Origin of the sequence: Burkholderia sp. AU31652, assembly GCF_002223155.1 — a bacterium.
Lineage (GTDB): Bacteria > Pseudomonadota > Gammaproteobacteria > Burkholderiales > Burkholderiaceae > Burkholderia.
Window position 1 is genome coordinate 731,299 of the sequence record NZ_NKFG01000004.1, and the last position, 55,975, is coordinate 787,273.

Consider the following 55,975-nt stretch of genomic DNA (forward strand, 5'->3'; position numbering starts at 1 on the left):
CTCGCCGCCGACAACTCGCTCGGCTTCGAGCGCGTGTCGACGCTGATCGCGCAAGCGCGCGCGCAGTATCCGAACACGCTGCTGCTCGACAACGGCGACACGATCCAGGGCACCGCGCTGTCGGACTACCAGGCGCTCGTGAAGCCGGTCGGCTGCGACCAGACGCTCGCGATCTACAAGGTGATGAACGCCGCGAAATTCGACGGCGGCGGGATCGGCAACCACGAATTCAACTACGGGCTGCCGTACCTGTCGCAGGTGACCGGCAACACGTTCGAGGTCGACGGCCTGCCGGCGCCGGCCCAGCAGAAGAAGTGCGCGGGCCCGAACTTCCCGCAGGTGCTCGCGAACGTGATCAGCGCGAAGACCAACGCGCCGCTGTTCACGCCGTACACGATCCTGACCCGCACCGTGACCGCGACGACGCCGGACGGCAAGACGGTCAGCGCGCCCGTGAAGATCGGCATCATCGGCTTCACGCCGCCCGCGATCATGAGCTGGGACAAGCGCTGGCTCGACGGCAAGGTCTATACGACCGGCCTGAAGGAAGCCGCCGAGAAGTACATTCCGGAGATGCGCGCGAAGGGCGCCGATCTCGTCGTCGCGATCTCGCACGGCGGCCTCGACAATTCCGCGTATTCGCCGACGATGGAGAACGGCAGCTGGTGGCTGTCGAAGGTGACCGGCATCGACGCGATGCTGATCGGCCACTCGCACCAGGTGTTCCCGGACGCGAACAGCACCGTGTCGCAGTTCAACCTGCCGGGCGTCGACAAGGTCAAGGGCACCGTCAACGGCGTGCCGACCGTGATGGCCAACTACTGGGGCAAGCACCTCGGCGTGATCAAGCTCGGCCTGAAGTTCGACGGCAAGACGTGGAGCGTCGACAAGTCGCAGACGACCGTCGAGGCGCGGCCGATCCAGAACGCCGACAAGAGCTACGTCGCGGCCGATCCGTCCGTGTCCGCCGCGATCGCCGCCGAGCACCAGGCGACGATCGACTACGTGAAGACGCCGATCGGCTCGACCGACTACCGGATGAACTCGTACTTCGCCGATGTCGGCGATCCGGGTGCGATCCAGATCGTCAACGAGGCGCAGGCCGACTACGTGAAGACCTACGTGCAGGCGAACCTGCCGCAATACGCGTCGCTGCCGGTGCTGTCGGTCAGCGCGCCGTTCAAGAGCGGCTTCGGCGGCGGCACCGACTACACCGATGTCGCGCCGGGCGCGCTCGCGATCAACAACGCGGCCGACCTGTACCTGTACCCGAACACCGTGTACGCGGTGAAGGTGAGCGGCGCCGACGTGAAGAACTGGCTCGAAACGGCCGCGAAGCGCTTCAATCGCATCGACCCGACCAAGGCGACCGTCCAGCCGCTCGTCAGCACGTTCCCCGGCTACAACTTCGACATGTTCACGTCGGCCGATCTCGCGTATGAAATCGACGTCACGCAGCCGGTCGGCAGCCGGATCAAGAACCTGACGTACAAGGGCGCGACGATCGACCCGAACGCGCAGTTCATCGTCGCGACCAACAACTACCGCGCGAGCGGCGGCGGCAACTTCCCGGGCCTCGACGGCAGCAAGACGATCTTCGCGTCGCCCGACGCGAACCGCGACGTGCTGATCGCGTTCGTCAAGAAGCGCGGCGCCATCACGCGCGTGGCCGACGGCGCACAGCGCAGCTGGCGCTTCACGAAGCTCGCGGGCTCGGTCGCGCACGTGCAGTTCGCGTCCGCGCCGAACCGCCTCGGCGACGCGGCGGCGGCCGGCCTGACCGGCATCACGCAGGTCGCGGCCGACGACGGCTCGGGCAAGAACCTCGCCACTTACGAAATCGACCTCACGCAATGAGACCCGCGATGCAACCGATCCGGACGATGCGGCCGGCCGAAACCGGCCTCGCCGCCGCCGCGCGGCGCCTGCTGCGCGCGAAACTCCCGCCGGCCGCGCTGCTCGCGGCGGCGGCCGTGACCGTCGCGGCCGTCGTCGCGGCAGCCGGCCTGCGCGGCGGCGGCCCCGCGCCGAGCGCCGCGCAGCTCGACGAGTGGCAGGCGATGGTCACCCAGGCCACCGAGCCGCATGCGCTCGCGCAGTTGCGCACGCTGGCGCGCCGCGGCTCGGGCGACGCGCAGGCGGCGCTCGGCATCGCGCTCGTCGACGCGCGCGAACCGGGGCTGCGCGACGAAGGGCGCGGCTGGCTGGAAACGGCCGCGGCGGCAGACGGCAAGGCCGACGCGCCCGCCGCCCGGCGTGCGCAGCTCGCGCTCGGCAAGGCGCTGCTGCTCGGCAGCAGCGACATGCCGAAGGACTACGCACGCGCCCGCACGCTGCTCGGCGAAGCGGCCGCGCAGGGCGACCCGGCCGCCGCGTATTACCTCGGGCTGATCTATCGCAGCGGCTACGGCGTCGCCGCCGATCCCGTGCAGGCCGCGCACTGGTTCGACGTCGCGTCGCGCGCGGACATCCCGGCCGCGGACTTCATGCTCGCGAACGCGTACCGCGAAGGCAGCGGCGTACCGCGCGACGAGGCGCGCGCGCTGGCGCTGTATCGCCGCGCCGCCGAGCACGAACTGCCGGAAGCCGTGCAGACGCTCGCGATGGCCTATCGCAACGGCGAACTCGGGCTCAAGCCCGACGCTGACGAGTTCCACGCGCAGTGGATCGAGACCGCGCACGCGCTGAAACACCCGGTCGTCGCGCCGTAACGTTCGTCCGCACGCACCGGCATCCCACCGGCTGCATGACGCGCCTGCCCCGACGCCCCGCGCATCGATCACCCGGCAACGGAATCGATCGAGGGGCGCGGGCGTACGCGCCTGTTGCATTGCCGCCCCCGGCTGCTCCACGTCGACCGTTCGATACGCGGCATTGCATTAACATGCAGCCTCACAATAAAACCTGAGAGAACTGCATCCATGTCCCATCGCCTTTCCAGGCTTGGCGCCGCTGCCGTCGGCGCCGTCGCCCTCGTCATTGCCGGCGCACCGCTCACCGCACGCGCCGCGCCGCCCGCCCAGCCCGACATCTTCAACGCCGCGCTTTGCAAGCCGCCGTTCACGTCGGATCTGATGGACGCGATCTACAACATCGCCAAGGCGTCCGATCCGAAGCCGGACGAATCGATGCTGGGCGCCGCGGTCTATCGACTGCCGGAGCCGATCCACCGCGACGGCTTCACGACGCAGCAGGTCGTGTTCGTCAGTACCGGAATCGGCGTGCTCGTGGACGGCGAAGTCGCCGACCAGCTCGCGAAACGCTACCAGCTCGCCCTCGAGAAGGGCCACCTGCTGGGCGCGTCGTCCGTCGGCTATTCGCGCAGGCTGACGGTCCGCGGCCCGGGTGGTGCGCTGATCCTCGTGTCGGCCCGCCAGGGCCCGGCGCTGAAGGGCAAGACGCTGCTGGCCTGCGAAATGACGTCCGAGGAGGACATCAAGGCGCTGGAGCGGATGGAGATGCGGCGCTAAGGAGATGGAGCGTTGGCGCGACGCAACGCCACTGCGGGGATATCTCGCATGCGAATACCGTACGTCGTTACTTCTGCTCCTGCAAGACCGTACCGCACGGATTCTCGCAACCTTCCGATGAACACGCTGGAATGAACTCTATCTCTATCTGATTGCGTTCACTCGACGGAACAACGGAGTTGCTTCGCCAGATTTTAGAGTCCATGTGAATCCGATCCTTTGCTACGCCGAGATCGAGGAGATACGCTCGGACAGCATTGGCCCGAGTACGGGCGATCGAAATTGCGTCGCGCTCGTGCTCGTCGGCATATCCGTAGATCACGACGGGACCATTGTTGGCCGCACTGTTCCGAACGGTCACCAACAAGCTGGCGAGCGCAATCCGGTCAGCATTCGAAATGGCCATGACGCCGGGGTCGAGCTTACTTGCGTATTGCAGGGAAAAGCTGCAAGCAAACACGACGCTTGAAGCACAAAGCCCCACAAGGCTAATCGATGCACAAGATATACCACGCAATATTGTCCGCATTCCTGATCGCCATTGTCGGGACCTCTTTGGCGAGCCGCCTGCTGAGAAATTGTCCATAGGTGTTCTTGTAGTCAATCGCTCCGAATGTATCCCGAAAATGCACACACTCGTGAACAATGGTCAGTTGCATCGAGGAAAACGTACCCGCACTCGTATCCGGAAGCTCACAGAACTTCGGGGAAATCGATATCGTGTGCGTGGCGGTATCGGGGCCGCAAACGTGCGCAACTTCGCCGTCTAGATTTTTGGTATTTGGCGTACAGCCGAGAGCCCGATCAAGGTCGGGATCGGAGCGAACGAAATTCCTTGCCGTCAACCCCTTCATGACGGTGATCAACGCCACCAATCCGTTCGTCAGCGCACCGCGAGTGGGCTCGTCGGCGACCCCGAACCACTCTCTGACTCTCGCCCGTGCAGGCTCTCTCCAGACATCGAGTTCGTCGACTCTCTGCGTGATTATTTTTACGGCATCGTCGCGCAACGTCAGGACTTTCTTCCGAAATTCCGCATCGGTCATGTTTTTGCAGATGGGCGGCCCGTCGACTGCCAGTAAAAGCTCAACCTTCGAACCACGCGTCGTATTCGTTATGGCCGAGTCATGTACGGTCACGTATTCGTAGTCATCGTGCGGCATGGCCATGCTCCACTATTTCAATTCGCAGTTTCTCCGAATGACGCGTCGCTACGCGCTGTGTGTGCCCGGCACGATCAGTCATACCGCTGAAGACCTGGCCGGAACTGGTGTGTATTCGATAAGGCACACATACCAAGGGCTGCCCCGTCTTCTCGTTTTTCAATACATACTGCTCGTCGCATTCCGCCCCAGAGCCGGGCGAGTGAGAATGGTCGTCTCCCAGTTCTTTCGGCTCAGTCGCCCCATCACCGACCCGCATCCTCATGCCCCGCTCGGCATAGAACACAGGCGGCGGACTGCACCCGCATGCATTGATATCCCCACTCAACGCCCATCCCTGACCATTCGGCGCCCTGCCGGGCAAGCGCGGGCCTTTCGGCGCGACAAACCCGGCCTGCTCGCAAGCCGTGCAGTAAGTTTTCATGTAGAGCGTGGCGATCTGCACACGCGGCGGCGGATTGGAACACGTGACGCATTCCAATCCCTCGGTGATCGTCGCGCTGCCGCCCCGATCGCCCTTGGCAAGGAAATAGCGGATCATGCGGCGTCACCTCGGCTCATCGCGCCCGAGCAACGCTCATCCGCGAAAGTACCGGGCCCCGCCCCTCCGCCAACGGTCAACGAAGACTCGCTTAACCATTTCTCGCCACCATTCATCCGGATTCCCTCTCGTCGCTATCAGCGCAATCTCATCGCACCAAAATGCACGATCGGCACCAGGAAATCCATCATACGAATTCGAACTTCTGCCCCATCGACATCGGTCGGCGATGTTTCGTCAATTGATCAACCGGAATGTCGGTGCGGCATTCCTTCCGGCTCGCATGCCCACGACTACCTGAACGTAACTTCCTTCGATTCGGCACGAGCACATACGCGCGAAGCGTCGGATACCAATCGGCCCCTGTCCCCGGGGAAATGACTATTACCCCGCCCGACGCGCGCCATCGCCCCCTGTCGCTACAATAGGCGCCATGAACGCCCCCACCTCCTCCGACACGCCCGATTCCAGCGACGCGCACATCGCGCGCAACCGGCTCGAGGCGCACCTGGACGCCGCGCCGCGTGCGTGGCCGCTCGACATCGTCGCCGCCACCGGCTCGACCAACGCCGACGTCGCCACCCGGCTCAAGGCGCTGCCGCGCAATGCGAACGCGCTGCCCGCGCCGCTCGTGCGCGTCGCGTTCGAGCAGACGGCCGGCCGCGGCCGGCAGGGCCGCCCGTGGTTCGCGCAGCCCGGCAATGCGCTGCTGTGCTCGGTCGGCTGCATCGTGCCGCGTCCCGTCGAAGCACTCGGCGGCCTCAGCATCGCGATCGGCGTCGCGCTCGCCGAAGGGCTGGCCGCGCTGCCGCTCGACGCCCATACGCGCGTCGCGCTCAAATGGCCGAACGACCTGCTGCTGACCGCCACCGACGACGGCACGCCGCGCATCGTCGGCAAGCTCGCCGGGATCCTGATCGAAACCGCGTGGACCAGCGCCGACGCCACCGCCGTCGTGATCGGCTTCGGCATCAACGTGCGCGGCGCGGAAGCCGTCGCCGCGCAGGTCGACGCGCTGCGCGCGCGCGAAGCGACGCTCGCGAGCGGGCTGCCGCCCGCCGCGCTGTCGATCGCGTGCGCATCGGCCAACCTCACCGACACGCTCGCCGCGTCGCTGAACGCACTCACGCCCGCACTCGCGCAGTTCGGCGCCGAAGGGCTCGCGCCGTTCCTGCCGCGCTGGCACGCGCTGCACGCGTACGCGGGGCGCGAAGTCGTGCTGCTCGAACAGGGCGTCGAACGCGTGCGCGGCACCGCGACGGGCATCGACGCGACCGGCCAGCTGCTGCTCGACACGCCTGACGGCATGCAGGCAATCGCCGCCGGCGACGTGTCGCTGCGCGAAGCGCAATGAACGAGCCGCACCTGCTGATCGACGCCGGCAACAGCCGGATCAAGTGGGCGCTCGCCGATGCGCAGCGCACGCTCGTCGAGACGGGCGCGTTCGGCCACACACGCGACGGCGGCGCCGATCCCGACTGGTCGGCCCTGCCGCGTCCGCGCGGCGCGTGGATCTCGAACGTCGCGGGCGCCGACGTGGCCGCCCGGCTCGACGCGCTGCTCGACGCACGCTGGCCAGGCCTGCCGCGCACGACGATACGCGCGCGTCAGACGCAATGCGGCGTGACGAACGGCTATACGACGCCCGACCAGCTCGGCAGCGACCGCTGGGCCGGACTGATCGGCGCGCACGCGGCGTTTCCGGGCGAGCACCTGCTGATCGCGACGTTCGGCACCGCGACGACGCTCGAGGCGCTGCGCGCGGACGGCCGCTTCACGGGCGGGCTGATCGCACCGGGCTGGGCGCTGATGATGCGCGCGCTCGGCACGCACACCGCGCAGTTGCCGACGCTGACCACCGACATCGCGAGCGGCCTGCTCGCCGGCGCACCGGCCGAACCGTTCCAGGTCGATACGCCGCGCTCGCTGTCGGCCGGCTGCCTGTATGCGCAGGCCGGGCTGATCGAACGCGCGTGGCGCGATCTCGCGGATGCCTGGCAAGCGCCCGTTCGGCTCGTGCTGGCCGGCGGCGCGGCGGACGACGTCGCGCGTGCGCTGACGCTTCCGCATACGCGGCACGATGCGCTGATCCTGTCCGGGCTCGCGCTGATTGCCGCGGAAACGGCAACCGCCACGCCGGCGCAGGCGTGACGGAAAAGCGCCGGCATCGCGCCGGCGCACGGCAACGCGAGCCCGTGCGGGCCTGCGTCACGATGACGGTGAAGAACGGGCGGCGCCATGCTGGCCGCCCGCGCGCACGGTCAACGGCAGGAATGAGAAGGAATGAAATCGCCGGCGATGCGGCCGGCCCGATTGAATGACGTGAACCACGTCAATGACGACGAGGAGTGTCGACGATGCTGCGCTGGCTGATCGCTGTTCTCTTTCTCGCCAACATGCTCGCGTTCGTGGTGGCGCGCGGCGTGTTCGGGCCGCTGCCGGCGGCCGGCCCGCGCGAACCCGGCGTGCTGGCGCGACAGGTGCGGCCCGATGCGCTGCGCGTGACGCCGCTCGCACGGGCCACCGACCAGCCCGTCATCGGCGGCCCGATCGCGCCGCCGTCCGTCACGGCCGAGCCGCTCGCGGCGTCCGCGCCCTGACGGCGCCGGGCCGCGCTCAGGACTGCTGGGCGCGCACCTTCTTCAGCAACGCGGTGGTCGAGCGATCGTGCTCGAACGGAATCGCCAGCGCCCGGCCACCCCAGCCACGCACCAGCGCCGATTCCGGCAACGCATCCATGTCGTAGTCGCCGCCCTTCACGAGGATGTCCGGCCGGACCGCCTCGATCAGCGACACCGGCGTCTTTTCCTCGAACGTCACGACCCAGTCGACGCTTTCCAGCGCCGCGAGCAGCGCCGCGCGGTCTTCCTGGCGATTGATCGGCCGGTCGTCGCCCTTGCCGAGCATGCGTACCGATGCATCGCTGTTCACGCCGACGATCAGGCATGCGCCGAGCGCCTTCGCGTCGGCAAGATAGGTGACGTGGCCGCGATGCAGGATGTCGAATACGCCGTTGGTGAACACGACGGGCGACGGCAGCGACGCGCGCAGGGCGACGAGGGCATCACGGGTGATCAGCTTGCGTTCGAAGGTGGCGGACATGATGGAAGTCGGACGGAATGAGCCACGGCGCACGCGGCGGCGGCGCCAGATAAAAAGCCCGCCGGACTGACCGGGCGGGCTTCATGCAACGGGTACGACATCGCGCAACGCGGCCGGCGCGATGCACGCCGGCTGCGGCGCCAACCGGCCTCAGGCCGGCTGCGCGGCCGACGACGGGCCGCTTTCGGCCTGCAGGCGGCCGGTAACTTCCTTGCGGTAGCGGTTCAGCTCCTGCGCGGTCGCGAACGTGCGCTCGAACAGGATCGACAGGTTGTGCAGGATCCGCTCGACCACTTTCTTTTCCCACTCGCCGTCGAAGCGGATCTGCTCGTCGAGCCAGCGCTCGAGCCATTCCGGATCGGGCAGGCGCGACTGCACGGTGTCGCGCGGGAACAGCGCCTGGTTCACGTGCAGGTTGGTCGGGTGCAGCGGCTTCTCGGTGCGACGCGCCGACGCCATCAGCACGCCGATCTTCGCGAATGCGGCACGCGCGACGTCGCCGCAGTTGTTCAGCGCCTTCTTCATGTAGCGCAGGTACGCGCCGCCGTGGCGCGCTTCATCGCGCGAGATCGTTTCGTAGATCTGCTTGATGACCGGCTCGGTGTGCCAGTCGGCCGCGCAACGATACCAGTGGTTCAGGCGGATCTCGCCGCAGAAGTGCAGCATCAGCGTCTCGAGCGGCGGCGCCGGGTCGAACTGGAAGCGCACCGCGTGCAGTTCCTCTTCGGTCGGCACCATTTCCGGCTTGAAGCGGCGCAGGTATTCCATCAGCACGAGCGAATGCTTCTGCTCTTCGAAGAACCACACGCTCATGAACGCGGAAAAGTCGCTGTCGTGCTGGTTGTCGCGCAGGAACATTTCCGTCGCGGGCAGCGCCGACCATTCGGTGATCGCGTTCATCTTGATCGTCTTCGCCTGCTCGTCGGTGAGCAGCGACGCGTCGAACTTGTCCCACGGAATGTCCTTCTCCATGTCCCAGCGGACGGCTTCGAGCGATCGGTAAAGTTCCGGATAAAGCATCGTGTTCATGATGGTCCCACCCCTGTTCTGCGCAATGCGACTTCTCTAAACGTGACTGTTGCCGCGCAAGCGCGCCCGAGCGCGCCTTTTGCAGCCAAGACTCTAATTTTACGCGGGAAACCGGCCAGCCGGACGGTGATTCCTCGTCCGGCAGCCGGGCGGCCGCGCCGCCGCCGTTGCGGCATGCCGCAGCCACGCTCCGCGAACGGAACCGGCTGCACGCTTGCCTGAGTGGGGGGCCGGCGCTGGCCGGCTCGTTGGCGCGCCCGTCCCCTGCCCCAGGCGGATTCCCCGAAAGGTCCCGTGCGGATGCCGGATCGGCGGGCTGCTCGATATGGTGTATACGGCGGCGGCCATGATATCACGCGTGCATGACGGTTCCGAGACGCCTGCCCGGTCGTGCGCCGCCAATCGCGGTGCGGCGATCGGTCGCGGCCGACCGTCGCGAAAACGCAACCTTACATTCTCCTGCAAGCATCAGACCCGTATTTCTCCGGTCGCGAGGCCGTCTTCCGGCGGCATGCCGGCGGCCGGCGCGCTGCCGCCGTCCGCTCGCGCGATCCAGCCGGCCAGCGTGTCGCGCTGCGCACGCCCGTCGCGGTAGCCGAGCTCGATCAGTTCGCGCGTAAACGCCTCCTCGAACAGCAGGTAGCTCGCAAACGACGCGCCGGCCGGCTGGCTGCCGCCGATCGCGCCGAGCAGCCCGCGCATCGTCGCCGGCATCTGCTTCAGGTGCTTCGCGGCGATCAGCTCGATGCGCTCGGACGGCGCGATCGCGAGCACGTCGACGTGCCGCCAGCCGCTGTCCATCTCGACCTGGTGCGGCAGGTGCTCGATCATCCGGTTGATGTGCTCGATACGCTCGATGTCCGAGCCGATCGAGTCGAGGAACACGCTCGCGAGCACCTGCTGGCCGATCTGCGCGGGCGTCGGGTAGCCGCGTACCAGCCCTGCGCCGTTCGCGGCCGGAATCTCGGGCCGCGGGTCGGCCGCGCCGATCACGACGATCCGGTCCGCGCCGAAGTGGATCGCCGGCGACAGCGGCGCGATCTGCCGGATCGAGCCGTCGCCGAAGTATTCGATCTGCCCGTCGAGCACGAGCGGCACGGCCGGGAACACGAACGGAATCGCCGACGACGCGAGCAGGTGCGACGCCGACAGGTCGACCAGCCGCGCGGTGCGCTGCGCGCGCCGCCACGCCTGGATCGGCTGGGCGGCCTGGTAGAACGTGAGGTGCCGCCCGCTCGAATAGCTGAGCGCCGTCACCGCGAGCGCATGCAGCAGGCGCGCCTCGAGCATCTGCTCGATCCGGTGGAAACTCAGCTCGCGCTGCAGCAGGTGCGCGAGCGGCGCGTTGTCGAGCAACCCGCGCGGCGAACGGCGGGCCGCCCAGCCGAAGGTCATCGTCGCCAGCCAGCGTGCGCCGGCGCCCGCGATACCGAGCCAGTCGGTGCGATACACGTAGTCGGCGCGCAGCGGCTCCCAGAATTCGAGCAGGCGCCGCACGCCGTGGGAAAAGTCGTCCGCGTGGCTCGCGATCGACGTCGCGTTGATCGCGCCGGCCGACGAGCCGCACACGACCGCGAACGGCAGCGTGTGCCGCAGCGGATCGGCCTCGCGCGCGATCTCGGCCAGCGCTTTCAGCACGCCGACCTGATAGGCGGCACGTGCGCCGCCTCCCATCAGAACGAGCGCGAGCCGCATGATCGACCTGCTACCTGCGCCGCGTCACGTCGAGCGCTTCGGCGGACGGGTTTCGGGCGACGATGCGGCGGCCGCGCGCGCCGCGGCCGAACCGGCCGCACCGGCTGATTTCGCGCGCTTCGCGGCAGGCTTGCGCGGCGCGGCGGCGGCCGGGGCCGGCTTCGCGGCCGGCTCCGGCGCAGCGGCCGCGTCCGGCGGCGCATCGCCCGGCGCGGCGGGCTGCATGCCCGGCTGCGCCATCGCAAGGCTCGCGAGCTGGTTGAACTGCGACTGCAGCAGGCTCCACCAGCCCGACGGGTCGAAGGCTTGCTGCGCGGCGTCGCCCGACGCTGCCGCCGACGCGTCGGCATCCGGTGCCGGCGGTGTATCGCTCGACGCCCCCGACGCGTGTTTCGCCGCATGCGCGGCTGCGACGGCCGCTTCCTCGGCCGCCGACATCGAGCTCTGCGCGAACGCGCCGAATGCACGCAACGTCGCGAGCGTCGCGCGCTGCACCTCGAGCGCCTGGATCGCGGACTGCAGCATCCCGAGATTGAGCTTCAGCCACTGCTCGACCGCGCGCAGATCGGTGATCCGCTTGTCGAGCTCCTCGACGCTCGTGAGCGGCGCCATCATGTCGGACATGCTCGACAGCGACGGCGGCAGTCCTTGCGTGGCGCCCGGGAACGACGTCATCCCGCCGAACGGCGACATCCGCATCATGTCCCACATCCGGTCCATCATGTCGGCGGGCTTGAAGCCGGCAAAGCCGGCGAAAGGGTTGGAGCCGGAGGCATCGGTCGTCATACGGGCATCCTGGTTGACTGGGTGAGAGCGAGGCGGCCGCCATGCGTCGCGCGTGCCGCGCCTGGATCGATCATAGCGCCAGCGCGTGTCAGAACGGCGCGTCGCCGGGAAACTCGGGCGGGCGCCGCTCGCGCAGCGAGCGAATGCCTTCCTGCACGTCGGGCCCCGAAAAACCCATGAATTCGAGCGCCAGCGACGTGTCGAAGGTCGGCCCGGCCGTGCGCAGCCAGTTGTTCAATGCGTACTTGGTCCAGCGGATCGCCGACTGCGAACCGTGCGCGAGCCGCTCGGCCACTTCGTAGGCCTTCGGCAGCAGGTCGGCCGGCTCGACCGCGAGCGAGACCAGCCCGATCCGCTCGGCCTCCTCGCCGCTCACCGGCTCGCACAGCATCAGGTAGTACTTCGCCTTCGCCATCCCGCACAGCAGCGGCCACACGATCGCCGCATGGTCGCCGGCCGCGACGCCGAGCCGCGTATGGCCGTCGATGATGCGCGCATCCTTCGCGGCGATCGAGATGTCGGCGAGCAGCCCGGCGACGAGCCCCGCGCCGACGGCCGGGCCATGCATCGCCGACACGATCGGCTTGCTGCAGTTGATCACGTTATAGACGAGGTCGCGCGCCTCGCGCCACACGCGGGCGCGCACGTCGAAGTCGTTCGCCATGTCCTCGACGAGCGCGAGGTCGCCGCCCGCCGAGAAGCCCTTGCCTTCGCCGCGGATCACCGCGACGCGCGTGTCGGGATCGCGGTCGACGTCGCGCCAGATGTCGGCGAGCTCGCGATGCATGCGTGCGTTCGCGGTCGCGAGGCCGCTGCGGTTCGCGCCCTCGCCGCTCATCACGATGTCGAGCACGCCATGGTCGCGGCGCGTCACCTTCAGTGCTTCGTAACCGCCGTACGCGGCGAGATCGGCCATGCGCTGCTCCTTGCTCGAGGCTCTCGCGCCCCTGAATCGAGTGTAGCCAAGCCCGCGCGGGCAAACATCAGGCGAAACCCGGCGCGCGGGCCGGGCCCGGGTTTCGCGAAAGCGGAACGCTGCGTGCGCCGCGTGACTTACGCCGCGCCGTCGGGCGGCGCAACCGACTGCTCGATCGCGCCGAAGATCGACTTGCCGGCCGTGTCGAACATCTCGATGCGCACGGTGTCGCCGTAGCGCATGAATTCCGTCTGCGGCGCGCCGTGCTCGATCGTCTCGAGACAGCGCTTCTCGGCGATGCAGCAGTAGCCGCGCTTCGCGTCCTTGTTCGACACCGTGCCCGAGCCGACGATCGAGCCGGCGCGCAGGTTGCGCGTCTTCGCCGCGTGCGCAATCAGCTGGCCGAAGTGGAACACCATGTCGGTGCCGGCATCGGGCTGGCCGACCTTCTTGCCGTTCCAGTGGACGATCATCGGCCGGTGCACGCGGCCTTCGCGCCATTCGTCGCCGAGCTCGTCGGGCGTCACGGCGACCGGCGCGAACGCGGTGGCCGGCTTGCTCTGGAAGAAGCCGAAGCCCTTCGCGAGCTCGGCCGGAATCAGGTTGCGCAGCGACACGTCGTTCACCAGCGTAACGAGCCGCACGGCCTTCAGCGCTTCGTCGGGCGTCGCGCTCATCCGCACGTCGCCGGTGATCACCGCGACTTCCGCCTCGAAATCGATGCCCCATTCCTCGGACGGGCACACGACGTCGTCGCGGGCCCCGAGAAAATCGTCGCTGCCGCCCTGGTACATCAGCGGGTCGGTCCAGAATTCGGGCGGCATCTCCGCGCCGCGCGCGCGGCGCACGAGCTCGACGTGGTTCACGTACGCGGAGCCGTCGGCCCACTGGAACGCGCGCGGCAGCGGCGCCATGCAGTTGGCCGGATCGAACGCGAACGCATTGCGCGCGCGGCCGTGGTTCAGTGCGTCGTACAGGTCGCGCAGCTGCGGCGCGTAGAACGCCCAGTCGTCGAGGACGCGCTGCAGCGTTGGCGCGATCGCGTCGGCGATCGCCGCGGTGTGCAGGTCGCGCGACACGACGATCAGCTGGCCGTCGCGCGTGCCGTCCTTCAGCGAAGCAAGTTTCATAAGGGGACTCTGGCGTTGTAGTGACGATGGAGGGAATCTATTTTACGATGGTGAATCCCTGCGGCGCGCTGCGATCGTGCGTGCCGTTTTCGCCCCGATTTTTCGGCCCGGTTTTTCAGCCCGCTTCCTGCCGCTTTTCGCGCCCCTGCCGCCCATGCCCGCCAGCCCGCTTCCCGACGACGATCTCGCCGACTCCGACACCGACGACGCCGCTTCCGGCGAACACGGCGAGAAGGTCCGTTCCGGCATCCAGTCGATCGAGGTCGGCTTCCGCCTGCTCGACGTGCTGACGAGCGAGCCGCGCGCGATGATGCTGCGCGACCTCGCGCAGCGCGCGGGCATGAGTCCTGCGAAGGCGCACCGCTACCTGGTCAGCTTCTCGCGGCTCGGCGTGGTGTCGCAGGATCCCGTCTCCGGTCGCTACGAACTCGGCGGCTTCGCGCTGCAGATGGGGCTCGCGCGGCTCGCGCGCGTCGACGGCGTGAAGCTCGCGCGGATCGCGCTGACCGAATTCCGCGACCGCCTCGACCAGACGGTCGGCATCGCCGTGTGGGGCAACCAGGGCCCGACGATCGTGCACTGGATGGAATCGAGCCACCCGGCGAAGGCGTCGCTGAAGCTCGGCGACGTGATGCCGCTGCTCGGCTCCGCGACGGGGCTGCTGTTCGCCGCGTACCTGCCGCGCAGCAAGACCGCCGCGATGCTCGAGCGCGAACTCGCCGATACGCGCCGCTCGCCGCACCACGGCGGCCCGCGCACGCTCGACGAGGTCGACGCGGTGCTCGCCGACGTGCGCCGGCACGAGGCCGCGCGCGTCGAGGGGATGCTGCTGCCGACGATCCACGCGTTCTGCATGCCCGTGTTCGATGCGGTCGGCGAACTCGCGCTCGCGATCGTCGCGCTCGGCCAGGAAGGCTCGTTCGACATTGCATGGGGCGGCGAGATCGACACCGCGCTGCGCACCTGCGCGCAGAAACTGTCTTACGAACTCGGCTATAGTCCCGACGCGCGCGACGCCTGACGCATCCGGTAACTGCCCCCGGCACCTGCCCGTCAAGCAGCGCGAACGTGCGGCGCATTCGACAGTCCGATTCCTGTGGCGCGCGCCGCGCGCCCGAGCTCACGCGAACGCCCCGATCCTGTCCCGATGCCCATGCAGCCTGCCGACACCCGCCCGAGTCACGCGTTGCCCCGCCACTGGCTGCGCGTGGGCATTGCGCTCGTCATCGTGCTGGTGCTGCACGCGCTCGCCGCGTTCTGGCTGATGCGCAACCGCGACGCGTTCACGCCGCCCGCGCCCGCCGAAGTCCCCATTCAGATCGAGCTGCTGAAACCGCAACCGATCGAGCGCCAACCCGCGCCGCCTGCGCCGAAGCCGGTCGAGCAGCCGGCCGCACCTGCGCCGGCGCCCCCGAAGGCCGCCGCACCGAAACCCGCGCCTGAGCCGGTCCTCACGTCGACGCAAACGGCCGAGCACGGCGAGCCGCCGGCCGCCGCGTCCGCCGCGAGTGGTGCGCCTGCCGCATCGGGCGCGCATGCCGCGTCGGCTGCCGGCGCCGCCAGCGCCGCCAGCACCGCGACTCCGGGCCCCGCGACGAACGGCGTGAAGTTCAACGCGCCGCCGTCCGGCGACCTGCAGTACGACACGTTCTACAACGGCATGCAGAACATGATCGGCACGATCCACTGGCGCACCGACGGGCACACCTACGACCTGTCGGTGTCGATGCCCGTGCCGTTCGTCGGCCCGTTCACCTACCGCAGCGAAGGCCGCATCGACGCGTTCGGCGTCGCGCCCGAGCGCTACGTCGAGAAGCGCGGCAAGCGGCCGGAGGACATCGCGATCTTCAACCGCGAGATCCGGCAGGTCGTGTTCACGCGCACGCCGAACAACGCGCCGCTGCCCGACGGCGTGCAGGACCGCTTCAGCATGCTGATGCAGCTGTCGGGGCTCGTGCGCGGCAACCCGTCCGCGTACAAGCCGGGCGTCACGCAGCAGTTCTTCGTGATCGACAACAACAGCGGCGAAACCTGGCCGATCGCCGTGATCGGCGACGAGCAGGTGCAGACGCAGGCCGGCATCATCGGCGCGCGGCACTTCATGCGCCTGCCGCGGCGCGACGGCGATACGCGCCGCATCGACATGTGGCTCGCACCGTCGCTCGGCTGGCTGCCCGCGCGGCTCGTGCAGACCGAACCGAACGGCGCGCAGATCGAGCTGTTGTGGCATGGCCGGCTCGCGGCGCCGGGCGTACCGTCCGACGAAGCACCCGCAGGCGGCGCAACGCATGCGCCCGCCGGTGCGCCGACGCCCGACGCATCAACCGCTCCCGCCGCGGAACCGGCACAACCCGCGCCGCCGGCCACCGTGCAACCGCCGGCACAACCGGCTGCGCCGCCCGCGCCCTCGCCTGTCACACAGTGAACTCGCGCGCACACGCACGCGATTCGGCAATTTCGACCGATTACAGATTTCCGTGAAATGGCCGATGACACTCTTTAACAACTATTTCAGTCCACCGGCAGACAATGGGAAACGTTTCATAGACATCGGCTTCTAACCGATACACCCCATGCAGACGGGAACGGGGTGTGCAGCGCAAGCCCCTTGAAACCGGCAAGGCTCGCCCCACCTAGGGGACAACAAGGCCAGATGCCACTGCGAAGAGGAGTGCCGCCATGCAAATGATCTACAACAGCCCCAACTACTGCGTCGTCGAATTCGCGCCGCAGGCCGGTCACCACCTGATGAATGCCGGCGGATATGAAATCGTCGACAAGAACGCGCAGCGCGAAATCTTCATCGACGGCGAACTTGCCGAACGATTCCGCGCGCACGTGAAGCAGTTGATCGAGGATGAGCCGTCGCTCGATGAAGTCGACGAATTCCTCGGACAATTCGACAGCCTGATGATGATGCCCGTCGTGCTGCACTGACGACCCGCGGCCCGGCGCCTCGTGCGGCCGGGCCATTCGCCGCGCATCGACGCGGCGCCGCGAGCACTCCGATCCTGCCCCCGCCCGGTTCGCCGGCGGGGGTTTTCATTTGGCGGCCCGGCCGGCGCGGCGCAAGGCCGGGCGGCGCCCATGCGCACCGGCTACAATGACGGTTTTCCCGTCTTCGCCGGTCTTTCGCCCATGTCTGCGACTCCTCTCGCCGCTTCCGTCCCGCTCGACGCGTCCTATACGCGCGGCGCCGCTCTGCCTGCGCTGCTCAAATCGCGCATCCTGATCCTCGACGGCGCGATGGGCACGATGATCCAGCGCTACAAGCTCGACGAAGCCGCGTATCGCGGCGAGCGCTTCAAGGATTTCCTGCGCGACATCAAGGGCAACAACGAGCTGCTGTCGATCACGCAGCCGCAGATCATCCGCGAGATCCACGACCAGTACTTCGCGGCCGGCGCGGACATCGTCGAGACCAACACGTTCGGCGCGACGACCGTCGCGCAGTCCGACTACGAGATGGAAGATCTCGTCGTCGAGATGAACATCGAATCGGCGAAGCTCGCGCGCGAAGCGGCCGAGAAATACGCGACGCCGGACAAGCCGCGCTTCGTCGCGGGCGCGATCGGGCCGACGCCGAAGACGGCCAGCATCTCGCCGGACGTCAACGACCCGGGCGCCCGCAACGTCACGTTCGACGAGCTGCGCGCGTCGTACTACCAGCAGGCGAAGGCGCTGCTCGACGGCGGCGTCGACCTGTTCCTCGTCGAGACGATCTTCGACACGCTGAATGCAAAGGCCGCGCTGTTCGCGCTCGACGAGCTGTTCGAGGACACCGGCGAGCGCCTGCCGATCATGATCTCGGGCACCGTCACCGATGCGTCGGGCCGGATCCTGTCGGGCCAGACGGTCGAGGCGTTCTGGAATTCGCTGCGCCATGCGAAGCCGCTCACGTTCGGCCTGAACTGCGCGCTCGGCGCGGCGCTGATGCGCCCGTACATCGCCGAGCTCGCGAAGCTGTGCGACACGTACGTGTCGTGCTATCCGAACGCGGGCCTGCCGAACCCGATGGCCGAGACGGGCTTCGACGAGACGCCGGACGTCACGTCGGGCCTCCTGAAGGAATTCGCGCAAGCCGGGCTCGTGAACCTCGCGGGCGGCTGCTGCGGCACGACGCCCGAACACATCGCCGAGATCGCGAAGGCGCTCGCCGACGTGAAGCCGCGCCGCTGGCCGAACCAGTACAGCGACAACGCCTGACCCGACCGCCCCCCGTCCTTCATCACCAGAATTCGCACCGCCATGACCGATCACATGATGCGCCTCGCCGGCCTCGAGCCGTTCAACGTCACGCCCGGAACGCTCTTCATCAACGTCGGTGAGCGCACCAACGTCACCGGCTCGAAGGCGTTCGCACGCATGATCCTCAACGGCCAGTTCGACGAGGCGCTCGCGGTCGCGCGCCAGCAGGTCGAGAACGGCGCGCAGGTGATCGACATCAACATGGACGAGGCGATGCTCGATTCGAAGGCGGCGATGGTGCGCTTCCTGAACCTGATCGCGTCGGAGCCGGACATCGCGCGCGTGCCGATCATGATCGACTCGTCGAAGTGGGACGTGATCGAGGCGGGCCTGAAGTGCGTGCAGGGCAAGGCGATCGTGAACTCGATCTCGCTGAAGGAAGGAGAGGACGCGTTCCGCCACCACGCGCACCTGATCCGCCGCTACGGCGCGGCGGCCGTCGTGATGGCGTTCGACGAAACCGGCCAGGCCGATACGTTCTCGCGCAAGACCGAGATCTGCAAGCGCTCGTACGACTTCCTCGTGAACGAAGTCGGCTTCCCGCCGGAAGACATCATCTTCGACCCGAACATCTTCGCGGTCGCGACCGGCATCGAGGAGCACAACAACTACGCGGTCGACTTCATCGAAGCGACCCGCTGGATCAAGCAGAACCTGCCGTACGCAAAGGTGAGCGGCGGCGTGTCGAACGTGTCGTTCTCGTTCCGCGGCAACGACCCGGTGCGCGAGGCGATCCACACCGTGTTCCTGTATCACGCGATCCAGGCCGGGATGGACATGGGCATCGTCAACGCGGGCCAGCTCGGCGTGTACGCCGACCTCGACCCGGAGCTGCGCGAGCGCGTCGAGGACGTGATCCTGAACCGCCGCGACGATTCGACCGACCGCCTGCTCGAGATCGCCGACAAGTTCAAGGCCGGGGGCGCGAAGAAGGAAGAGAACCTCGAGTGGCGCAACCAGCCGGTCGAGAAGCGGCTCTCGCATGCGCTGGTGCACGGCATCACGAACTTCATCGTCGAGGATACCGAAGAAGTGCGCGCGAAGATCGCCGCGGCCGGCGGCCGCCCGATCAACGTGATCGAAGGGCCGCTGATGGACGGGATGAACATCGTCGGCGACCTGTTCGGCCAGGGCAAGATGTTCCTGCCGCAGGTCGTGAAATCGGCGCGCGTGATGAAGCAGGCGGTTGCGCACCTGATCCCGTTCATCGAGGAAGAAAAGCGCCTGCTCGCGGAAGCGGGCGGCGACGTGCGCGCGAAGGGCAAGATCGTCATCGCGACCGTGAAGGGCGACGTGCACGACATCGGCAAGAACATCGTGTCGGTCGTGCTCCAGTGCAACAACTTCGAAGTCGTCAACATGGGCGTGATGGTCCCGTGCAACGAGATCCTCGCGAAGGCGAAGGTCGAGGGCGCGGACATCATCGGGCTGTCGGGCCTCATCACGCCGAGCCTCGAGGAAATGGCGTACGTCGCGTCCGAAATGCAGCGCGACGACTACTTCCGCGTGAAGAAGATCCCGCTGCTGATCGGCGGCGCGACGACCTCGCGCGTGCACACGGCCGTGAAGATCGCGCCGCACTACGAAGGCCCGGTGGTGTACGTGCCGGACGCGTCGCGCTCGGTGTCGGTCGCCTCCAGCCTGCTGTCCGACGAAGGCGCGACGAAGTACCTCGACGAGCTGAAGTCCGACTACGAACGCATCCGCGACCAGCACGCGAACCGCAAGGCGCAGCCGATGGTCACGCTCGCCGAGGCGCGCGCGAACAAGACCAAGGTCGACTGGGCGGGCTACCAGCCGGTGAAGCCGAAGTTCATCGGCCGTCGCGTGTTCAAGAACTACGACCTGAACGAGCTTGCGCAGTACATCGACTGGGGCCCGTTCTTCCAGACCTGGGATCTCGCGGGTCCGTACCCGGCGATCCTGAACGACGAGATCGTCGGCGAATCGGCGCGGCGCGTGTTCTCCGACGCGAAATCGATGCTCGCGCGCCTGATCCAGGGCCGCTGGCTGACCGCGAGCGGCGTGATCTCGCTGCTGCCGGCGAATAGCGTCAACGACGACGACATCGAGATCTACAGCGACGAGTCGCGCTCGGAAGTGCTGCTCACGTGGCGCAACCTGCGCCAGCAGAGCGTGCGCCCGGTGGTCGACGGCGTGATGCGGCCGAACCGCTCGCTCGCCGACTTCATCGCGCCGAAGGAATCGGGTGTCGCCGACTACATCGGGATGTTCGCGGTGACGGCCGGCCTCGGCGTCGACGCGAAGGAAAAGCAGTTCGAAGCCGACCACGACGACTACAGCGCGATCATGCTGAAGGCGCTCGCCGACCGCTTCGCGGAAGCCTTCGCGGAAGCGATGCACGCGCGCGTGCGGCGCGAGCTGTGGGGCTACGCGAGCGGCGAGACGCTCGACAACGATGCGCTGATCGCGGAAAAGTACGCGGGCATCCGCCCGGCACCGGGCTACCCGGCCTGCCCCGACCACCTGGTGAAGCGCGACATGTTCGACGTGCTGCGCGCGGACGAGATCGGCATGAGCGTGACCGACTCGCTGGCGATGCTGCCGGCCGCGAGCGTGTCGGGCTTCTATCTCGCGCATCCGGACAGCACGTATTTCTCGGTCGGCAAAATCGGCCAGGATCAGCTCGAGGACTACGCGCAGCGCATGGCGCTGTCGCTCGACGACGCGCGCCGCGCGCTCGCGCCGCAGCTCTGATCGGCCCTTCGACGGGCGCGCCGCTGCCCGCTATCATCAGACAAAAGAAAAAGCCCGCTCGGACGCGGGCTTTTTTCTGCCTTTCGATCCTTTCAGACCGGCCGGGCAAGCAGGCTCAGAAGCCCCAGTGCACGTCGGCTTCGCCGGCTTTCGCTTCGCGCAGCATCGTGAGGAAGGGCGCAACGCGCTGGGCCAGGCTCGCCGGCACTTCGTGGTGCGCGTGATCGGCTTCGTCCTCATGGAAATGGCCGGCGTGCTCGGCGCGTTCCTGCTTCGCCTGCGCTACCGCGCCTTCCAGCTTGGCGATCGCGTGGTCCAGCTCGTCGTGCGTAATCACACCGCGCTCGCCCAGCTGCTTGCCGACGAGACCCAGCACATACACGGCGAAATCCTTCAGCACGTCGAGATCCTGTGCCGCCTTGCTCTTGAACGTAATCATGACAATTCCCTTTTCATCTTGTTGTGCCTGCGCGGCGCGGTTGGGGAACGCCGGCAGACCGGCGTCCGGCCTCGCGGACGCGGGCCGCCTGAGCGGCATATTAGCACCTGTTAAAATTCTGCGATCCCTGAAACGCGCGCTTAAAAAGCGCGCCGGCGGGCCGGCGTTTCCGGCCGCCACCAACGAAGCCTTCTACCAGCATGCTGCCAGCACACAAACAGACCCTCGAAGCCCTGCTCGCGGATAGCGTCAAGCAGGTCGCACACGCGCTGAAAGGCGCCGACGCCGCGTCCGTCGCCCCCGTCATCACGCTGGAGCGCCCGAAGGTCGCCGCGCACGGCGATGTCGCGTGCAACGTCGCGATGCAGCTCGCGAAGCCGCTCGACACGAACCCGCGCCAGCTCGCCGAGCAGATCGTCGCCGCCCTCACCGCCCAGCCGGGCGCGCAAGGCCTCGTCGAAGCCGCCGAGATCGCCGGCCCCGGCTTCATCAACCTGCGCCTGTCGGCCGCCGCGAAGCAGGCCGTGATCGCCGCCGTGTTCGACCAGGGCCGCGCGTTCGGCACGTCGGATCGCGAGAAAGGCAAGCAGGTGCTGCTCGAATTCGTGTCGGCGAACCCGACCGGCCCGCTGCACGTCGGCCACGGCCGCCAGGCCGCGCTCGGCGACGTGCTCGCGAACGTGATCGCGAGCCAGGGCTACGCCGTGCACCGCGAGTTCTACTACAACGACGCAGGCGTGCAGATCGGCAACCTCGCGATCTCGACGCAGGCACGCGCACGCGGCCTGAAGCCGGGCGACGCGGGCTGGCCGGAAGCCGCGTACAACGGCGAATACATCGCCGACATCGCACGCGACTTCCTGAACGGCGAAACGGTCGCCGCGTCGGACGGCGAGCCGGTCAAGGGCACGGGCGACGTCGAGGATCTCGACGCGATCCGCAAGTTCGCGGTCACGTACCTGCGTCGCGAGCAGGACATGGATCTGCAGGCATTCGGCGTGAAGTTCGACCAGTACTACCTCGAGTCGTCGCTGTACAGCGAAGGCCGTGTCGAGAAGACGGTCGACGCGCTGATCAAGGCCGGCATGACCTACGAGCAGGACGGCGCGCTGTGGCTGCGCACGACCGACGAAGGCGACGACAAGGATCGCGTGATGCGCAAGTCGGACGGCACGTACACGTACTTCGTGCCGGACGTCGCGTACCACGTGACGAAGTGGGAGCGCGGCTTCACGAAGGTGATCAACATCCAGGGTTCGGACCACCACGGCACGATCGCGCGCGTGCGCGCCGGCCTGCAGGGCCTGCACATCGGGATCCCGAAGGGCTACCCCGACTACGTGCTGCACAAGATGGTCACCGTGATGCGCGACGGCCAGGAAGTGAAGATCTCGAAGCGCGCGGGCAGCTACGTGACGGTGCGCGACCTGATCGAATGGTCGGGCGGCGCGGCGGCGGGCCAGGAAGCGGCGCCGGACCTGATCGACGAAGCGACCATCACGCGCGGCCGTGACGCGGTGCGGTTCTTCCTGATCTCGCGCAAGGCCGATACCGAGTTCGTGTTCGACATCGACCTCGCGCTGAAACAGAACGACGAAAACCCGGTCTATTACGTCCAGTACGCGCATGCGCGGATCTGCTCGGTACTCAACGAGCTGAAGTCGCGCTACAACGTCGACGTCGCACAGCTGCCGGGCGCCGACCTGTCGCAGCTGACGAGCACGCAAGCGGCGTCGCTGATGCAGAAGCTGGCCGAGTACCCGGACATGCTCACGCACGCGGCCAACGAACTGGCGCCGCACGCCGTTGCGTTCTACCTGCGCGATCTCGCTGGCGAATTCCACTCGTTCTACAATGCGGAGCGCGTGCTGGTCGACGACGAAGCGCCGCGCAATGCACGCGCCGCACTCCTCGCCGCGACCCGGCAGGTGCTCGAGAATGGTCTGGCGGTGCTCGGCGTATCCGCGCCCGCCAAGATGTAACGCAGCAAGCGGCCCGAACCGGGCGCGAATGGCTGCGGCTGGAGCGCCCGCCGTCGGGTGCCCGCCGCCGGGTACCCGTCGCAGCCTTTTCACGATTCTTTTTGCAGGTGACTCAAGCAATGGCACAACCACGCCGAACTTCGAAGCAATCGAAACAAGCCGGAGGGACATTTCTTGGAATCGTGCTGGGCCTGATCGTCGGCCTCGCGATCGCCGTGGTGGTGGCGCTCTACATCACGCGTTCCCCGTCGCCGTTCGTGTCGAAGGTCGCGCCGCCGCCGGCCGACAACGGCGCGAGCCAGCCGCAGCAGTTCGATCCGAACCGCGCGCTGCAGGGCAAGACGCCCGGCCAGCCGGTGCCGCAGGCCGCGCAGCCCGCGCCGCCGAACACCGCGCCCGGCCAGGCCGCGAACCAGACCCAGGGCGGCCTGCTGCCCGAACCGCAGATCGTCGAAGTGCCGCCGCAGGCCAACGGGTCGAGCGGCTCGAACAACACCGGCAGCTCGAACAACACCGGCAGCTCGAACAACACGACCGCGTCGAACAATACGTCGTCGAGCAACGGCGTCGCCGTCGCGCCGAAGCCGGCCGACACCACGCCGCCGCCGAAGAAGACGCAGCAAGCGCAGCAGCAACAGCAGCAAGGCGGCGAGGACGACCTCGCCCGCTTCGCCGCGCAGAAGCAGGCGCAGCAAGCCGCCGCGCAAAAGCAGCAGCAACAGCAACTGGCCGCGAACACGCCGAAGCCGACCTCGTCGGCCACGGCCGCCGCGACGGCAAAGCCGCCGACCGCGAACGATGCGAATACCGGCTACTTCCTGCAGGTGGGCGCGTACAAGACGGAAGGCGACGCCGAGCAGCAGCGCGCGCGCCTCGGCTTCCAGGGTTTCGAGTCGAAGGTGTCGAAGCGCGATGTCAGCGGCGTGACGTATTTCCGCGTGCGTGTCGGCCCGTTCTCGAAGTTCGAGGATATGAACTCGGCCCGCCAGCGCCTGTCCGATGCAGGTGTCGACACGGCGGTGATCCGTTTCACGAAGCAGTAAGCAACCGGCCGAGCCCACTCAGAACCCGTTACGTTTCGTAACCCGAGCAACTGATTCGACGTTCACAACATGAAAAAACTGCTTAGCACGCTCCTTCTGTCCCTGGGTCTGGCCGCCGGCCTCGCGCAGGCTTCGCCCGCCGCACCGGTCGCCGGCAAGGACTTCGAGGTGATGAAGTCGCCGCAGCCGGTGTCCGCACCGGCCGGCAAGGTCGAGGTGATCGAATTCTTCTGGTACGGCTGCCCGCACTGCTACGAATTCGAGCCGACGATCGAGGCGTGGGTGAAGAAGCAAGGCAACAACATCGACTTCAAGCGCGTCCCGGTCGCATTCCGTGACGATTTCGTCCCGCACTCGAAGCTGTTCTACGCGGTGTCCGCGCTCGGCATCTCCGAGAAGGTCACGCCGGCGATCTTCAACGCGATCCACAAGCAGAAGAACTACCTGCTGACGCCGCAGGCGCAGGCCGACTTCCTGGCCACGCAGGGCGTCGACAAGAAGCAGTTCACGGACGCGTACAACTCGTTCAGCGTGCAGGGCGAAGTGAACCAGTCGGCCAAGCTGCTGAAGGACTACGCGATCGACGGCGTGCCGACGGTCGTCGTCCAGGGCAAGTACAAGACGGGCCCCGCCTACGCGAACAGCATCCCGGGCACGGCCCAGGTGCTCGACTTCCTCGTGAAGCAGGTTCAGGACAAGAAGCTCTGATCCCCGCCCGCCCGCCGGCATGACTACTCCGCTGAAGGTCTTCATCACCGGCGCATCGAGCGGCCTCGGCCTCGCGATGGCCGAGGAATACGCCCGCCAGGGCGCCACGCTCGCACTCGTCGCGCGCCGCACCGATGCCCTCGATGCGTTCGCGCGGCGCTTCCCGAAGCTGTCCATCTCCGTCTATTCCGCCGACGTGCGCGACGCCGACGCGCTCGCGACGGCCGCCGCGTCGTTCATCGCGACGCACGGCTGCCCCGACGTCGTGATCGCGAACGCCGGCATCAGCCAGGGCGCCGTCACGGGCCAGGGCGATCTCGCGACGTTCCGCGACGTGATGGACATCAATTATTACGGGATGGTCGCGACGTTCGAGCCGTTCGTCGGCCCGATGACGGCCACGCGCCACGGCACGCTGGTCGGTGTCGCGAGCGTTGCCGGCGTGCGCGGGCTGCCCGGTTCCGGTGCGTACAGCGCGTCGAAATCGGCCGCGATCAAGTATCTCGAAGCGCTGCGCGTCGAGTTGCGGCCGGCCGGTGTCGGCGTCGTGACGATCGCGCCCGGCTACATCCGCACGCCGATGACCGCGCACAACCCGTACCGAATGCCGTTCCTGATGGACGCCGACCGCTTCGCGGCGCGTGCGGCCCAGGCGATCGCGCGGCAGCACGCGTTCCGCGTGATTCCGTGGCAGATGGGTGTGGTCGCGAAGGTGCTGCATGTGTTGCCGCGCTGGCTGTACGACCGCCTGTTCGAGAAGGCGCCGCGCAAGCCGAAGGCCGGGGCGCACTGACGCTCCGGTGAGCACCGGCCCGCGTGAAGCTTCGCGGGCCGTCTCTCCGTCTCTCCGTCTCTCCGTCTCTCCGTCTCTCCGTCTCTCCGCCCGTCTCTCTGTCCCACCGTCTCACCGCATCACCGCATCACCGCATCACCCCACCGACGCCAGGCGGCTTCGACGCTTCGATTCACCACACGCCCGCACCGCGCCCGCGCCATCCCCGACGCGCTGCCGTCCAGCCTCCCAGGCCCCAGCGCTCTTCCGTCCGCAGCCTCCTTCGCCCCACTCGCCGCCCCAACACCCGTTCCGTCGCGAACGCAGCCGTTTTTCGGCCAATTCGCCGCGTTCAGGCGCCTTTTTTCACGCGTCTCGCGCTTTGACGGTATGCTATTCGCCAGCCGCGCCGGCCCTGTCCGCTTCCGGGCCGCGCCCGCATCCCGTCACCCAGCAAAAAACACAAGCCACGTGGGAGATCCTATGCAGCTCAAGCTGTTCGCCGCGGCCACGCTCGCCGCCGCCCTCGCCGCCCCCGGCCTCGCCGCCGCCAAGCCGCTCACCGTCTGCACGGAATCGAGCCCGGACGGCTTCGACGTCGTCCAGTACAACTCGCTCGTCACGACCAACGCGTCGGCGGACGTGATCTTCAACACGCTCGTGTCGTACGACGAAGCCGCGAAGAAAGTCGTGCCCGCGCTCGCCGACAAATGGGACGCGAGCGCCGACGGCCTCACGTACACGTTCCATTTGCGCCCGAGCGTCGCGTTCCAGACCACCGACTATTTCAAGCCGACCCGCGCGCTCGACGCGGACGACGTCGTGTTCACGTTCTCGCGGATGCTCGACGACTCGAATCCGTGGCACAAGGTGGCCGGCGCGAGCGGCTTCCCGCACGCGCAGTCGATGGGGCTCGTGAAGCTCGTGAAGTCGGTCACGAAGGTCGACGACAGCACCGTGAAGTTCGTGCTGAACGAGCCGAACGCGACGTTCGTGCCGATCCTGACGATGGGCTTCGCGTCGATCTACTCGGCCGAATACGCGGACCAGCTGCTCAAGGCCGGCAAGCAGGCCGACCTGAACGGGAAGCCGGTCGGCACCGGCCCGTTCGTGCTGAAGAGCTACACGAAGGACGCGCTGATCCGCTACGACGTGAACCCGACCTACTGGGGCACGAAGCCGAAGGTCGACCGGCTGATCTATGCGATCACGCCCGATCCGTCGGTGCGGCTGCAGAAGGTGAAGGCCGGCGAATGCCAGATCGCGCTGTCGCCGAAGCCGCAGGACGTGCTCGCCGCGAAGGGCGAAAGCGCACTGAAGGTCGCGCAGACGCCCGCGTTCATGACCGCGTTCGTTGCACTGAACACGCAGAAGAAGCCGCTCGACAACGACAAGGTGCGCGAGGCGCTGAACCTCGCGTTCGACCGCGCGACCTACCTGAAGGTCGTGTTCGACAACACCGCGACGGCCGCGAACAACCCGTATCCGCCGAACACGTGGAGCTACGCGAAGGACGTCGCGCCGTATGCGTACGATCCGGCGAAGGCGAAGCAGCTGCTCGCGCAGGCCGGCTTCCCGAACGGCTTCTCGACGACGATCTGGACGCGCCCGACCGGCAGCGTGCTGAACCCGAACCCGAAGGTCGGCGCGGAGCTGTTGCAGGCCGACCTCGCGAAGATCGGCGTGAAGGCCGAGGTCAAGGTGATCGAATGGGGCGAGCTGATCAAGCAGGCGAAGCTCGGCCAGCATGACATGCTGTTCATGGGCTGGGCCGGCGACAACGGCGATCCGGACAACTACCTGTCGCCGCTGTTCAGCTGCAATGCGGTGAAGTCGGGCATCAACTTCGCGCGCTTCTGCGACACGCAGCTCGACAAGCTGATCGCCGACGGCAAGTCGACCGCTGATCAGGCCAAGCGCACGAAGCTGTACGAAGCGGCGCAGAAGATCATCCACGACCAGGCGCTGTGGATTCCGCTCGGCTATCCGACCGCGGCCGCGCTCACGCGCACGAACGTGAGCGGCTATCACGTGAGTCCGTTCGGGCGGCAGAACTTCGGCACAGTCAGCGTTCAATAACCCGATCCGACCTAAACCCGTTAATTCGACATCGAGCCCGGCCGCAATCTGCGGCCGGGCTTTTTTATGTAACTCGATCGTGTCGACTTGTCTCCCATTCAGGTATGTCGCAATTCGACGTTTGAGACTCGCGTAAATTATTCATTCAAATTCATACACGTCCCATATCAAACCAAAAAATCGGCTTATACACTCTCCGGACTCCGAAGTTGAAACAACGCAACACGAATTAATAGCGGAATATCCACGCTGAAACGGGGAACGGTCGATGTCAGAAAGCCAAGCACTACAGATGCTCTCCCAGCTCGTCTGGAATAGCCTCCTGATCGCAGGCCCCGTGCTTGCCGCAATGCTTATCGCCGGCCTGCTCGTCAGCATTTTTCAGGTCGTTACGCAATTGCAGGAGATGAGCCTGAGCTATGTGCCCAAACTCGTCGTCGCCGGCATCGTAATCGTGACGCTCGCTCCGTGGATGCTCGGCCGTCTGACCGGCTTTACCACCACGTTATTCGCTGGCATCGCCGATCTCCGCTGAATCATGCCCACCGCAACCTTCACCGGATGGGCAACGGCCGCGCTGCTGCTGTCTTTACGCCTCGGCCCGCTATTCGTGCTCGCACCGCCATTTTCGCAACTCCGCATTCCGTTGAGGATTCGCGTCTGCCTCGTACTCTCATTGGCCGGCGCGTTCGCCACGCCCATTCCCGCCGCACGCCTGGACGCGTCCACTGCACTCGTCACCAGCGCGCTCGCCGAACTCGCACTGGGGCTCGCGCTAGCTTTTCCGTTTCAGGCGGCGTTCGCCGCGCTGTCGTTCGCCGGGCGCGCGCTCGACGTCCAGGCCGGCTTTGGCCTTGCGACGGTTATCGACCCCGGTTCGCGCGGCCCCGCCCCGCTGTTCGGCACGCTCCTCACGCTCGGCACCGGTGCAATATGCTTTGCGAGCGGCGCGCACCTCGAGCTACTGCGACTCGTCGCCGCATCGATCGAACGGATGCCGCCCGGTACCGCGCACGTCGTCGCGTCGCCACAAGCGTTCATCGGCTACTTCAGCATGGTCATGGCAATCGGTCTCGGCGCCGTCGCCGCCGTGATGCTCGCGCTATTCCTGATCGACCTGTCCATCGCATTCCTGTCGCGCACGCTGCCACAGTTGAATGCACTGATGCTCGGCCTACAGGTCAAGGCCATTGCCGCGATCGTCGTCACGGCGCTCTCGATCGGTCTCCTCGCGCCCGTCACCTTGCGGCTACTGCGTGCCGCGCTCGAATTCGCCCCTGCATCGGGAATTTTCTGATGGCTGATCAGGACCAGGAAAAATCCGAACAGGCAACTCGCTACAAGCTCGCCAGGGCACGCAAGCGGGGACAGCTGCCGCGCAGCCAGGAGCCCGGCATCGTGCTCGCCATCGCAGCTAGCGCCGGCTATCTGTGGTTGTCCGGGGATCGGATGGCCAGCCGGGTCGCCGCGCTCGCTATCCGTGTACTGAACGACGCAGCCGGCCTCCCGGCCGATGGTCGCGCGATCACGCACTGGCTCCGCGCACTATTGCCCGACACGCTGGCCATCGTCACGCCGCTGGTCGCTGCGGCAGCGGGTGGTGCCCTCGTCGGCGCGCTCGCGCAAGCCGGCTTCCTGTTCGCGCCCAACGCACTGAAGGTCGATTTCTCGCGGCTGAACCCGGCGGCCGGAATCAAGCGCCTGTTCTCGCTGCAGACCGTGCTTGACGCAGCCAGGGCCTGCGTCAAGCTGGCGGTCTATTGCACACTCGCCTACCGGTGCATCGTCGACGCGGTGCGCGCCGCGTCGCATGCCGGATTGACCGCGGCCGGCCTGGCCCGCGCGCTCGGCTCGGCCGGCCTCGCGCTCGCAGTACAGCTGCTGATCGCGGCGGCACTCTTCACCGTGCTCGATTACGCGCTCGTCCGGCGCCGATTCAACAAGCAAATGCGGATGAGCCGACACGAGGTCAAGCAGGAATACAAACAGCACGAGGGCGACCCTCGCATCAAACAACGTCGCAGGCAATTGCAGCGCGAACTGCTGCAGCGCTCGCGCAGCCTGCGGGGGATGCGCGGAGCCGATATCCTCGTGACCAACCCGACGCATTGCGCGGTCGGCCTGCGCTACACCCCCGTCGAGATGGCTGCGCCGACCGTCGTATCGAAGGGCGCCGGCGAGTTCGCGCTGCGTCTCAGGAAACTCGCGTTTATCCATCGCGTACAAATCATCGAGGCGCCGGCGCTCGCGCGTCAGTTGTTCCGCCACGGTGCGCTCGAGAAGGAAATCCCGCCGCAGTTGTTCACCGCGACCGCCGCTCTCTATCTGCGCGTCCGGCGCACGCAGGAGGCTGCGCGATGAGCTGGCTCGAGCACCGTCTCCGGGGCCAGTCCGATCTCGCACTCGTGTTCGCGGCGAGCGCGATCCTGCTGATTCTGTTCACGCCGGTCCCCGCCGCCCTGCTCGACCTGCTGATCATCGTCAATTTCGCGTTCGCGTTCACGATTCTCCTGTTGACGTTCTATGTGACCCGACCCGTCGAGTTCTCGACGTTTCCTTCACTGCTGTTGATCGCGACGCTGTTCCGCCTGTCGCTCAACGTCGCGGCGACGCGTCTCATCCTGTCCGGTGCCAACGCCGGCCAGGTCATCGATGCAATTGGCCAGTTCGCGGTACAAGGCAACTACGTGATCGGGCTGATCGTGTTCTTTATTCTCGTCGTGGTGCAGTACGTAGTGGTGACCAACGGTGCGCAGCGCGTCTCCGAAGTGGCTGCGCGCTTCGTGCTCGACGCGATGCCCGGCCAGCAAATGAGCATCGACGCCGACCTCAACATGGGCCTCATCGATCAGGACGAGGCAAAACGCCGCCGCAAGACACTCGAACGCGAAGCGGGCTTCTATGGTTCGATGGATGGCGCAAGCAAGTTCGTCAAAGGCGACGCAGTCGCCGGCATCATTATTCTGCTCATCGACATTCTCGGCGGCTGGGCGGTCGGTGTCGCGCAGATGGGCATGTCGTTTCCGGATGCGGTCCGCACGTTCACGCTGCTCACGATCGGGGACGGCATCGTCACGCAAGTGCCCGCGCTGGTGATCTCGGTCGCAACCGGCATCATCGTCACCCGTTCGTCCGCGGACAACGCGCTGAGCCACGAAGCACTGCGCCAGCTTGCTCGCTTTCCCAAGATCCAGCTGCTCGTCGCGGCGGCGCTGGCGGGTCTCGTCGCGTTACCCGGCATGCCTAAGTGGCCGGCCGCCCTTCTCGCGCTCGCAGTGCTCGGCGTCTGGGCCGGCACGCGGCCACGCCCCACGCCGGCAAACGAAGACACCACACCGCCGGCGCCGTCGCAGGACACGGCGAGCCCGACCGCGCTGCCGGCCGTCGAGGTCGTGTTCGGCACGGCACTGACGGCCGCCTGGCAGCCGATGCAAACCGTATTCGCCGAACGCATCGCAACCTTCCGTGAACAGTACGCCGACGAAAGCGGCTTTGTCGCGCCAGCCGTCGTGTTTCGCGATTCGACGCAACTGCCGCCGGATGAATACCAAGTGCGGCTGTTCGGCACTCGCTTCGGCCAGGCCGAGATGTATCCGGATCGCACGCTCGCGATCCATCCCGCCGGCGTGACGAGCACGCTGCCCGGTGCCCCGACGCGGGATCCGGCGTTCGGCCTGCCGGCCGTCTGGATCGACAACGACCAGCGAGATCGTGCGAAGGCGCTCGGCCACACGTGCGTCGATCCCGTCACCGCGCTTCTGACGCACGTCACCGAGCTGATCAAGACCCACGCGGCGCGCCTGTTTGGCCGTGCCGAAACGATCGCGCTGCTCGACGGCGTGCGCGCGCGCCAGCCCGGCCTCGTCGACGAAGTCGTGCCGAACGTGCTCGCCGTTGGCGACGTGCAGCAGGTGTTGCAAGGGCTGCTCGCCGAGCAGGTTCCGATCCGCGATATCGACCTGATCGTGCAGACGCTTGCCGACGTCGGACGCCACGAGAAAGACCCCGCGCGGCTTGTCGAGGCCGGGCGCCAACGCCTCGGGTATGCGATTTGCCAACGCGTGCAGGGCGAGCGCGACGCGCTTGCGGTGCTAACGCTCGACCCCGCGCTTGAAGCTGAAATCGCACGCAATCTCGCCGGCGCTGACGGTCACGGCACGCACGTGCTCGACCCACGGGTCGCCGAGCCCTTTCTGGCCCGCCTGTTGGCACACACCGAGACGATGATGCGTCAGGGACACACGCCCGCGCTGCTATGCCGGCCGGAAATCCGGCGTGCGCTCAAGACCTTCTCCCGCCGTGTCGTGCCGAGGCTCGTCGTGCTGTCGATCAATGAAGTGCCCGATGCGATTCCATTGCGCGCGTTCGCGACCGTCAGCATCGATCCGCCGCCGGCCGCATCACCTACATCCCCCGCATCGGCTGCGCCGCTAGCCGCATAAACCAACCATGTCAGAGACGCCTCGATGGATGACCTGATGACACTGTCGCTACGACTGATCTCGCTCGAAACACAGCGTGCGGAAACGGCTGCACGCAATCTTTCGAATATAGCGACGCCCGGCTATCAGCGCGAGATCACGTTCCACGACGTGCTCGCCGGCGACGCCACGCAAGCCGGCCGCGAACCGACGCTCCACCGGCTAGCCGATTTTTCACCAGGCCGGCTTGTCCGGACCGGTGATCCGTTCGACCTGGCGATCGCCGGCGACGGCTTCTTCGAAGTGCTGACTGACGCCGGCCCGGCATACACGCGAGCCGGTGCGTTCCGGCGCACGGCTGACGGACGCCTCGTCACCCGCACCGGCGGTTGGCCGCTGCAGGGCACGCATGGCGATATCGTCGTCAGCCTGGACGGCTGGCGCGTCGACCCGGACGGCACCGTGTTCGATCAGGGCATGCCGACGTCCGTCATTCGCGTCGCGGCGTTCGACGCACCGTCGCAGCTGCGACGCATCGCGGGCGGCCTGTACACGCCCGACGGTACGGCCGGTATGCGGACCGTCCAGACCCGGCTCGCCCAAGGCTTCACCGAGACCTCCAACGTCAGTGCTGCCGACGACATGGTGCGGCTCGTCGAAGCGATGCGCCGCGTCGAAACCGGACAAAAGCTCGTTCACGCCTACGACGACCTGATGGGCACCATATTGCAACGCCTCGGAGGCATGTGACATGAACAACCTGTTCTACATCGGCGCGACCGGTCTTGCCGCGCAACAAACTGCCGTCGATACGACCGGTCACAACATCGCCAACTTGAACACCCCTGCCTTCAAGCGAGGCGCCGTGACGTTTTCGACACTGCTGGCCGCGAGCAGTCTGTCCGCGCCGCGGCAGGAAACCGTCGCAACGGTCGGTCTGGCAGGCGGCTCGGGAGTCGCCGCCGAAACCCGACCAGTGTTCTCGCCCGGTACGCTGCGGCAAACCGACGACGCGTGGGATCTCGCGATCCGTGGCGAAGGCTTCATCGAGCTGGACGCGGCCGACGGCAACGTGATGTTGTGGCGGGGCGGCCGGCTGCGCGTCGGCGACGACGGCACGCTGCGCGCGTCGAACGGGCTCCCGCTGAAGGCGGCGATCTCGGTGCCGCGCGACGCCGAGCGACTCGACATCGCGCCGGACGGCCAAGTGCTCGCCGTGATCCCGAATCAGGCCGCGCCGCTCGAGGTCGGCCGGATCGAGATCTCGCAGGCGTCCGATCCGCGTGCGCTGCTGGCGCTCGGCGACGGCACCTATCGGATCGCCGACGACGGCGCCACCGTGATCCGCTCGCGTCCCGGCGAAGACAATGCGGGCACGCTCGCGCAAGGATTCAGCGAAGCGTCGAACGTCGCGCTCGCGGACGAACTCGCGAACTTGATGCTCTACCAGCGCGCCTATGCCGCGAGCGCAAAACTCGTCCAGGCCGGCGACGAGTTGATGGCGATCGCGAACGGCTTGAAGCGATGAGCATGCACCCTGGCAACTCCCACCCGCGCGGGGCGACGAACCGTTCGCGCCGTCTCGGGCCGGTCTCGGCGATCGCCTGCGGCGTGCTGATCGCGGCGCAGCTCAGCCACGCGGACACGCTCTACCGGGCCGATGCCTTCCAGCCGCTGGTCTCCGACCGTCGCGCGGGCGCGATCGGCGACATCGTCACGGTTCTCGTCTATGAACAGTCGAGTGCCAGCCAGACGGCCAACACGTCAACGCGCGCCGGCTTCTCGGTCAACGGCAGCGTCTCGACGCTCTATGCCGGCAACAATCGTGCACAGGTCGGCGCGGGCGACGACTATGGCGGCGGCGGACAAATCCAGCGCAGCGGCCGCCTGCTCGCACAACTGAGCGCAGCCGTCGTCGACGTGCTACCGAACGGCGATCTCGTCGTCGCAGGGGAGCAGCGCATCGACGTCAACGGCGAGAAGACCGGCATCCGCCTGAACGGACGCGTGCGCGCGATCGACATCGGCCCGGGCAATACCGTGTTGTCGACCCGGCTCGCCGATGCCCGGATCGATTACACGGGCGACGGTTTCGTCACCGATCGCACGAAACCGGGACTCATTCCCCGCTTTTTCGCGTGGCTCGGCCTATGGTGAGCCGCCTTCACACATGGCTCCGTCGCCTGTTGCCACTGGCCGCGCTCGCGCTGCTCGCCGCAGGTACGCCGTCGGCCGCCGCAAATACGAAAGCCGAGGTCCGGCTCAAGGATCTCGGACGCTTCCTCGGCTGGCGCGACAACATGCTGGTCGGATACGGAATCGTGACGGGCCTCGCCGGCTCCGGCGACTCGCCGCGCAACCAGGCGACTCGCCAGGCGTTGGCGAACCTGCTGTCGCAGTTCGATCTCGTCGTCGGACACGAGCAGATCCAGAGCCGCAACGTCGCGATGGTCATGGTGACGGCGGCGCTGCCGCCCGCCGCCAATCTCGGCGATGCGCTCGACGTCAATGTCACGTCGACGGGCGACGCACGCAGCCTCGCAGGCGGCACGCTGATCATGACGCCGCTGCGTGGGCCCGATCGCCGGATCTATGCGCTGGCGCAAGGCTCCGTGTCGGTCGGCGGCTACCGGTACGACGCGAACGGCAACCTGAAGCTGAAGAATCATCCAACGGTCGGCATCGTGCCAAGAGGCGGCATCGTCGAAATCGCAGTGCGCGCCGCGCTCGTCACACCGGACGGCAAGCTCCGCTTCGTACTTCGCGACCCCGATCCAGTCACCGCACAACGCATCGCGCAACGCATCAGCGGCACGCTCGGGCAATCGGCCGCGCGCGCGCTCGGCGCGGATGCCATCGAGATCGACGCGCCAACCGACCCGACGGCGCTCCTCTCGTTCGTCGCCCGCATCGAGACGCTGACGGTCGAGCCGGACCAACGCTCACGCGTCGTCGTCAACGAGCGCACCGGCACGGTAGTCGCCGGCGGCGATACGCGAATCTCCCCCGTCACGATTTCACACGGCGACATCCGGGTGTCGGTCACCACCGAATACTCGGCGTCGCAACCGAACTTCGTCACGTTCGGCGGACGTGACGTGCGCAGCCTCGTGCTCGCCAACAGCGAGCTGTCGGTCGACGAAGCGGGCCAAACCGTTGCCGTGTCGTTTCCGCGCGGCACGGTCGGGGACCTGGTGCAAGCGCTCGCGAAAGCGCGCGTCGGCACCCGCGATCTCATCGCGATCCTGCAAGCCGTCAAGGCTGCCGGCGCGCTGTATGCCGAACTGCTCATTCAATGAAGGAGAAGCAAGCGATGTCGATGGATTTAGTCGCCGCGATCGCCGGCAAGGCGATGGACGGCCTGTATGCACGCTCGGCCGCGCTCGCGCACAACGTCGCGAACGCCAACGCTGCCGCCGTCTCGCCACTGCGCGTGACGTTCGAGGATGCGCTGTCCGCCGCCGCGGCCGCGCGGCCCGGCGATACGACAGCTGCGCAACGCGCGCGCATCGAAGCCGTCCAGCCACGCACCGTTGCGACGCCCGATGCCCTCCGTCTCGATCGCGAAATCGCCGACGCGTCGCAGACGTCGGCGCGCTACGCGCTGCTCGCGGGCGTACTCACCCGCGCGCTGCAGCTTCGACAGCTCTCGGTGCGGGGAGGCTGAACATGTCCGACACGATTTTCGCCATCGCGCGCTCCGGCCTCGACGTCGAACGCCAGCGTCTCGAACTCATCGCTCGGAACTTCGCCAACGCGGGCGTATCCACTGCCCCCGGCGTCGAACCGTATCGGCCGTTGCGGCTCGTCTCCGGCCCGCCAATCGAACCGGCATTCCCGGAAGCGCTGCGGCGCGCACCCGGCGCGGCCCCGGCCGCGCTGCCTTCCGGCACCCGCGCGCTCAGCATCGACGCACTCGATACGCCGCCGCGCCTCGTGCGCGACGCCGCGCATCCGCACGCAGACGCGCACGGGCTGGTCCGCTATCCGGGCCTCGACCATGCGGCCGAAATGGCACTGCTGGTGCAAACGCTGCGTACCTATGAGGCCAACGTCGTGATGTTCAATGCTGCGCGTTCGATGTACCTGCGCGCGCTCGACATCGGAGGTCAATCATGACGCCAATCGAGGCCATTGCCGAATACGCGAACACGCCCTGGACAACGGCCCCGTCCCCACTCGCCGTGGACAGCTTCGGGATGCAGCTGATGTCAGGGGTACAGAACGTCGACCGGGCGCTGCATGCTGCCGAGGCAGCCAGCACCGCGATCGCACTCGGCGACGAGCAACCGCCGCACCAGGTCGTGCTGGCGCTAGAGGACGCACGATTCAAGCTGCAGCTCGCGCTCAACGTGCGCACGCGGCTCGTCGAGGGCTATCAGGAACTGATGCGGATGCAACTGTGAGATGAAGCAATCAATTTCCCGCCTCGGCGCCTACTTTCCTGCCGGCTCCCGCACGCGTCAATTTGCGCTCGCGGGCGCGCTCACCGCCGTGGTCGGCTGTGCAGGGCTCGCCGCCTGGCTGGCCTGGCGTCCGTCGTATCAGGTCCTGGCCCGCGATCTGAAGCCACAGGACGCCGCCGCCGTCGCCGCTCAGCTCGACAAGGAAAAGATACCGTTTCGCTATGACGAGCCAACGTCCGCAATCCTCGTGCCCGCGGACGACGCGCGCGCCGCGCGCGTCAAGCTGACGAGCGCTGACTTGCGTCTACAGGGTGTGGTCGGATTCGAGCTCTTCAATCAGAGCGACTTCGGCCTGACTGAATTCGCGCAAAAAGTGAATTACCAGCGCGCATTGCAAGGCGAACTCGCGCGCACGATCGCGACGCTCGATGCAATCGAGCTGGCACGCGTGCACCTGAGCCTGCCGGAGACGGCGCTGTTTCGACGCGATCGCAATCGTCCGAAAGCATCCGTCGCACTGTTCGTACGCGACGGTCATACGCTGGCTCCCGACGTCGTCAAGGGAATCCAGCGGCTGGTTGCTGCGGCCGTGCCCGAAATGTCGGCCGCCGACGTCTCGATACTCGATCAGCGGGGCGCGTCCGCCGATGCGCGCGGCATCGATTCCGACGATCCTCAGTTCGCGTTGAAGCATGCCGTCGAACAACGCTACGAACACAAGGTCCTCGCGCAACTCGCCCCCATCGCCGGCGCGGGTCGCGCGACGGTGAGCGTCGACGCCACGCTCGATTTCGATCAGATCCGCACCACGCGCGAATCCGGCCTCACGCAGTCGACGGCCGGTCCCGACGGCACGCCGGGTATGCCGACGCGACACACCGCTACCGGATGGCCGACCGTCAGCTTGCCGCCGCTACCCGGCGTACCGCCGGCGCCGCCCGCACCGGAAATCGCCCGCTCGGAAAGAAGCGTCGAACAAATCGTCAGGAGCCCGGGCGCGATACGCAAGCTGTCGGTCGGTATCGTGCTCGACGGCACGATGACGCCCGAGCGCACTGCCCGCCTGCGCGACATCGTGTCTGCATCGATCGGCCTCGATCCCGGGCGCGGCGACACGCTTGCGATCTATCTGCCAGACGCGCCGGCCGGGCCGACGGACAAACAAGTCGCACCACAGCCCGCCGCGATCGCTTTGACCACACGCGTGGACGGCGCGAGCGGCCCGCAGGCAGCCCCCGTTTCCGCATCGCAGGCGGCAGGGCCGCACTGGATTCGCTTCGCCGATCTCGACCGCGCACGCCCCTACGTGCCCGCCGTCGCCGCGGCAGCGCTCGGTGCCATCGCCGCGTGGGTCGCGCGTCGCAGAGTCGTCGCGCGGCAGACGCGACCCCGACGCCTGACCGATGCCCAACGGGCCGAATACGCCACACGCTTGCGGCGACTCCTCGCCGAACCAGGCGAATCACGTGAGGGTCGGCATGACGCACGTCGAAGATGAGCGCCGTCTGCGCCGAGCGATAGCGGAACTCGCCCGCTGCCGGATCGAGGACGTCGAATCAATCTGGAGCATGCTGTCCGACGCCGAGCGCGAACGGCTACGACCGTTGCTCGCGGACGCGTCCCGCGCGGCCGGCGGATCGGAAGAGGCGTCCGCGGTTGCGCCCGACGCCGAGACACCCACGCAGGTGGGCCGGCTCGCCCGCGCATTCGCGGTACTGCCGGTCGAACTCGCGGCACGCCTCGCAGCCGGACTCGACGATGCCGAACGCACGCTCGCGCTCGCCCATCTGACCGACGAGCGCCGGCACGTGCTCACCCGCTGCGTCGAAGCGCGCGCTGGCGGATTCCGTATCTCGCCCCGGGCGGCCGGCGCGCTGCGCGACGTCGTGCTGACGCTCGATGCGCCAGCCGACGCCGCGCCACCTGCACTCGCGTCGGCGCGGCTCCCGTTACGCACCCGGCTCCGCAACTTGGTAAGGAAAAGACGATGAACGTCATCCTGAAAGCGCATCGCGTGCGACTCGAGGGCGGCCGCAAGCGGCTGGCCGCAACAGCCGCAAGCGAGCCTGGCCCGGACGCCCTCCCCGTGACTGTTCCGCCCGACGGACGCACATCCGAAATCGACGCGCTGGCTGCACGGCTCGCCGAACTCGAGACGAAGTGCGCCGCGCTGGAAGGCGAGCGCGACAGCGCTTACCGCCGAGGCGTCGACGACGGTAGCCGCGCGGCCGATGCGAGTGCGAAGCGCGACGACGACGCGCGTGTCGACGCCTTGTCACGCGGCGTGCTGGACGCGCGCGCGTCGCTGGAGGCACGCTTCGCGTCGCTCGAAAACCTGGCACTCGACATCGCGCAAATCGCGTTGGAGCGGATTCTCGGCGCAACCGAGCACTATCCGGCGCTCATTGCACAAACGGTCCGGCATCACGTCGCGCAAATGGAGGCGAGTGTCGTACTGACCGTCGACGTATCGCGCACCGACTTCCCCGACGAAAACGCGTTGCGGCCGATTGGCTCGGCCGTACCCGAAGCGATCGTCAACGCGCATTCACACCTGCCTGCCGGTGCATGCCGGTTCGGACTCGCACCCGGTCGCGCCGAACTCGACCTCCCACGACAATACGACCGCCTGATGGCCGCCCTCACCCGGTTCCGCGACGATGCCGCACCGACCAGCCACTGAGCACGCGTACGTCGCGGCCATCCGCATGACCGATCCGGTGCGACGCACCGGCGTCGTCACGCGCGTCATGCCGACGTTCGTCGAAGCGGACGGCCCCGGTGCCGCGCTCGGATCGCTGTGCGCGATCGGCAGCAACCGATCGGAGCCCACACTTGCGGAGATCGTCAACGTCGAACGCACACGCGTCACGCTCGCGCCCTACACGACCGCGTCCGTCATCCGGATCGGCGATGAAGTCGCAGCACTGCAGGCGGGCGCGACGATTCCCGTCGGCGACGCGTATCTCGGCCGCGTCGTCGATCCACTCGGCCATCCGCTCGACGGCGCCGGGGCATTGGGCCAATGCACTGCGACGTGGCCGCTTGCCGGTCTCGCCACACCCCCGCTCACGCGGCAATCGCCCGAGCGAACGCTCGAAACCGGCGTGCGTGCGCTCGACGCGCTCCTGACGCTCGGCGTCGGCCAGCGCGTCGGCCTGTTCGCGGGGAGCGGCGTCGGCAAGACGACCCTGCTCGGAGCGCTCGCCCGCGACGTCGATGCCGACGTCCGCATCCTGTGTCTCGTCGGCGAACGCGGCCGCGAAGTCGAGGAGTGCTGGAACCGGACACTGTCCGCCGCGAACCGTGCTCGCACGACGCTCGTCGTCGCAACCTCCGACCAATCCGCCGCACTGCGTGCCCGCAGTGTGCCAGCCGCGCTGTCGCTCGCCGAATACTTCCGCTCGCAAGGCGCACATGTCCTGCTGATGATCGACTCCGTGACGCGCTACGCGCTCGCGCTGCGCGAGATTGGCCTCGCTGCCGGCGAGCCGCCGACCGTGCGTGCATATACGCCCGGTGTGTTCGCGGCACTACCGAAGATCGTCGAGCGTTGCGGCGCGTTGAAGAACGGCGGCGCGATCACAGCACTGATGACCGTGCTGACGGAAAGCGACGAGATCGACGACCCGATGGCGGAAACAATGCGCTCGCTGTTGGACGGCCACATCGTCCTGAGCAGGGCCCTCGCGGAACAGGGGCAGTTCCCGCCGATCCAGGTCCCCAAAAGCGTGAGCCGGGTCAGCCGGTACGTCGCCAGCGACACGGAACGCGCGCTGGCCGCCGACGCAATCGCCCAACTCGCGCTGTACGACACATCGAAGACGCTCGTCGAATCCGGGCTCTACACGGCCGGCAGCCATCCAGCACTCGATCGCGCCTTGCGCCTGCGCCCCGCGCTGCTCTCGTTCCTGCGCCAGGACGCCGACACTCGGACCGGGCGCGAACAGGCGATTGCAATGCTCGCCTCGCTACTGGAGGACAGCGCATGAAACCCTCGGATCGCTTGTCACTGGCAACGCGGATCGCCGAGCTCCGCGCCCTGCGGTTGTCGCGCGAGCGCGCCGCGGCACGACAGCTCGCGGCCGCCAGCCAGGGCGCATGCCGGCTCGAACGCGACGCAGCGGGCCGGTTGGCCGCCGTCGCACTGGCCGGACGATCCGGAACCGCGAGCGCCGCGCTGTCGAGCGACCTGCTGCGCAATCTCGCCGGCGCAATTGACGCGACGCGCGACACCTGGCTGACGGCGGTGGAATACGCACACTCAGCCGCCGCGAAGGTCGACGCACACCGCTCGACGCTTGAGCGGCAGCAGCAATATGCCGACGCAGCCGACGCGCTCGTCGCACAGGCACACGTCGCCGCACGGCGCGCGCGCGACAAGGCGGACGACGCGCAGCTCGAAGCGTGGCTGTCGACTCGGCGGAGGGTCGAGTGAACGCCCCCCCGACAACCGTCCGCCCTTCATTCGACGTTGCCTCCGGCAACACATCGGCGGTATCGCGACATCGAGACGACTCGCCATCGGCGTTCGCCCAAACCCTGCGCCGGCTCGAACGAGACATGTGGCGAGGGGCAACAGCCGGACACGCGCCATCGGCACCGAACCAGGCGGTCTCGCCGCGCGCTGCGCCGTCACTTGCGTCCGCGAGTGCTCCTGCTCCCGCACGACCGGCTCGCGCACCGGCCAGCGTGCCAGCTACGCCACCGAGTGTCGGGTACTGCTCGCCCATGCGACGCGACGTGGTAGTTGCCGAACCGGAAGCGACCGTATCGACACAACGCCCGCCGGCTCGGTCCGGCGGAAACGTGCAAGCGTTGCTCGCTCCCACGCCGCCCATGTCGATCGCGCCCGGCGCTCACCGTGCCGCATCCGTCACCGCCTCACCGCCGGCCCCCGCGACCTTCCCCTCGTCGTCACGTCACGCAGGCGAGACCGCACCCCGCCCAGCTTCAGGGCCGCACTGCCGGCTCAGCGTGCTGACGGGTGCCGTCGGCCTCTCGATCGCGGTACGCGCCGCCGGAATCGACGACTCGACGCTTGCGCAACGCGCCTTCGTCGAACTGCGCCGGCTCGGCGTGCCGTCCGCACGGCTCTTTATCAACGGCAGGCTTTTCATCGAAATGCACCGACTCTCAGGAGGAACACATGGCGATTGACTCCATCGGCCCCATGACAGGCAACGACCGGCAAACCGACCCGACCGGACTCGACCTGCAATCGCTGCTCCGGATCATCGTGACGCAACTCACTTATCAGGATCCGCTCAAGCCGGTCGACAACTACGAATTCGTGTCGCAGCTCGCACAGTTCACGTCGCTCGAGCAGAGCCGCCAGATCGCCGCCAAGATCGACGACCTGCTGTCCGTGCAATCCGCCACCCAGACCCTCGGGCTGCTCGGACGCAAAGTCGACATCCGCGGCGACGCGGGCACGATGACCGGCGTCGTCAAGGGCCTGTCGTTCAAGGACGGCGAACCGAAACTCACGATCGAGAGCGAGAGCGGGCAGTTCCTCGCGGATGCGACCGTGTCGCAAATCCTGACCGTTCGCTGAGGCGCCCATGCTCGACAGCCTCTATATCGGCATGAGTGGCCTGCGCGCCTACTCGAAAGGCTTGCAGACCATCGGCAACAATGTCGCGAACCTCAACACGCCCGGCTTCAAATCGTCGACGCCGCGCTTTCAGGATCTGTATGACGGGCGACCCACCGCGCGAGACGCGAAACGATCCGGCAGCGGCATCGCCTACGCGCACACGGCGCTGAATTTCCGGCAAGGTGAATTGCGCGGCAGTACCGGACAGCTCGATCTCGCCATCGACGGCGACGGCCTGTTCGCACTCCGCGACGGCGAAACGATTCGCCACGCGCGTACCGGCCAATTCCAGATCGCCGACGACGGCTCGCTGACCGAACGAACGAGCGGCCTGAAACTCGCCACGCTCGATGCGGCCGGCACGCTCGCGCCGATCTCGTTGGCACACCGTCAGCTCGATCCGCCACGCGCGACGCGCGTGGTCCGCTTCACCGACAACCTGTCGCCCGGCTCGACCGATTTTTCCGTATCGAACGTCGAGGTCTACGACGCGAACGGCGCGAAGCACACGCTGAAAGTATCGTTTGCGGAGGATACCGGCGTGATGCCGGGACGCTGGAAGGTCACCGTCACCGATTCCGACGGCATGCCGCTCCAGATCGGCACGCTGCAATTTCATGGCGGCATTCCTGAACCCGGCCAGGACAAGATCGACGTTACGCTGCCGTCGTCGCAGCTCACGGTGACGCTGGATTTTTCCGATGGCGTCACCGCGTTCTCGGCCGGCGCCACCTCGACTTTGCGGGTATCGAAGCAGGACGGCTACGCAGCCGGTACGCTCGCGTCGATGAGCATCGACCGCGACGGTCAGCTCGCGTTGCGCTACTCGAACGGCCAGACCGGCAAAGCCGGCACCATCGCGCTCGCCCACTTCGTCAATCCGCAGTTGCTGGTTCAGCTCGGCGCGGGCCTGTTCGACGCATCGCATCTCCCTGCGCCGCGTTACTCGAAAAGCGGCGATCCGCTCGTCGGTCAGTTGCGCTCCGGTGCGGTCGAGGCGTCCAACGTCGATCTGTCCGGCGAATTCGGACAACTGATCCTGATTCAGCGCGGCTTCCAGGCATCCTCCCAGGTCATCAGCACATCGAACGAGATGATCATGCAGTTGTTCCAAATGCGGGGGCAGGGATGAGCGAAGCGCCGTTGCGCTGGCGACCGCTCGCCGAGCGTGATCTGCTGGAAGCCGGCACGCTGTCGGAAAGCGCCATCGCCCCCTGGTTGCGCAACTGGTGCGACGACACACCGCGCGTCGACGACGTCGAGCGGATAGCGCCGCTGCAACCACCGCCTTGGTCGTCCGACGCCCATGTCTGGTCATGCGGGCCGCACCTGCACTGGGCCATCGAACCACGATCGCTCGACCGGCTCGCCCTGCGCGCGCTCGACCTCGAGCCCGCCCACGGCTTCGCCGCAACGCGCGCCGGTTACTGCGCCGACGTCGTGCGCGCGTTCGGAGAGTCGATGGCCGACGACCTGGCCGCCGCATTGTGCGCCCTCTGCGGCGGCGCCCCACCCAACGCGCGCCCCCTGCCGCAATCAGATGCGGCAAAACCGATCGCATCACGGTACGGCGCCGTACATGTCCGACTCGCGCTGGGTCCCGATGACACATACCTGTCGATTGTCTTCGCCGCACCGTTCTGGTGGGCCCAGCACGCCCCCCGCCACGCTTCGGCGACACGCAACGCCCCGTTGACACCGCGGACAACGGCAATCGAATCGATAAGCACACTCGTCCACGCCCGACTCGGCGTCGTGGCGCTACCCGTCGCCCAATTGCTCGACCTCACGCCCGGCGATGTCCTCGTGCTCGCCGATCGGCTCGATCCCGACATTTCCGTCACGACCGGACATCCCGGCCAGATCGCGGTCGGCTTCGGCCGCCTCGGTCGCACTGACGGACAACTTTCCATTCAACTGCAATCGCTCGTCGAACCCAAGGATCACCGATGACCAGCCACGCCCCCCCCCGACCGCCCCGTCGTCATGCGTGTCGACCTTCCCGAGCACGGGCCGGTCGAGACCTCCGATGCGCGCGCGGCCGCCCAGCCGCGCCTCGATCTCGTCGGCGACGTCATCGTTTCCCTCGACGTGCATCTCGGTTCAGGCACCCTCGCCGTCAAGGAGCTGCTGGCCTTGCAGTCCGGCTCGGTCGTCATGCTCGACCGCCTCATCGACGACTGCGTCGACGTCCGACTCAATGAGCGCACGGTGGCCCGCGCCGAGATCGTCGCCGTCGGCGACCAGTTCGGCATCCGGATCGTCGAAATCGTCGAGGAACGCTGAATGCGGCCATCATTCGACTCGTCATTGAAACCGCCGCCGGCGTCGATCGCATCCGACACCAGCGCCGGCGCCGACGCGACCTATTCGCTCGCACGTTTGCCGGCACTCGGCGACGGTATCGACCTCTATCGAATCGGCGGTGCGCTTCTCGTCTGCGTGGTGCTCGGCATCGTCGTCATGCTGGCGCTGCGTCGATACGGAGGTTCCTTTCCCGGAGGGCGCGGCACGCAATCAACCCGGAAAAGGCTGACGATCGTCGAGACCGCACGCCTTGCTCCGCGCGCGACACTTCATCTGATCGAATACGACGAGCGGCGCGTGCTCCTCGTCCTTCACGCGAACGGCGTCTCGCTGCTCGATGCGCATGCGCATCCGTCGTCGGAGGCGACATCATGACCGGAAGCCTCCTGCCCGACTCGCGCCGGCGCTCCGCGCCGTCGTGCATGCTGGGCCTGCTGGTAGCCGCTGCGCTGATCGGCGGGCTCGCGATGCACGGGACCGCAACCGCCGCCGCCGCGCCGCAGCACGGGGCCTCCTTCGCACTCGATCGGAACGGCGCGTCGGAAGCCGTGCGCATCGCGGTGCTGTTGACGCTGCTCAGCATCGGTCCGGCCCTCGTGGTCTCGATGACGGCATTCATCCGGATCGTCATCGTGATGTCGATGATCCGGCATGCGTTCGGGATGCCCGAAACTCCGCCGACGCCCGTGCTGATCAGCCTCGCACTATTCCTGACCGCCTTCGTGATGATGCCCACGTTCGAAACCCTGCATCGCGACGCGCTGCAGCCGTTCATGGACGGCCGCATCGCCGTCGATCGCGCGCTGGAACTTGGCGCCGCACCGTTGCGCGATTTCATGCTGCGCCAGGTGCGCGACGACGAACTGCGGTTGATGTACGAACTGTCCCGCAAGCCGTTGCCCGCTTCGGCCGACGAGGTAGGGCTGCTGCAACTCACGCCGGCCTTCATCCTGAACGAGCTGCGCGTCGCATTCCAGATCGGCTTCGTCGTGCTGTTGCCGTTTCTGTTGCTGGACCTTGTGGTATCGACCGTCCTGTTGTCGCTCGGCATGCTGATGGTGCCGCCTGCGACCATCTCGCTACCGCTCAAGATCCTGATGTTCGTTCTGATCGACGGCTGGGGGCTCGTGATGCGAGGCGTGCTCGGAGGATTCAGATGACGCAGGCGGGCGCGTGGAACCCGGACACGCCCTCGGTGGACGACGCCGGCACCGCTCCCGAAACGGGGCTGTGGCGGAGGTGGGCGGTCGAGCGCAGCCCAGGGGCCCGAGAAGCCGTATTTGCGCATTACCTGCCCTACGCACGCGCGATCGCGGCTCGACTGTATGCGGGACGACATCGCGACGACGTTGAGTTCAAGGATTTCGTTCAACTGGCCTGCATCGGCCTGCTCGAATCGATCGATCGCTTCGATCCTGCACGCGGCGTGACCTTCGAGACGTTTTGCACGACGCGCGTGCGAGGCGCGATCCTGACCGGCGTCGAGAAACTGACCGACGGGCAGGAGCAGATTTCGTTCTCCCGACGCGTGCGCAGGGAACGGGTCGCGTCGCTGCAAACCGACGGCGATCGAGCGACACGCCCGGGCCGCGATGCGTTGCAGGCGCTCGGCACACTGGCGGCCGGACTGGCGATTGGATTCATGCTGGACGGCACGGGCCTCATCGCACCGACGGCGGATGACGCGCCAACGGGCGATCCGACGCTGCCTGGCGCGGCCTATCACGGCATTGCGTGGCGCCAGACGAAAGCGCGACTGGTAGACGCAGTCCGGCATCTGCCTGAACGCACGCGCAAGATCATTCAGTATCACTATTTTCACGGCCTCGCATTCGAGCAGATCGCCGACATTCTCGGCGTCAGCAAAGGCCGGATCTCGCAATTGCATCGCACTGCGCTGGCGGAACTGCGCGAGCGGCTCGGCGAAGCAGAGTACATGCATCTAATCGGATAGGAGAGATCGATGAATCGCAATGAACCCCGCGCCATGTTGTGCGACGACGATACGATGGACGAAATCGTCGGCATCGTCGACAGGCCAGGCAGCGAAGCGCTGGAGCTACTCAGCGCCGCGCTCACGCACTGGCCCGACGATCATCGACTCTGGTTCTTGCGCGGGTCGATCTACGCCGGGGATCAGCGTCGCGCCGAAGCACGCGTCGATTTCGCGCGAACAGTCGCACTCGCACCGGATTTCGCCATTGCGCACTTCATGTTGGGTTTCGTCGACTTACTCGACGGACACGTACAGAATGCGACGGTTCGCTGGGAGGCGCTCGACTCGGAACAGTCCGAGCACGAAGAACTGCAGTTGTTCAAAACCGGATTGCTCGCGCTGTGCGACGATCGGTTCGATATGGCACTCGATTGGTTAAAGCAGGGAATCGCGGTGAACGAGCGCTATCCGGGTATCAACGCCTACATAGCGAGCATCGTTGCGCACATCGACGCCTTCAAACGGGATGCCACCGGCGACGCGGAAGACGGGCATCTGCTTTTGGCCGGGTATCTGGCGTTTCGTACCCGACATTAATCATCATCGGAGCACGCATGGATCCTGTTTCAACGCTCAATCAGGTATTGGCGCTGCTACGGCAGCAAGTCATCGACCGGACACGGCGTCAGATGAGCGGGGAGGCGAGTCGCGCACCCACGCACGGCAACGCGCCGGCGGCAGCACGCGTGGCCGGGTCGGATTTGGGCGCGCTGCTGCGCGAAAGAATCGATGCGTTACGCACCGCCGGCGTCGACGATCAGGCCCTGTTGGAGCGCATAGCCATCAACGTCGTGCTGCGACATGAATTCGGCGCGACGCTCGGCAATGAGCCGGAGTTTCAGGAGATGGTGGAGTGGGTTTGGAAGGGGATGACGGACGACGTGCAAACGTCGGCGCTGCTCGGTGACGTGGTACATGGACTCGGGCATCGGCCGGAAAAGCGGTGAAACCGAGGTACGCCCCCTTACCTTAGCTCTTTCGATTTGTCTCTTCGCGTATCGCCGTGTTTCGCGCTGTGCCACGTACAGCAATCACATCCCCGGGTAGCGTCCGGAACTCGATGCAATTTGCCTCGATTGACATACCTGAGCCATCGTGATGATGCAGGTAGGAAAAGACTCCGCCCCCGACGAAATGCAATGTATGGGATGTCGTCCGGTGTACGTGCATGATCTCATGTCGCAGGACCAGTGCGATGTCGTCGATCTGCACCTGCCGAATCGCTGGTATGGTCGCACTGATGTCGCCTGACTCGGAAACGAGATATTTGTCACCCGCGGGCCCTTCGACAACGTGGCTGCCGTTCGGGAAGTCGGTTCGCTTTCCGCCGGGAATGTCGACTGATGATATGGCCGGCGTGGTAGCTGGCCGGGTAGGGTGCGGCGGCGGGTTCTGGTCGTCCTGCATTTGGTCAAGTCGCGCAAATTATTGAGATAGACCGGCTGCTTTTGCATTGCTGACGGATTCCGATGCCGACAGCACCTTCTCAGACGAATTTTTCGTCTGGCTCGTCTATTCTGATACATTGACGTCGACGATCCCATTGGACAAGTTCGATTCTTTGCGGCTTGTTCAAAGCAGCAATGCGCTTTCCTCCAAGCCCTGCTCCAGTGACGAATTCGGCTCGCTCTGCTCGCAAATAGCCACCGCGGCTTGAACGTGCTTGCCGTGTTCGTCACCTTGTTCGGTATCGTCAGCGACCTCGGTGAACTTGCTCTTCTTCACGGCATGACCTCCTGGTCTCGATGACAACGTCATGCCGGAATTTTCCACGTTCAACTGGGACAGTTTTGTGGGCTAGGGTCACTCCAACCCAAGCCTCACGATTCGAACGCCCAACTCCTTCAATCGCAACACGGCCGCGTCATAAAGGTCCGGATCATTTATTGGAAGATCGAACTCCCTCCCCTCTGAATTCCGATAGCAAATCATCTCAGAAACAGGGGTCAGCTCAATAAAATAATTCTCGATGGTTAGCCCTTGCGCAAACAAGAACTCATCAGCCCTTTGAACAGTTTTTTCGCTCATGATCTTTCCCTTACCGCGTCATCGGCGATTTACCAAAACCCGGGTAGAAAATAGTGTTGTCAGTGGACCCCGGCCCCCAGAAGATTCTAGTAGGCAACGGTGTCGCATTGGGATTGCTCGTCAACTCTCTAAAATATCTCGCGTTCACCATGTTCATATCCTGTGTTGACGGCCACATCTGGAAGGCGTTTTCATTTGGATGAACATGGCCGATCAAGCGCGCATCTCGCGGAACCGGGCTCGTCCAGGCATCGCCGCTGTACAGCTTCTTAACGACGGCGCCATCCACGCGCTCGGTCACCAAAGAAAACTCAACTCGTCTCCCTCCAAGGGTCGCTAGATCATAGACATCGCCAAAACGAACTGTGCGATCAGAAAGGATTACACCCTGCTCTCCGGGTAATGCCCCGGTTGTGCGCAATTCAGCCATTGTGGAGTGCGTACCCAAACCGTCGGTTCGCACAAAGCGAGCGCCACCCGCACCGCCAGCCTGGGCAGCCATCTCTACAGATGTGCCGACAGTGCTTTCGACGGTTCTCGCGAACGCCTGTCGAAGGGCACCGCCGCCTCCCATTAACGCTAGACCAGCCTCACCAAATGCTTGCAGTTGCTTCGCAGCCGCCGTTCCGTAATTGCCGTTGTTCCATGCAGCACGTGCGGCATCAGCGCTCTCGGCACCGATCATCTGATAACCGAAATTCTTGAAGCTTTGCGCTGCATCTCCAACCAGCTTGCCTGCATATGCCGCGCCCGGACTCGGATCCAGCACGCCAGCGTATCCGCCTCGGTAACCGCGAATTGCAGCATCGAGTGGTATTTCGCCCGCAGCCGGGCCAGCCGCTTGGACACCCGACAACGCATCCCACGATAAAGCCGGCGCAGCGTTCATCGCAGACCTGAAGGCCGCTGCGTTCAGGTCAACCTTGCTGGTATCAACTAGATCTGAAGACGACCACGCAGCCAGCGCACCACCATACCCCGGACCGTACGCGCCACTGCCACCATCGATCCACGCCCTGTCCGGCCTGACCTCCATCGTCGGCAAGAAACCAAGCTCCCGAACGGATTCGAGCGCTCCCGGCCCAGCAAACTGAGCCCCTGCATACGGACTCGGCGTATTGCTGTAAGCCTCAATTGCACCGGTCAGCGCACCCAGGAATTGCGCGTCGTCGGGATGCATCGGTGTCGCATTGTTTTTCGCAGCCGACGCGGCTTGCATCTGGTCGGCCACCATATTGCCAACGGTGCTCGCCACCGCATCCGCCGCAATTGCTCCAATGTTCCGCCCCAGACTCCCGCCTCGCACCACCATACTCGCCGACCCAGCCGCCATACCCGCAACCAAGCCGCTCGCGAACCGCCCGCCGTCCGAACCCATCTGGAAACCCAAACTCGTCCCAGCCTGATTCGCCAACGCACCCGCCTGATACCCCGCTCCCGACGCGATCGCACTCGCCGCCACGCCCTTCCAGTCGAAACTATGCTGCAACCCCGTCGCCACGCCAATGCCCTGCGTCGCCACCGACCGCACGGCGCCTTGTGCAATCGCCGACGCCACCGAGTTCGTCGCCCCCAGCGCGCCACCCGCGCCCGCTGTCACACCTCCGCCCACCGCCCCCAGCGCCACACCCTTCCAGTCGAAACCGCTCTGCGCACCACCCGCGATCATCGCTCCTTGCGCCGACGCAGCCCCCACCGCTCCGCCCACCACCGACGCACCCACTCCCGCGAGGCCCGCTCCCCCCGTCAACGCCGTGCCCCCCGCCGACATCATCGCGCTGAACGACGCCCCTGCCGGCGCGGTCAGCGCCCCCGCCGTGAACACCGTCGCCACCACCGCCACCACGATCGCAATCACCGGCAGGAACCCGCAGCACCCGCCTCCACGACTCGGCGGCGGCGGCGGATCCGGCAGCGTCGGCTGCGTGTTCCCGATGGCCTTGCCCGGATCGTACGGCTTGAACGTGCTCGCCGTGTTGTGCACGTTCGTCACCTTGTTCGGCACCGTCAGCAACCGGCCCGCCTTCAGCTCGTCCGTGCTCTTCAATCCGTTCGCGTCCGCCAGCACGTACCACAGCGTCTCGTCCCCCCATAGCGCTGACGCGATCGACTTCAACGAATCGCCATCCCGCACCGTCCAGACGCCTGGACTCGTGCCCGGGTACACGCCGTTGATCGTCATGAAGCTTTCGTCGAAATCCGCCGTCCCCATCGGCGTGAACACCTTGATTCGGCAATTGCCGGCGTCGACAGCGCCCCCCCTCGGACGACGAACATCGCGTCGTTGTCGACGACTGGCTGCGTCGCGCGGTCGACGGAATTCGAGCAATGTCCCTCGATGACGACGAGCGACGGCACGTCGCGGGAAGGCTTTTCTGACGCATTGAACACAGATACGACAACGCCCGCTTACGCGGGCGTCGATGCAAGCGCACTAGCGCTCTCTATCTGAATCGCTCATAGAAACTTGCATCGTACCAATCGTCGTCAAAGGCCAGCAATTGCTTACGAAGAACGTGGCGTACCCGCTCACTTCGCTCACCATCTAGCCAAATTTGGATGGCTTCGCGCACCTCTGGCCATTTCAGCTCATGCATGCAATATTCGACCAACTCCGGCGGGCCCTTCTCTGGATTACGAAGCACATCGAGAAACGCATCCACAAGTTCTATCCGATGACTAGGGTGATCCTGTACAAATATCAGGACAGCCTCTAACGCAGGCTCGAGTGGCTTATCCATAGCACTCCCAGCTATGAATTCCGCGTGCGCAGAAAGTTTGAAAAACTGATCAGTAATTTCGCTCATCTGTATCACTTGAAGGTACGTTCGATGTACAGCCCATCGACGTTGAAGCCAAGATTTCGGAACGCTTGCTCGGCCGCACGCTGAGCTTCAATTCCGCTCGGGCGATAGTGGCCCGAGAAGTTGTCAATGAATTTCAGTTGGCCACCGTAGACACCAAATTCACCGGCTGCCAACACTGGCTGACCTGCCGCCAAGTCAATGTGCCCTTGATTGATATTATTCCGCCCGACGACAAGTGACCCATCTTGGGTAACGATGTACGCCAGCCTACGCTGACTTATCGTTGCGAGCTGCTCATTCGGGATAATCTTTGCAGTTTGTGGAATGTCTTCCGGAAACAAATTCCTAAAAATTCTTGGGGCGACCGGGCCATCTGGAACAATGCCAAGTCGAAGATTAGGTACATAACGCTCCGCCATGTCGACGAGATTTGGCCCAAACATCTCGCCAGTTGATCGCAACGCCCCCGGTGACTTAACAACCAGCGGTGCGGCGCTCAGCACAATTTCCCACGGCCTTGTCGGCACCGCCCCAGAAATCACATCGCCCAACGCACGCTGCGCACCCGCCAAGCCACTGAGCCCAACAGCGTCCAGCCCTTCGGCCATCATCGCGTTGCCTCGTCGAACGGTATCGGCGAGATTTTCCAGCGGTTGAATCGGACGATCAAGCCACTGGCCAGCTCGGCTCAGCGGCGATTCGCCACCCCAGCCTCCGCGCCCCAGATCAAATCCGGTCGAGTCATCCGACCAGTCGTTCGAACCGCGACCCAAATCAAATCCGGCCAAACCACTACGAGCCGCTGCCGCTTGACGCGAGGCGGCAGCCGCATGCTCGGCTCGCTGCTGCGCCAGCGCCCAGTTCGCCGATCCTGCAAACTCCGATCCAAGTCGCTGCTTGAGAGCGGCGTCCTCAGCACGCGGGGCGGCCAGCGCGTCATTGGCCAGTTGACCAAACTGATCTTGCAATCCGCCAACGAACGCTTGCTCCCGAAGGCCTGCATCCAGTTGCAGATTCCAGTTCGCTTGAGTCGCAAACTGCTGCCCCAGATTGCCAGCATACGCCCGTACCGCGTCGGCCGTCATACCGTTGACGTCGCCACCGGCACCATACAAGCCACTCGCGCCAGTTTTCCCAACAGAACCGGCTTGCATCCGGTCGGCGACCATGTTGCCGACCGTGTTCGCGATGGCGTCAGCAGTGATTACGCCGATGTTCCGCCCAAGACTCCCACCTCGCACCACCATACTCGCCGACCCAGCCGCCATACCCGCAACCAAGCCGCTCGCGAACCGCCCGCCATCCGAACCCATCTGGAAACCCAAACTCGTCCCAGCCTGATTCGCCAACGCACCCGCCTGATACCCCGCTCCCGACGCGATCGCACTCGCCGCCACGCCCTTCCAGTCAAAGCTATGCTGCAACCCCGTCGCCACGCCAATGCCCTGCGTCGCCACCGACCGCACCGCACCTTGCGCGATCGCCGACGACACCGAATTCACCGCGCCCAGCGCGCCGCCCGCCCCCGCAGTCACGCCCGCTCCAACCGCCCCCAGCGCCACGCCCTTCCAGTCGAAACCGTTCTGCGCTCCGCCCGTGATCATCACCCCTTGCGCCGATGCCGCCCCCATCGCTCCGCCGACTGCTGCCGCACCGGCCCCCGCCAGACCCGCCCCACCAGTCAACGCCGTGCCGCCCGCCGACATCATCGCGCTGAACGATGCCCCGGCCGGCGCGGTCAGCGCCCCCGCCGTGAACACCGTCGCCACCACCGCCACCACGATCGCAATCACCGGCAGGAACCCGCCGCACCCGCCTCCACGACTCGGCGGCGGCGGCGGATCCGGCAGCGTCGGCTGCGTGTTCCCGATGGCCTTGCCCGGATCGTACGGCTTGAACGTGCTCGCCGTGTTGTGCACGTTCGTCACCTTGTTCGGCACCGTCAGCAACCGGCCCGCCTTCAGCTCGTCCGTGCTCTTCAATCCGTTCGCGTCCGCCAGCACGTACCACAGCGTCTCGTCCCCCCATAGCGCCGACGCGATCGACTTCAACGAATCGCCATCCCGCACCGTCCAGACGCCTGGACTCGTGCCCGGGTACACGCCGTTGATCGTCATGAAGCTTTCGTCGAAATCCGCCGTCCCCATCGGCGTGAACACCTTGTACTGGCTATCGTCTCCTTTCTGCAGCTTGCCCGCCAGCTCCTTCACGTAGTCAACCTGATCAATCCCGTCGTTGCCCTGGTTCCCGACTCGCGTGCCGTTCAGGTAGTAGTAGTTGTGCTTGCGATCCCCCGCCGCCCCGACGATCCTCCCGTTGCCATCCACTCGCACATTGACCAGTTCGTCTCGCCGCTGCACCTGCCCTCTCAGGTCCGTCCAGTACGTAAACGCGCGTCCGTTGCCCGGCTGGTTCCCCCCGTCGTCGTACGTCGATTTCAGGTTGCCATTGACGTCGTAGTTGAACCATGACGACGCCGGCCTCCATCCCGGTGCATTCGGATTCGTCCCTTGCGCCGTGATCTTCGATTGCTTCGCGCCGTCCCACCACTCGTATTCGTACACGAATGCGCTATGGGTTCCCTTCGCGTCGTCCGGCTTCACGTCGACTCTCGCGACCGTACCGTCCGCCATCCGCGTATAGGTTGTCGTGTTGCCCGCCACTCGGTCTCGCTCTGACGACAGAATGCTGTCCCCATCCCATGAGCGCGTGACATCCGACACCACCTGGCCGTTGTCCGGGCGTCGCTCCACCACGCGGATCGCCCGCCCAAGTAGGTCATTGGTACGCTCCTGCGCCACCACGCCGTTGATCGACTGCGTCTCCAGGTAGCCGTTGGCATCGTACGTGTACCGCTCGGTGCGGCCGTCCTTCGCATAAACCGCCAGCACCCGCTCCCCCGCCGCGTTGTAGCCCAGCCGTATGCCCTCGCCACCCGCACCGCCCGGCACGATCGACACGCTGGTGTCGCTCGGGTCGACCGGGCGCTCGCCGGACAAGCTGCCCATCGTCACCGTAAAACGGTTCAGCGCGTCGTATTCGTACCAGTAGTCCTGATTCTTCTCGTGATATCCGACCATGTCGGTATAGGTCGCGAGCATCCGCCGGCGATTGCCGACCGCATCGTATTCGTACGTGACCTGATACGCGTTGTCCTTGATCGACACGACGCGATTCAGCGCATCGTATTCGACGACCGATTGCGCAAAGATGTAGGAATCCCCAAAGTTCGTGAAATACTCCGCGGCCCGATTGCCGTCGCCGTCGTACTCGTAGAGCGACTGCGTCTTCGTTGCGTTGTCGACGATCGAGCGCACCATCCCATGCGAGTAGTACGTGTAATCCACGTCTTGTCCGCTCGATCCGGTTTGCTTCGTCAGCAGGCCGGCCCAGTTGTACGTATACAGAAATACGCGACCGCCGAGATCCGTGTGCGTCGTCAACCGACCGAACAGATCCTTCTCGTCCACCATCGTCCGGCCGTTCGCGTCGGTGGTGGTCTTCACCCAACCGCCCGTCACCGACGATCCGACGGACCGCACGGTGCTGGCCCAGCGATAGTCGTAGCGCACGTCTCGCCCTGCCGCGCTGACGGTCCGAACAATGCGGCCCTCGCTGTCGTAATAGGTCCGTTCTCGGCCGCCCAGCGCATCGACGCGGGCGATGCGGTTGCCCGACGCGTCGTACTCGAAGCGCTCGATGCTGCGGCGACCATTCGTCAGTACCGGTCTCGCTATTTCAATGAGACGATTCTCCGCGTCATACGCATACTCGGTTTTGCGATTCAACTCGTCTGTCGACGTACGCAAATTGCCCATTCCGTCGTACTGGAACGCCTTGCTGTACCCCATCGCGTCCCATGATTTCGCGATCGAGGGCTGCTGCTGCCCGTAGTTCCATTGCCGGGTCGACAGGTTGCCGTTTGCATCCCGCGTGCCGACGAGATTACCGAGCAGGTCGTAGTAGAACTTCGTCTCCGGCGCAAGCTCGACCTGCGCGCCGTTCGCCAACGTCACCTTGACGGTCGGCTCACGCTTGAGCGTCAAGGCCCCCATCGTGTTGTAGGACAGATAGGTCCAGTTGCCTCGACCATCCCGTTCGGCAGATACCTCCTGGAACGCGTTGTGCTCCTGCATCCGATCGATCGTCATGTCCTTCGCGGTCTGCTCGATCACACCGACAATGTCGACGTTCGTAATCGGATTGTTTCGCGTACCGGTCAGCAGGTAGCTCTGACGCTCGACCAGGACATTGCCGCCGGCATCCTTGGCCAGGTATCGATACTCGAATTCCGTGTGCGTCGGCAACGCCGACGCGTCGAACAGGAAACGCCCCTTGGCATCCCGCGTCAACGTCACTTCGGTAAACGGACGATCGTAGGCGTGGTCCTTCGCCGTGGATTGACGGTAGTACAACGTGATCGTATCGACGTTCGTCAGCGGCAAGCCATCCGTTCCAGTCGGCCTGAACTCGAAAAGGCTCGGGCGCTGGCTGCCCGTCAACGTGACCCGGGAATTGCCGGGCGAGCCGACGGTGATGTCGCCGGCCCCCATCGCCAGCGGCACGCCGGCCGAGTCGTAGGCGGTATAT

At 66.2% G+C, this 55,975-nt stretch carries 57 protein-coding genes (2 of these 57 running past the window's edge); 42 read left to right on the plus strand and 15 right to left on the minus strand.

The annotated features are described in order from the left end of the window. The 3 genes from CFB40_RS15820 to CFB40_RS15830 form a co-directional block, all read left to right on the plus strand. Nucleotides 1–1,857, plus strand: the 3' portion of a protein-coding gene (locus tag CFB40_RS15820) for a bifunctional 2',3'-cyclic-nucleotide 2'-phosphodiesterase/3'-nucleotidase (RefSeq protein WP_089431732.1). The gene continues 213 nt to the left of window position 1, outside the view; 1,857 of the gene's 2,070 nt are visible here — the last part of the coding sequence; its start codon lies off the left edge, out of view; the stop codon is at nucleotides 1,855–1,857. Between the two features lie 8 nt (nucleotides 1,858–1,865). Next, nucleotides 1,866–2,711 carry a tetratricopeptide repeat protein gene (locus CFB40_RS15825; RefSeq protein ID WP_089426425.1) on the plus strand — a complete coding sequence of 282 codons (846 nt, stop codon included), beginning with the start codon at nucleotides 1,866–1,868 and terminating at the stop codon, nucleotides 2,709–2,711. A 210-nt stretch (nucleotides 2,712–2,921) separates the two neighbouring features. Next, the gene (locus tag CFB40_RS15830) at nucleotides 2,922–3,470 is read left to right on the plus strand and encodes a hypothetical protein (protein WP_089431733.1); all 549 of its coding nucleotides are present in this window, start codon (nucleotides 2,922–2,924) and stop codon (nucleotides 3,468–3,470) included. Nucleotides 3,471–3,537: 67 nt separating this feature from the next. Here CFB40_RS15830 and CFB40_RS15835 read toward each other — a convergent pair whose 3' ends face one another. From CFB40_RS15835 to CFB40_RS15845, 3 genes are all read right to left on the minus strand, one after another. Next, on the minus strand, nucleotides 3,538–3,876 hold the full coding sequence (locus CFB40_RS15835) for an OmpA family protein (RefSeq protein WP_165765632.1): 339 nt from the start codon (nucleotides 3,874–3,876) through the stop codon (nucleotides 3,538–3,540). Between the two features lie 82 nt (nucleotides 3,877–3,958). After that, nucleotides 3,959–4,633, minus strand: a complete 675-nt coding sequence (locus tag CFB40_RS15840; protein ID WP_179255070.1) for a M35 family metallo-endopeptidase — start codon at nucleotides 4,631–4,633, stop codon at nucleotides 3,959–3,961. Then, complete coding sequence (locus CFB40_RS15845; RefSeq protein WP_089426429.1) at nucleotides 4,620–5,174, minus strand: hypothetical protein; 555 nt, start codon at nucleotides 5,172–5,174, stop codon at nucleotides 4,620–4,622. Before CFB40_RS15845 ends, CFB40_RS15840 begins: the two co-directional genes overlap by 14 nt. 433 nt (nucleotides 5,175–5,607) lie before the next feature. Between CFB40_RS15845 and CFB40_RS15850 the strand changes: the two genes are divergently transcribed. The 3 genes from CFB40_RS15850 (at nucleotide 5,608) to CFB40_RS15860 (ending at nucleotide 7,774) form a co-directional block, all read left to right on the plus strand. Further along, nucleotides 5,608–6,528 (plus strand): biotin--[acetyl-CoA-carboxylase] ligase, encoded by a 921-nt coding sequence (locus CFB40_RS15850; RefSeq protein WP_089431735.1) that lies wholly within the window; start codon nucleotides 5,608–5,610, stop codon nucleotides 6,526–6,528. Beyond that, entirely contained in the window at nucleotides 6,525–7,325 is an 801-nt protein-coding gene (locus CFB40_RS15855) for a type III pantothenate kinase (protein ID WP_089431736.1), read from the plus strand. The genes CFB40_RS15850 and CFB40_RS15855 overlap by 4 nt, the downstream gene beginning before the upstream one ends. Nucleotides 7,326–7,531: 206 nt before the next feature. Continuing rightward, nucleotides 7,532–7,774, plus strand: coding sequence for a hypothetical protein (locus CFB40_RS15860; RefSeq protein WP_089426666.1), 243 nt, complete (start codon nucleotides 7,532–7,534; stop codon nucleotides 7,772–7,774). Nucleotides 7,775–7,790: 16 nt separating this feature from the next. On the opposite strand, the gene rfaE2 is transcribed toward CFB40_RS15860, so the two are convergent. From rfaE2 to CFB40_RS15895, 6 genes are all read right to left on the minus strand, one after another. Further along, on the minus strand, nucleotides 7,791–8,276 hold the full coding sequence (gene rfaE2, locus CFB40_RS15865) for a D-glycero-beta-D-manno-heptose 1-phosphate adenylyltransferase (protein ID WP_089426432.1): 486 nt from the start codon (nucleotides 8,274–8,276) through the stop codon (nucleotides 7,791–7,793). Between the two features lie 150 nt (nucleotides 8,277–8,426). Next, entirely contained in the window at nucleotides 8,427–9,305 is an 879-nt protein-coding gene (locus tag CFB40_RS15870; RefSeq protein WP_011353352.1) for a diiron oxygenase, read from the minus strand. A gap of 468 nt (nucleotides 9,306–9,773) precedes the next feature. Continuing rightward, nucleotides 9,774–11,000 (minus strand): patatin-like phospholipase family protein, encoded by a 1,227-nt coding sequence (locus CFB40_RS15880; protein ID WP_089431737.1) that lies wholly within the window; start codon nucleotides 10,998–11,000, stop codon nucleotides 9,774–9,776. A 24-nt stretch (nucleotides 11,001–11,024) separates the two neighbouring features. Further along, complete coding sequence (locus CFB40_RS15885) at nucleotides 11,025–11,786, minus strand: PhaM family polyhydroxyalkanoate granule multifunctional regulatory protein (RefSeq protein WP_089426434.1); 762 nt, start codon at nucleotides 11,784–11,786, stop codon at nucleotides 11,025–11,027. A gap of 88 nt (nucleotides 11,787–11,874) precedes the next feature. Beyond that, entirely contained in the window at nucleotides 11,875–12,702 is an 828-nt protein-coding gene (locus tag CFB40_RS15890; RefSeq protein WP_039346345.1) for an enoyl-CoA hydratase/isomerase family protein, read from the minus strand. Nucleotides 12,703–12,839: 137 nt separating this feature from the next. Continuing rightward, nucleotides 12,840–13,832 carry a fumarylacetoacetate hydrolase family protein gene (locus tag CFB40_RS15895; protein WP_039346348.1) on the minus strand — a complete coding sequence of 331 codons (993 nt, stop codon included), beginning with the start codon at nucleotides 13,830–13,832 and terminating at the stop codon, nucleotides 12,840–12,842. Between the two features lie 154 nt (nucleotides 13,833–13,986). Here CFB40_RS15895 and CFB40_RS15900 point away from each other — a divergent pair, with 154 nt between their 5' ends. The 5 genes from CFB40_RS15900 (at nucleotide 13,987) to metH (ending at nucleotide 20,798) form a co-directional block, all read left to right on the plus strand. Continuing rightward, nucleotides 13,987–14,853, plus strand: a complete 867-nt coding sequence (locus CFB40_RS15900; protein ID WP_089431738.1) for an IclR family transcriptional regulator — start codon at nucleotides 13,987–13,989, stop codon at nucleotides 14,851–14,853. 126 nt (nucleotides 14,854–14,979) lie between these two features. Next, nucleotides 14,980–16,257, plus strand: a complete 1,278-nt coding sequence (locus CFB40_RS15905; RefSeq protein ID WP_089431896.1) for a DUF3108 domain-containing protein — start codon at nucleotides 14,980–14,982, stop codon at nucleotides 16,255–16,257. A 254-nt stretch (nucleotides 16,258–16,511) separates the two neighbouring features. Continuing rightward, nucleotides 16,512–16,769 carry a BTH_I0359 family protein gene (locus tag CFB40_RS15915; protein ID WP_006477667.1) on the plus strand — a complete coding sequence of 86 codons (258 nt, stop codon included), beginning with the start codon at nucleotides 16,512–16,514 and terminating at the stop codon, nucleotides 16,767–16,769. A 201-nt stretch (nucleotides 16,770–16,970) separates the two neighbouring features. Further along, complete coding sequence (locus CFB40_RS15920) at nucleotides 16,971–18,038, plus strand: homocysteine S-methyltransferase family protein (RefSeq protein ID WP_089431739.1); 1,068 nt, start codon at nucleotides 16,971–16,973, stop codon at nucleotides 18,036–18,038. A 42-nt stretch (nucleotides 18,039–18,080) separates the two neighbouring features. Beyond that, the gene (metH, locus tag CFB40_RS15925; RefSeq protein ID WP_179255278.1) at nucleotides 18,081–20,798 is read left to right on the plus strand and encodes a methionine synthase; all 2,718 of its coding nucleotides are present in this window, start codon (nucleotides 18,081–18,083) and stop codon (nucleotides 20,796–20,798) included. Nucleotides 20,799–20,913: 115 nt separating this feature from the next. On the opposite strand, the gene CFB40_RS15930 is transcribed toward metH, so the two are convergent. Continuing rightward, a complete protein-coding gene (locus CFB40_RS15930) occupies nucleotides 20,914–21,237 on the minus strand; it encodes a DUF1840 domain-containing protein (RefSeq protein ID WP_089426439.1) in 324 nt (107 codons plus the stop codon). Between the two features lie 200 nt (nucleotides 21,238–21,437). Here CFB40_RS15930 and argS point away from each other — a divergent pair, with 200 nt between their 5' ends. The 31 genes from argS to CFB40_RS16085 all read left to right on the plus strand — a co-directional run bounded on the left by argS (nucleotide 21,438) and on the right by CFB40_RS16085 (nucleotide 47,497). Beyond that, nucleotides 21,438–23,219 carry an arginine--tRNA ligase gene (gene argS, locus CFB40_RS15935; RefSeq protein WP_089431740.1) on the plus strand — a complete coding sequence of 594 codons (1,782 nt, stop codon included), beginning with the start codon at nucleotides 21,438–21,440 and terminating at the stop codon, nucleotides 23,217–23,219. A 119-nt stretch (nucleotides 23,220–23,338) separates the two neighbouring features. Then, the gene (locus CFB40_RS15940; protein WP_089431741.1) at nucleotides 23,339–24,262 is read left to right on the plus strand and encodes an SPOR domain-containing protein; all 924 of its coding nucleotides are present in this window, start codon (nucleotides 23,339–23,341) and stop codon (nucleotides 24,260–24,262) included. 69 nt (nucleotides 24,263–24,331) lie between these two features. Then, nucleotides 24,332–24,970, plus strand: a complete 639-nt coding sequence (locus CFB40_RS15945) for a thiol:disulfide interchange protein DsbA/DsbL (protein WP_089426442.1) — start codon at nucleotides 24,332–24,334, stop codon at nucleotides 24,968–24,970. A 19-nt stretch (nucleotides 24,971–24,989) separates the two neighbouring features. Continuing rightward, nucleotides 24,990–25,763: an SDR family oxidoreductase gene (locus CFB40_RS15950; protein WP_089431742.1), complete on the plus strand. Its 774-nt coding sequence runs from the start codon at nucleotides 24,990–24,992 to the stop codon at nucleotides 25,761–25,763. 462 nt (nucleotides 25,764–26,225) lie between these two features. Continuing rightward, a complete protein-coding gene (locus CFB40_RS15955) occupies nucleotides 26,226–27,821 on the plus strand; it encodes an ABC transporter substrate-binding protein (RefSeq protein ID WP_089431743.1) in 1,596 nt (531 codons plus the stop codon). Between the two features lie 268 nt (nucleotides 27,822–28,089). Beyond that, nucleotides 28,090–28,356 carry a flagellar biosynthetic protein FliQ gene (locus CFB40_RS15960; RefSeq protein ID WP_089431744.1) on the plus strand — a complete coding sequence of 89 codons (267 nt, stop codon included), beginning with the start codon at nucleotides 28,090–28,092 and terminating at the stop codon, nucleotides 28,354–28,356. A gap of 3 nt (nucleotides 28,357–28,359) precedes the next feature. Beyond that, a complete protein-coding gene (locus tag CFB40_RS15965) occupies nucleotides 28,360–29,118 on the plus strand; it encodes a flagellar biosynthetic protein FliR (protein ID WP_089431745.1) in 759 nt (252 codons plus the stop codon). Next, entirely contained in the window at nucleotides 29,118–30,182 is a 1,065-nt protein-coding gene (locus CFB40_RS15970) for an EscU/YscU/HrcU family type III secretion system export apparatus switch protein (protein WP_089431746.1), read from the plus strand. The genes CFB40_RS15965 and CFB40_RS15970 overlap by 1 nt, the downstream gene beginning before the upstream one ends. After that, entirely contained in the window at nucleotides 30,179–32,263 is a 2,085-nt protein-coding gene (locus CFB40_RS15975; protein ID WP_089431747.1) for a flagellar biosynthesis protein FlhA, read from the plus strand. Before CFB40_RS15970 ends, CFB40_RS15975 begins: the two co-directional genes overlap by 4 nt. A 24-nt stretch (nucleotides 32,264–32,287) precedes the next feature. Further along, nucleotides 32,288–32,992, plus strand: coding sequence for a flagellar hook-basal body protein (locus CFB40_RS15980; RefSeq protein WP_089431748.1), 705 nt, complete (start codon nucleotides 32,288–32,290; stop codon nucleotides 32,990–32,992). A 1-nt stretch (nucleotide 32,993) separates the two neighbouring features. Further along, the gene (locus CFB40_RS15985) at nucleotides 32,994–33,770 is read left to right on the plus strand and encodes a flagellar hook-basal body protein (protein WP_089431749.1); all 777 of its coding nucleotides are present in this window, start codon (nucleotides 32,994–32,996) and stop codon (nucleotides 33,768–33,770) included. Further along, entirely contained in the window at nucleotides 33,767–34,399 is a 633-nt protein-coding gene (locus CFB40_RS15990; RefSeq protein WP_089431750.1) for a flagellar basal body L-ring protein FlgH, read from the plus strand. Before CFB40_RS15985 ends, CFB40_RS15990 begins: the two co-directional genes overlap by 4 nt. Further along, nucleotides 34,393–35,541 (plus strand): flagellar basal body P-ring protein FlgI, encoded by a 1,149-nt coding sequence (flgI, locus tag CFB40_RS15995; RefSeq protein ID WP_089431751.1) that lies wholly within the window; start codon nucleotides 34,393–34,395, stop codon nucleotides 35,539–35,541. The genes CFB40_RS15990 and flgI overlap by 7 nt, the downstream gene beginning before the upstream one ends. 14 nt (nucleotides 35,542–35,555) lie before the next feature. Continuing rightward, entirely contained in the window at nucleotides 35,556–35,909 is a 354-nt protein-coding gene (locus CFB40_RS16000) for a hypothetical protein (RefSeq protein ID WP_089431898.1), read from the plus strand. Between the two features lie 2 nt (nucleotides 35,910–35,911). After that, nucleotides 35,912–36,361, plus strand: coding sequence for a flagellar basal body rod protein FlgC (locus CFB40_RS16005; protein WP_089431752.1), 450 nt, complete (start codon nucleotides 35,912–35,914; stop codon nucleotides 36,359–36,361). Then, nucleotides 36,358–36,648, plus strand: coding sequence for a flagellar hook-basal body complex protein FliE (locus tag CFB40_RS16010; RefSeq protein WP_089431753.1), 291 nt, complete (start codon nucleotides 36,358–36,360; stop codon nucleotides 36,646–36,648). Before CFB40_RS16005 ends, CFB40_RS16010 begins: the two co-directional genes overlap by 4 nt. Before the next feature lies 1 nt (nucleotide 36,649). After that, complete coding sequence (gene fliF, locus CFB40_RS16015; protein WP_089431754.1) at nucleotides 36,650–38,146, plus strand: flagellar basal-body MS-ring/collar protein FliF; 1,497 nt, start codon at nucleotides 36,650–36,652, stop codon at nucleotides 38,144–38,146. Continuing rightward, complete coding sequence (locus CFB40_RS16020; protein ID WP_089431755.1) at nucleotides 38,127–38,639, plus strand: hypothetical protein; 513 nt, start codon at nucleotides 38,127–38,129, stop codon at nucleotides 38,637–38,639. The genes fliF and CFB40_RS16020 overlap by 20 nt, the downstream gene beginning before the upstream one ends. After that, the gene (locus CFB40_RS16025) at nucleotides 38,636–39,331 is read left to right on the plus strand and encodes a hypothetical protein (RefSeq protein ID WP_089431756.1); all 696 of its coding nucleotides are present in this window, start codon (nucleotides 38,636–38,638) and stop codon (nucleotides 39,329–39,331) included. Before CFB40_RS16020 ends, CFB40_RS16025 begins: the two co-directional genes overlap by 4 nt. Before the next feature lie 25 nt (nucleotides 39,332–39,356). Then, nucleotides 39,357–40,640 (plus strand): FliI/YscN family ATPase, encoded by a 1,284-nt coding sequence (locus CFB40_RS16030; protein WP_256976719.1) that lies wholly within the window; start codon nucleotides 39,357–39,359, stop codon nucleotides 40,638–40,640. Then, entirely contained in the window at nucleotides 40,637–41,086 is a 450-nt protein-coding gene (locus CFB40_RS16035) for a hypothetical protein (protein WP_143329849.1), read from the plus strand. The genes CFB40_RS16030 and CFB40_RS16035 overlap by 4 nt, the downstream gene beginning before the upstream one ends. A 539-nt stretch (nucleotides 41,087–41,625) precedes the next feature. Beyond that, entirely contained in the window at nucleotides 41,626–41,808 is a 183-nt protein-coding gene (locus CFB40_RS16040) for a hypothetical protein (protein ID WP_089431759.1), read from the plus strand. Further along, on the plus strand, nucleotides 41,798–42,205 hold the full coding sequence (locus CFB40_RS16045) for a flagellar hook assembly protein FlgD (RefSeq protein ID WP_089431760.1): 408 nt from the start codon (nucleotides 41,798–41,800) through the stop codon (nucleotides 42,203–42,205). Before CFB40_RS16040 ends, CFB40_RS16045 begins: the two co-directional genes overlap by 11 nt. 7 nt (nucleotides 42,206–42,212) lie before the next feature. Then, complete coding sequence (locus CFB40_RS16050) at nucleotides 42,213–43,379, plus strand: flagellar hook protein FlgE (RefSeq protein WP_089431761.1); 1,167 nt, start codon at nucleotides 42,213–42,215, stop codon at nucleotides 43,377–43,379. Beyond that, on the plus strand, nucleotides 43,376–44,200 hold the full coding sequence (locus tag CFB40_RS16055; protein WP_089431762.1) for a FliM/FliN family flagellar motor switch protein: 825 nt from the start codon (nucleotides 43,376–43,378) through the stop codon (nucleotides 44,198–44,200). Before CFB40_RS16050 ends, CFB40_RS16055 begins: the two co-directional genes overlap by 4 nt. A 33-nt stretch (nucleotides 44,201–44,233) precedes the next feature. Further along, nucleotides 44,234–44,533: a FliM/FliN family flagellar motor switch protein gene (locus CFB40_RS16060; protein WP_089431763.1), complete on the plus strand. Its 300-nt coding sequence runs from the start codon at nucleotides 44,234–44,236 to the stop codon at nucleotides 44,531–44,533. Nucleotides 44,534–44,557: 24 nt separating this feature from the next. Further along, nucleotides 44,558–44,929: a flagellar biosynthetic protein FliO gene (locus tag CFB40_RS16065; RefSeq protein ID WP_256976721.1), complete on the plus strand. Its 372-nt coding sequence runs from the start codon at nucleotides 44,558–44,560 to the stop codon at nucleotides 44,927–44,929. A 47-nt stretch (nucleotides 44,930–44,976) separates the two neighbouring features. Then, nucleotides 44,977–45,714: a flagellar type III secretion system pore protein FliP gene (gene fliP / locus CFB40_RS16070; RefSeq protein WP_256976724.1), complete on the plus strand. Its 738-nt coding sequence runs from the start codon at nucleotides 44,977–44,979 to the stop codon at nucleotides 45,712–45,714. Continuing rightward, nucleotides 45,711–46,508 carry a sigma-70 family RNA polymerase sigma factor gene (locus tag CFB40_RS16075; RefSeq protein WP_089431765.1) on the plus strand — a complete coding sequence of 266 codons (798 nt, stop codon included), beginning with the start codon at nucleotides 45,711–45,713 and terminating at the stop codon, nucleotides 46,506–46,508. Before fliP ends, CFB40_RS16075 begins: the two co-directional genes overlap by 4 nt. Before the next feature lie 9 nt (nucleotides 46,509–46,517). After that, the gene (locus CFB40_RS16080) at nucleotides 46,518–47,087 is read left to right on the plus strand and encodes a tetratricopeptide repeat protein (protein WP_089431766.1); all 570 of its coding nucleotides are present in this window, start codon (nucleotides 46,518–46,520) and stop codon (nucleotides 47,085–47,087) included. Between the two features lie 17 nt (nucleotides 47,088–47,104). Continuing rightward, complete coding sequence (locus CFB40_RS16085; protein ID WP_089431767.1) at nucleotides 47,105–47,497, plus strand: hypothetical protein; 393 nt, start codon at nucleotides 47,105–47,107, stop codon at nucleotides 47,495–47,497. Nucleotides 47,498–48,122: 625 nt separating this feature from the next. Here CFB40_RS16085 and CFB40_RS38665 read toward each other — a convergent pair. From CFB40_RS38665 to CFB40_RS16105, 5 genes are all read right to left on the minus strand, one after another. After that, the gene (locus tag CFB40_RS38665) at nucleotides 48,123–48,275 is read right to left on the minus strand and encodes a hypothetical protein (protein ID WP_179255279.1); all 153 of its coding nucleotides are present in this window, start codon (nucleotides 48,273–48,275) and stop codon (nucleotides 48,123–48,125) included. 78 nt (nucleotides 48,276–48,353) lie between these two features. Beyond that, nucleotides 48,354–48,578, minus strand: coding sequence for a hypothetical protein (locus tag CFB40_RS16095; RefSeq protein WP_089431769.1), 225 nt, complete (start codon nucleotides 48,576–48,578; stop codon nucleotides 48,354–48,356). Nucleotides 48,579–48,588: 10 nt separating this feature from the next. Continuing rightward, nucleotides 48,589–50,802 carry a LysM peptidoglycan-binding domain-containing protein gene (locus CFB40_RS16100; protein WP_143329850.1) on the minus strand — a complete coding sequence of 738 codons (2,214 nt, stop codon included), beginning with the start codon at nucleotides 50,800–50,802 and terminating at the stop codon, nucleotides 48,589–48,591. 220 nt (nucleotides 50,803–51,022) lie between these two features. Further along, nucleotides 51,023–51,385 (minus strand): hypothetical protein, encoded by a 363-nt coding sequence (locus CFB40_RS38010; RefSeq protein WP_143329851.1) that lies wholly within the window; start codon nucleotides 51,383–51,385, stop codon nucleotides 51,023–51,025. A gap of 5 nt (nucleotides 51,386–51,390) precedes the next feature. Beyond that, nucleotides 51,391–55,975: the 3' portion of a LysM peptidoglycan-binding domain-containing protein gene (locus tag CFB40_RS16105; protein WP_089431771.1), read on the minus strand. The gene runs 10,052 nt beyond the window's last position; only the last 4,585 of its 14,637 coding nucleotides appear in the window; its start codon lies off the right edge, out of view; its stop codon occupies nucleotides 51,391–51,393.

Excerpts from the sequence above, each read along its gene's own strand:
- CFB40_RS15825 (WP_089426425.1), top strand. The coding sequence starts at position 1,866 with ATGCAACCGATCCGGACGATGCGGCCGGCCGAAACCGGCCTCGCCGCC.
- CFB40_RS15830 (WP_089431733.1), top strand. The coding sequence starts at position 2,922 with ATGTCCCATCGCCTTTCCAGGCTTGGCGCCGCTGCCGTCGGCGCCGTC.
- CFB40_RS15835 (WP_165765632.1), bottom strand. The coding sequence starts at position 3,876 with ATGGCCATTTCGAATGCTGACCGGATTGCGCTCGCCAGCTTGTTGGTG.
- CFB40_RS15840 (WP_179255070.1), bottom strand. The coding sequence starts at position 4,633 with ATGCCGCACGATGACTACGAATACGTGACCGTACATGACTCGGCCATA.
- CFB40_RS15845 (WP_089426429.1), bottom strand. The coding sequence starts at position 5,174 with ATGATCCGCTATTTCCTTGCCAAGGGCGATCGGGGCGGCAGCGCGACG.
- CFB40_RS15850 (WP_089431735.1), top strand. The coding sequence starts at position 5,608 with ATGAACGCCCCCACCTCCTCCGACACGCCCGATTCCAGCGACGCGCAC.
- CFB40_RS15855 (WP_089431736.1), top strand. The coding sequence starts at position 6,525 with ATGAACGAGCCGCACCTGCTGATCGACGCCGGCAACAGCCGGATCAAG.
- CFB40_RS15860 (WP_089426666.1), top strand. The coding sequence starts at position 7,532 with ATGCTGCGCTGGCTGATCGCTGTTCTCTTTCTCGCCAACATGCTCGCG.
- rfaE2 (WP_089426432.1), bottom strand. The coding sequence starts at position 8,276 with ATGTCCGCCACCTTCGAACGCAAGCTGATCACCCGTGATGCCCTCGTC.
- CFB40_RS15870 (WP_011353352.1), bottom strand. The coding sequence starts at position 9,305 with ATGAACACGATGCTTTATCCGGAACTTTACCGATCGCTCGAAGCCGTC.
- CFB40_RS15880 (WP_089431737.1), bottom strand. The coding sequence starts at position 11,000 with ATGCGGCTCGCGCTCGTTCTGATGGGAGGCGGCGCACGTGCCGCCTAT.
- CFB40_RS15885 (WP_089426434.1), bottom strand. The coding sequence starts at position 11,786 with ATGACGACCGATGCCTCCGGCTCCAACCCTTTCGCCGGCTTTGCCGGC.
- CFB40_RS15890 (WP_039346345.1), bottom strand. The coding sequence starts at position 12,702 with ATGGCCGATCTCGCCGCGTACGGCGGTTACGAAGCACTGAAGGTGACG.
- CFB40_RS15895 (WP_039346348.1), bottom strand. The coding sequence starts at position 13,832 with ATGAAACTTGCTTCGCTGAAGGACGGCACGCGCGACGGCCAGCTGATC.
- CFB40_RS15900 (WP_089431738.1), top strand. The coding sequence starts at position 13,987 with ATGCCCGCCAGCCCGCTTCCCGACGACGATCTCGCCGACTCCGACACC.
- CFB40_RS15905 (WP_089431896.1), top strand. The coding sequence starts at position 14,980 with ATGCCCATGCAGCCTGCCGACACCCGCCCGAGTCACGCGTTGCCCCGC.
- CFB40_RS15915 (WP_006477667.1), top strand. The coding sequence starts at position 16,512 with ATGCAAATGATCTACAACAGCCCCAACTACTGCGTCGTCGAATTCGCG.
- CFB40_RS15920 (WP_089431739.1), top strand. The coding sequence starts at position 16,971 with ATGTCTGCGACTCCTCTCGCCGCTTCCGTCCCGCTCGACGCGTCCTAT.
- metH (WP_179255278.1), top strand. The coding sequence starts at position 18,081 with ATGACCGATCACATGATGCGCCTCGCCGGCCTCGAGCCGTTCAACGTC.
- CFB40_RS15930 (WP_089426439.1), bottom strand. The coding sequence starts at position 21,237 with ATGATTACGTTCAAGAGCAAGGCGGCACAGGATCTCGACGTGCTGAAG.
- argS (WP_089431740.1), top strand. The coding sequence starts at position 21,438 with ATGCTGCCAGCACACAAACAGACCCTCGAAGCCCTGCTCGCGGATAGC.
- CFB40_RS15940 (WP_089431741.1), top strand. The coding sequence starts at position 23,339 with ATGGCACAACCACGCCGAACTTCGAAGCAATCGAAACAAGCCGGAGGG.
- CFB40_RS15945 (WP_089426442.1), top strand. The coding sequence starts at position 24,332 with ATGAAAAAACTGCTTAGCACGCTCCTTCTGTCCCTGGGTCTGGCCGCC.
- CFB40_RS15950 (WP_089431742.1), top strand. The coding sequence starts at position 24,990 with ATGACTACTCCGCTGAAGGTCTTCATCACCGGCGCATCGAGCGGCCTC.
- CFB40_RS15955 (WP_089431743.1), top strand. The coding sequence starts at position 26,226 with ATGCAGCTCAAGCTGTTCGCCGCGGCCACGCTCGCCGCCGCCCTCGCC.
- CFB40_RS15960 (WP_089431744.1), top strand. The coding sequence starts at position 28,090 with ATGTCAGAAAGCCAAGCACTACAGATGCTCTCCCAGCTCGTCTGGAAT.
- CFB40_RS15965 (WP_089431745.1), top strand. The coding sequence starts at position 28,360 with ATGCCCACCGCAACCTTCACCGGATGGGCAACGGCCGCGCTGCTGCTG.
- CFB40_RS15970 (WP_089431746.1), top strand. The coding sequence starts at position 29,118 with ATGGCTGATCAGGACCAGGAAAAATCCGAACAGGCAACTCGCTACAAG.
- CFB40_RS15975 (WP_089431747.1), top strand. The coding sequence starts at position 30,179 with ATGAGCTGGCTCGAGCACCGTCTCCGGGGCCAGTCCGATCTCGCACTC.
- CFB40_RS15980 (WP_089431748.1), top strand. The coding sequence starts at position 32,288 with ATGGATGACCTGATGACACTGTCGCTACGACTGATCTCGCTCGAAACA.
- CFB40_RS15985 (WP_089431749.1), top strand. The coding sequence starts at position 32,994 with ATGAACAACCTGTTCTACATCGGCGCGACCGGTCTTGCCGCGCAACAA.
- CFB40_RS15990 (WP_089431750.1), top strand. The coding sequence starts at position 33,767 with ATGAGCATGCACCCTGGCAACTCCCACCCGCGCGGGGCGACGAACCGT.
- flgI (WP_089431751.1), top strand. The coding sequence starts at position 34,393 with ATGGTGAGCCGCCTTCACACATGGCTCCGTCGCCTGTTGCCACTGGCC.
- CFB40_RS16000 (WP_089431898.1), top strand. The coding sequence starts at position 35,556 with ATGTCGATGGATTTAGTCGCCGCGATCGCCGGCAAGGCGATGGACGGC.
- CFB40_RS16005 (WP_089431752.1), top strand. The coding sequence starts at position 35,912 with ATGTCCGACACGATTTTCGCCATCGCGCGCTCCGGCCTCGACGTCGAA.
- CFB40_RS16010 (WP_089431753.1), top strand. The coding sequence starts at position 36,358 with ATGACGCCAATCGAGGCCATTGCCGAATACGCGAACACGCCCTGGACA.
- fliF (WP_089431754.1), top strand. The coding sequence starts at position 36,650 with ATGAAGCAATCAATTTCCCGCCTCGGCGCCTACTTTCCTGCCGGCTCC.
- CFB40_RS16020 (WP_089431755.1), top strand. The coding sequence starts at position 38,127 with ATGACGCACGTCGAAGATGAGCGCCGTCTGCGCCGAGCGATAGCGGAA.
- CFB40_RS16025 (WP_089431756.1), top strand. The coding sequence starts at position 38,636 with ATGAACGTCATCCTGAAAGCGCATCGCGTGCGACTCGAGGGCGGCCGC.
- CFB40_RS16030 (WP_256976719.1), top strand. The coding sequence starts at position 39,357 with ATGACCGATCCGGTGCGACGCACCGGCGTCGTCACGCGCGTCATGCCG.
- CFB40_RS16035 (WP_143329849.1), top strand. The coding sequence starts at position 40,637 with ATGAAACCCTCGGATCGCTTGTCACTGGCAACGCGGATCGCCGAGCTC.
- CFB40_RS16045 (WP_089431760.1), top strand. The coding sequence starts at position 41,798 with ATGGCGATTGACTCCATCGGCCCCATGACAGGCAACGACCGGCAAACC.
- CFB40_RS16050 (WP_089431761.1), top strand. The coding sequence starts at position 42,213 with ATGCTCGACAGCCTCTATATCGGCATGAGTGGCCTGCGCGCCTACTCG.
- CFB40_RS16055 (WP_089431762.1), top strand. The coding sequence starts at position 43,376 with ATGAGCGAAGCGCCGTTGCGCTGGCGACCGCTCGCCGAGCGTGATCTG.
- CFB40_RS16060 (WP_089431763.1), top strand. The coding sequence starts at position 44,234 with ATGCGTGTCGACCTTCCCGAGCACGGGCCGGTCGAGACCTCCGATGCG.
- fliP (WP_256976724.1), top strand. The coding sequence starts at position 44,977 with ATGCTGGGCCTGCTGGTAGCCGCTGCGCTGATCGGCGGGCTCGCGATG.
- CFB40_RS16075 (WP_089431765.1), top strand. The coding sequence starts at position 45,711 with ATGACGCAGGCGGGCGCGTGGAACCCGGACACGCCCTCGGTGGACGAC.
- CFB40_RS16080 (WP_089431766.1), top strand. The coding sequence starts at position 46,518 with ATGAATCGCAATGAACCCCGCGCCATGTTGTGCGACGACGATACGATG.
- CFB40_RS16085 (WP_089431767.1), top strand. The coding sequence starts at position 47,105 with ATGGATCCTGTTTCAACGCTCAATCAGGTATTGGCGCTGCTACGGCAG.
- CFB40_RS16095 (WP_089431769.1), bottom strand. The coding sequence starts at position 48,578 with ATGAGCGAAAAAACTGTTCAAAGGGCTGATGAGTTCTTGTTTGCGCAA.
- CFB40_RS38010 (WP_143329851.1), bottom strand. The coding sequence starts at position 51,385 with ATGAGCGAAATTACTGATCAGTTTTTCAAACTTTCTGCGCACGCGGAA.